Here is a 57,671-nt window from a genome sequence, read left to right on the forward strand (position 1 = left end):
GAGGCAACCATTCTGAGAGCCACACCAGCCCGGTGGGCAGCAAGAGGTGGGGCCTTCCCGACGACGTCGCGGGCCCGCACAGATACGTACGGACGAAACGACCCTCCCAGAAATGCAAGAGGTGTGTCGGCGTGCGACTTCGTCGCTGCGTTGGGGGATGAGAATCGGGGTGGGTCGCTCGGCGACGTCGGCACACATTGGTGCGGGTGAGCCCGTTCAGGTGTATGACGCGGGGTCTTCGGGTGCCTTTGGATTGTTGCTTCGAGCACGTGGGTCTGTATCCCGGCAGAAGACTCTCCGAGCGGCTCCGGTCCGCCCGGCTGGGTGGGCCGCGGGTCGAGTGAGGGAGCTGATGGTGATGGAAGTGCTCTATGACCGGGTCGCTGGTCTGGACGTGGGGAAGGCGTCGGTGACGGTGTGTGTGCGGACCCCGGGCGCGAGACGTGGCCGGCGCACGGAGACGCGGACGTTCAAGACGACGTCGGGGTCGCTGAGGGTGATGCGGGACTGGCTGGTCGAGGCCGGTGTGTCGATCGCGGCGATCGAGTCGACGTCGACGTATTGGAAGCCGCCGTTCTACTGCCTGGAGGAGGTGATGGAGATCTGGTTGCTGAACGCGGCTCACATGAAGGCGGTGCCGGGTCGCAAGACCGACGTCCGTGACGCGGAGTGGATCGCGCAGCTGCTCGAGCATGGGTTGCTGACACCGTCGTTCGTGCCACCACCACCGGTGCGCAGGTTGCGGATGCTGACCCGGTATCGGGTCCAACTGCATGGCGACCGAACCAGGGAGACGGTCCGGTTGGAGCTGATGCTCGAGGACGCGTCGATCAAGCTCTCGACCGTGGCGTCGTCGCTGAACACGGTGTCGGCCAGAGCGATGCTGGCCGCGATGATCGACGGTGAGACCGATGCCCGGGTGCTGGCCGAGATGGCCAAGGGCAAGATGCGCTCGAAGATCCCGGACCTGGCCCAGGCGTTGGAGGGCAATTTCGACATCCATCATGCGCAGCTGGCCCGGTCGATCCTCGGCCGGTTGGACCGGGTCGAGGAATCGATGCGCCAGCTCGACCAAGTCATCGAGTCGGCGTGTGAGCCGTGGGCCCATCAGATCGAGCTGCTGCAGACCATTCCCGGTGTCGGTCCACGGGTTGCGCAGGTCATCATCGCCGAGACCGGTGGCGACATGTCGAAGTTCCCGACTGCTGCGCATCTGGCGTCGTGGGCTGGTTTGGCGCCGGCGATGTATGAGTCGGCCGGCAGACGATCCCCGGCCGGACGTCGTCGGGGGAACAAGTGGTTGACCGGGATGCTGGTCGAGGCCGCCGGGTCCGTGGGGCGGATGCATGGCAAGAACTATCTGGCTGTGCAGCACTCGAGGATCACCCAGAGGCGCGGGATGCGTCGAGCTCAGGTCGCGGTTGCTCACTCGATCCTGGTGATGGCTTACTACATGCTCGAACGCGATCAGCCCTACCAAGACCTCGGCCCGCAATGGTTGGTCAAACGCAACGAGGAAGCCCGCACCCACCGGCTGGTCAAGCAGCTGGAGAAGCTCGGACACACCGTGACCATCGACCCCGCAGCCTGACGGTCACGGGCAGCTGCCCCGTCGGGCCCCGTCCGACGGCACTACCGCGCGCCCCGAGTCAGGCTATTCACGGGTCTGTGTGGATGTTGGGCGTGCGTTTCGCCGAGTGCCAGTATGGCCTTTACATGTCGGCGCCAACGCGCGATGAAGTGCTCTTGGAGACAGGACTGCTGGCGTTGATGTGCCGCAGTTTTCACTCGTGAAACGGCATGGAGAGTGAGATGCTGGATCGGCCGCACGCCGCGTCAAGAAGGGAACGCTTCGATCAGTCGGATCCGACGGCGATGCTGTCCGAAGGCCCCTCGGCCCGCGCAGGTTTCGGCCCCATTTGCAGTCGGCTGAATAGCGTCGCCATGATGTGGCTGCGGTCACATGGACGGTGCTAACGGAGCTGCGCTCCGCGCGATCATTCTGGAGGAACGGCGCATGGCAACACTCAAGGGACGACGGATCGCCATCATCGGGGCAGGTCCGGGCGGACTGACGACGGCGTTGGGTCTCCACCAAGCAGGATTCGACGTCACAGTGTTTGAGCGCTGGCCCGAGGTCAAGTCGTTGGGTGGAGGCATCGCGTTGTGGCCGCCCCCGCTGAAGGCGCTCGAAATCCTGGGGATCGACATCGGCGCTCTCGGTGCCGATGCGGTACCCGTATTCACACGGCCGACCGGGAAGGTTATCGGCGCCTATCCGACGAAGGTCGACGACACGATCGACACGCCGCTGTGGCTGGGTGCGATGAGGACGGGCTTGTACGAGGCGCTGCAGGACGCGCTCCCGGCAGGGATCCTTCAGCCGAACAAGCCGTGCGTACGAGTTTCCCAGACCGACGCCAGTGCTAAGGCTCATTTCGCGGATGGAACGAGCTTCGAGGCCGATCTGATCATCGGCGCCGACGGCCTGAACTCGGTCGTCCGTCAGTATCTCGAGGGGGTCAAACCGGTCCGCGACAACCATTTGACTCTGTGGTTGGGGCACACGTTCGAAGAATTTCCTGACAGGTCCACCGCCAGGATGGCTCTCGACCCCCGCGGGTTCCAATGCAGCTACACCCCGATGGCGTACAACGGCCGGCCAGGGTGGCACTGGTGGGTCATGGAGCGACGTGACTCGTCGATCCCGACCGGGACACCCGAGGAGATGAAGGCCCGCGCGTTGGAGATCGCAACTGGGACTGCAGCGCCGTTGCCGGACATGATCCGCAGCACACCTGCAGACAATGTGATCAGTTGGGTCATCCGAGATCGGGAAGCCTTGCCGACGTGGTCGAAGGGCCGCATTGCGGTCATGGGAGACGCGGCACACGCGACGAACCCTTACGCCGGTTACGGCGCAGGGATGGCGGTCGTGGACGGGCTCTACCTCGCCGGATCGCTCGTAGGCCACGACCTGTCAGATCTTGAGGGATTGACCAGCGTGCTGGAGAAATACCAAAGTGACAGGAAGCCCGAGACCGATGAAGTCGTCGCCTTCGCCTACATGATGGGCCAGTTGATGCACACCGCCAATCCCTTCAAGAAGTTCGTGAGGGACTTGCTGTTGGATCGAACTCCCTTCCTGCACAAACAGCTGAAGAAGCAGTATGGCCAAGCCTTGACCGATGCCTACCAGATGGTGGTGGAGCTCGGCGAGCGATTGGTCCGAGAGCGTCCCGCCGAGACTCGCTGAGTTCTGGTGCTGGCTTCCCGAACCAACAGAGTCCCTGAACGAAAGAACGAGCGATCTGGCCGCATGGCCGTGAAGGAGTAAAGCGCACATGTCTATCCCGACTGTTGAAGACCCCCAGGAGGTGGGTCTCGACCCCGCAGCGCTGCAGCGCCTGACCGCGAGCGTTCGTGCGGATATCGATTCGGGGCTCCATCACGGCGCAGTCATGTTGGTGGCGCGAGCCGGACGGATCGGCTATCTGCAGACGCTGGGGCACACAGATCTCGATCTCGGACGCGACGCATCGGCAGATGACCTGTTCATGCTGATGTCGACGGCGAAGTCGTACACGGCGGTCCTGGTCCTCCAAGCAGTCGACCGAGGTGCGCTGACGTTCGATACCAAGGTCGCGGAGATCATCCCCGAATTCGGCATCCGCGGAAAGCAGAACGTCACGGTGGCTCACCTGTTGACTCACACGGGTGGCACGTGGGCCGGCTTCGTCCCGCCTCCGCCGCACCCTTGGGGACCCGTGTGGGGCGATCTGGAGACGATGACCGCGGCTATCTGCGCGCAGCAGCTTGCAAACCGCCCGGGCGAACGCGTGGTGTACAACCCGTTCGCTAGCTTTGGGATCTTGGGGGAGATCGTCCGACGCCTAGACCCGAAGGGTCGCCGGTTCCTCGACATCGCACGAGAAGAGCTCTTTGAGCCGCTCGGGATGCTGGAGAGCTCATTCGGCCTGGCGCTGGATCACCCTCGCCGCGTTCCGTTGCGGATGGCGGAGACCACGCCGGGAGCCGCTGCGGTCTCGGTGATGGAGTCCCTCAACGACATTGTTGACGAGAATTTCGAGTTGCCGGCGGGGATGGCTTTTTCCTCGATCGGGGACGTCTTTACATTCGCCGAGATGCTACGCAACCGGGGTAGTGGCCATGGCGTCCGGCTGCTCTCGCCGGCGATCGTCGATTACGCGTTCAAGAATCACACGGGCGACAAGCCGAACGACTTCTGGGACTTCAACAAGGAAGCCCGCGGCCTGGCTGATTTCCCGGCCAACTTCACCTATGGCGGAGGCTACGCCCGCGGGTCTGGGGACTACATGTCGCCCTTCGGCCTGACGGCATCTCCGCGAACGTTTGGTTCCGTCGGGTCCGGGTCGACGATGTGGATGGTTGATCCCGAGCGTGACGTGACTTTCATCTTCCTGTCCTCTGGTCTCCTCGAGGGCCTCCATCACTTCACCCGTTTGCAGCGGCTGGCGGACCTTGCCCTGGCTGCCGTGAACGATTGAACACTGGAACTCTGGGAGGTACAAGATGACGCTGAGCAATGAGGACAAGATTTCGCTGCTGTTTGATCGCGCGATGATCTCTGATGCGATTCACCGCTTCTTCATGGCCCTCGACACCAAGGATTGGGAGGCTGTCCGGGGCGTCGTCGACGACCACTTCCTGATCGCTGCGCCCACGGTGATGGACGGCTCGCCTGAACCCGAACCGGTCGACGTGTTTCTTGAGGGTCTGATCGCTCGCAATGGTGGCTTCGCCGGCACGACCCACCTGAACCCAGGGCACATCGTTGAGATCGCCGGCAACGAGGCTCACGTCAAGGCGCACATGTACTGCCCGCACTGGGCCGACGACACCGATGAAGGGATGTACCTCGCCTACGGGCGGTACGACATCGATCTGGTGCGTCGAGGCGACGATTGGCGTATGACGCGTCTGCTCATCCACATCGACGGGGACCGCGGCAACGCTCAGCAGGTCTACGCTGCGGCCGCTGCCAACCTGACTAATCCGTAACCGCTGGCTGCGTCAGTTGGTCCGGCTCAGGCGGATGAGCGAGCCACGAGCGCAGTGCGGGAGCTTCCTCGACCGCGAGCTTTGCCTTCATCGCTGCGCAAGATCCGCCAGCCGATCCTGCTTCCACGTTGGCCTCGAGTGAGGTCGTCCTCCTCATGCCCGTCGATCTCGGTAGCCGCTGAGCCGTTGGCTCTCAATGTGCCGATCACGCAATCGCAAGTTGTCGGGAACCGGCTGTCGACCGACACGTCTGGCTAGTCGCCGCTTCGGCGAACATTCGCTTATGCCCGCTCATTTCCGCCGCATTTCGCGCGCCGCACCTACGGTCCCGATGTGTTCCAGGTCACCACGATCGAACAGATCCAAGGAGTTCAACATGGCAAGCGCAACAAATCTAAGGAAGTCCGCGAAGCGACGAGCGAGCACGGCAATTTCGCTCGCGCTCGCCGCTTCGATGGGACTCGCGGCGTGCGGTTCGTCCGATGAGGGCAAGTCTGATGCAACCGGTCTCACCGGCACGTGCGGCACTGTTCCGAGCAAGGGATTGAAGGACACCAGCGGGGTGATCAAGAAGCTTGGCAGCGAGTACGTGAGTGCCTACGACGGGTATCCGAAGACGGTGGAGGCCAGCCCTTGGGCTGACTGGAAGCCTTCAGGACCCGGACCGTACACGGTCGGCTTGTCGATCCAAGAGCCGAACAATCCGTACCTTCAGACACTCACGACGGCGCTCAAAGAGGCCCTCGCCAACGCGGAGAACGTCGGAGAGGTCAAGACCGTGCAGGCGCCGCTCGGCTCCACAGCGGCCCAATTGCAGCAGATCAACCAGCTGGTGCAGGAAAAGGTCGACTTGCTTGTCGTGGTGCCGAACTCGCCCGACGCGCTGGCGGCCGCTGCCGACAAGGCGGCCAAGCAGAACATCCCTACGATTGCGTTTGTTAACGTAACGCCGTCCAGGAACGTCATCAACATCGCAGAAAATACATACAAGAACGCAGCGAATGCCGCTGCGCAGATGGCGAAGAATATTGGCGGTAAGGGGAAGATCCTGGCGGTTCACGCCCTTCCGTCGGTGTCGCTCGACAAGGAGACGTTCGCCGGATGGAGGGCGGCGTGGGACCAGTGCCCAGGCATCACGGTTGATGACTCGCCGATCGGTGAGTTCAACCCCCCGGTCGCCAAGACCCAAGTGTCGACCTACTTGGGCTCGCACCCCCAGAAGGTAGCGGCATCTGCTCAAGTTGCCACCATGGGTGCGGCCGTCATCAGTGCTTTCGAGCAGTCGGGACGCCCTGTTCCGCCGATGGTGGACATGTCCGCCTCGGTCGGGTCGCTCGCTTACTGGAAGGCGCACAAGGCTGAGTTGAAGTCGGTTGCGATTGTCGACGGCCCGAAGGCGTCGTCGGAAGCTACCGGCCGCGTCGTTGCTCTGATGCTGGCAGGTCACGGGCCGAAGGTGACAGATCTCGTGTCATCGCTCCCTGTGGTGACAGGCCAGAATCTGGATGACTACGTCCCGGCAGGGGCGAAGGAGGACGACCTCGCACCGGCGGAACTCCCCTCGGGATCGTTCCTGCCGGACAGCTACCTCAGGAAGTTGTTCAACTAACAGATCAATCAATGCCCGGTTCGGCTGCGGGGGAGTTTGTGTCCCTGCAACCGAACCGGGCTTGCTGCTCTACGGCTGGCGTGTGTGGATGGCGCCAGCGGATTGAGGCCCGCACACGCCTAGATTTCGCTCGGCTTTGCTATGGCGTTCGTACGCTCCACTGCGTGACCACGGTCACAGCAATCGATGAATTCTAGGAGTGAGATTGTGTCCCGAGACGCGGGCAGGAGCATCGCGATGATCGCCATGCTGTGTGACCTTCCATGCTGTGGCCGCGGTGCTGCGGATAGAGCCTTGCGATGACCCCGCCTGCGCACGCTGTGCGTCTGAAAGCCCGGTCCCTCCGTAAGTCATTCGGCGCCAGCAAGGCTCTCCAAGGCTGCTCGCTCGACGTCCGTGCCGGCGAGATCCATGCCGTGTGTGGCGAAAACGGGTCCGGCAAGAGCACCTTGGTGAAGATCCTGTCAGGGGTTCAACGCCCCGATGTCGGCGAATACGTGATCGGCGATCACCCGGATGGAACCATCGAGCGTCCTAGGGACGCTTTGCGCGCTGGAGTCGCGACGGTGTTCCAGGAGCTCCTGATGGTCGACACGGTTTCGGTGCTCGACAATCTCCAGCTCGGGATCCAGCCAGTTGCCTTGGGAGATTCGTCGCCCGCAGAGTTCCGGCGTCGTGCGCAATCTGTCTTGGAGGAATTGTTGGGCTATTGCCCGGATCTGGACGGAGCCGCCGAGGGTCTGTCCCTGAGCGAGAAGCAAACGTGCAGCATCGCCCGCTCGTTGCTGAGGCAGCCGGATGTTCTCATCCTCGACGAGGCAACGTCGGCGCTGGACGCCGAAAGTCGGGATCGCTTGTTCGTGGTGCTGAATCGACTGCGTAGCAGGGGGGTCGGCATCGTGTTCATCTCCCACCGCATGGACGAGGTAGACGAGCTTGCAGATCGCATCACCGTCCTCCGGTCCGGCGCAAGCGTCGCGACCTTGGAGCGCGGCAAGTTCACCCGCGAAGACCTGATTCATCACATGACTGGGGCCGACCAATTGACTGCGGGGACCTCCGAGCGACAGAACCAACTCGATCCGGTCAGCACACATGCCGTCATGCGGATGCGCGGCGTGCGGATAAGGGAAAACTCGTACCCCGTCGACTTCACGCTTCGCCAGGGAGAGATTGTCGGCGTCGGCGGGCTGGATGGGCACGGCCAAGATGAGTTCCTGCTCGCCTTGTGGGGGCACCAATTCGGCTCGGCCGGCGGAGTCGTCGTGTTGGAGGACGAGCTCGAACGTCCCATAACAAGTGCGTCTGCTGCCGTCGCCAGTGGGATTGGTTACGTGCCCCGTGAGCGTAGAAGTCAAGCCCTTTTTCCAGCTCTCACCATTCGTGAGAACTTCGGAGTCCGGACACTCGAACGCGACACAGTCGGCCCGTTCCTGATGTGGTCGCGTACGCATTTGCGCTTCGAGCACAACGCGAAAAAGTTGAACATCAAATTCGGGCAAGACACCGATCTGATCACCACCCTGAGCGGAGGCAACCAGCAGAAGGTGATCCTCGCGCGCTGGCTGGCGTCACATCCGCGTGTCCTCATTCTGAATGACCCGACTAGAGGCATCGACATCAATGCGAAACGGGATCTCTATGCACTGCTGGTGGAACTGGCAGATAGCGGGGTTGCGATTGTCATGAATTCAACCGAAATCGATGAACTGGTCGAGTTGGCCGATCGAGTTCTCGTATTTCGCGAGGGCGCGGTCGCACGGGAACTTCAACGAGAGGAGCTCTCGCGGACCACTCTGGTCGAGAGCTTCTTCGGGATGGGGCGGTCACGATGAAGGGCTCGTTGCAGACGTGGCGTAGCCGTCCAGAAGCGCTCGCTCTGCTTCTCGCTCTCGGCCTCCTGGCGCTCAACGTGGTCGTCCGGCCCAGCTTTGGTTCAGCAGGTTCGATACCTGCGAGCCTTGCTGCCTTCGCTCCCTTTGCGATCGCTGCGATGGCAAGCGCGCCGTCAGTCATCAGCGGGGGCGGCGGCATCGACATCTCAATCGGACCGCTTGTGAATTTGGTGACGATCGTCGTCGTTGTGACGTTGTTTGGACACGGCGTGACCCATCCCCTCGCCGTGATCCCGATTGCTTTGGCGCTCGGATTGCTAGTGGGAGTCGTCAACGGATTGCTAGTCTCGGTCGTCCGCTACCAACCGGTCATCGCAACCTTGTGCGGCTACTTCATCCTCACAGGTGTCGGGCTGCAGATAGCCCCCAGCCCATCCTCAGCCACAACCTCATGGATGAACCATCTGGCCGACACCTTCGGCCCGGTCCCCGGTGCAGTCTTCCTGATCGGCCCACCGCTCGTTCTGTGGTGGCTCCTTGGCCGGGCCGGCTACGTCAAGCGACTTCGGGCCGTGGGTGGCGACGATGCGACAGCCTACGCGAACGGCGTGGGCGTCACTGCAGTCAGAGTGACGGCGTACGCCCTTGGTGGACTGGTGGCGGGTTTCGGCGGTATCGCGTCAGCTGCTCTGCTGCAGTCGGGGGATGCCGGGCTGGCCGGCCAGTACACACTTCCAGCCATCGCGGCAGTCGTCATCGGCGGAACCTCGCTGCTGGGAGGGCGAGGGGGGCTCGCCGGTCCGCTGGCGGGCGCGGCTTGCATCTTCCTGGTGCAGACGCTCCTGAGTTCCCTCTACGTCAGTGATTCATGGCTTCAGGTCGCGTATGGATCGATGCTGATCGGCGCGGTGATTTTCAGTGGACGAGTACCTCAGTTGAGAAGGTCAAACGCATGAACATTGCTGACACAGATCCGGACCGTCAGTCGCTCGAGATGCAGGGCTCGGATCGATGGGGTCTGATCGCCGGCAAGGTGAGGAGCACGCAGTCCCGGCTGCCCCTTCTCCAAATGGTGACGACCCTCCTCCTCATCACCTACGGTGTCGTGGCCATCCCGGACTTCGCCTCCAAACCGAGCATTATCTCGATGCTGGTCACGGCCTCATTTGTCGGGATCGCCTCGGCCGGTCAGACTTTGGTCGTTCTCATTGGAGGACTGGATCTGTCGGTTCCGGCCTTCATCGCCGTCGGATCGATCCTCACGGCGGACCTCATCGGAGGGAGAGGCTGGCCGGTCCTCTACGCGTTCGCGGTCATTTTGTTGATCTCTGCAGTGCTCGGTGGCACCAGCGGATTCATCTCTCATCGTTTCGGGGTTCAACCTCTTGTCGTCACACTGGGCACGTCCGCCATCGTGACGGGGTGCCTCACGGTTTGGACCAGGCACGGCGTCAACGGCAGCGCGCCGCCATGGTTGGTCAACTTCAGCTCGGCGATCGGTCACACGTTCGGCTTCGCGGTGCCCCCGGTGATCGTTTTTTGGGGCGCAGCGGCAATCGTGTTGACGGTCGTGCTTCACAGGACGAGGACGGGAAGACATCTGTACCAGACGGGTGCCAACCCCATAGCTGCGAGATTGGCGCTGGTGCCCGCGCGACGTGTTTGGGTCGGAGTGTTTGCGTTCAGTGCCGTGTCGGGAGCGCTTCTCGGCATCATCCTTGCGGGGTTCAGCGGTTCTGGATCGATCACGTCGGGCAATACGTACCTCTTCCAGAGCCTCGCAGCCGTCATCGTGGGAGGAACAGGGTTCGGCGCACGCGGAGACTACGCGCGGACTGTCGTTGGAACGGTCTTGTTGACGGTCCTGACCACGATTCTCATCACCGAGGGCCTCGCCTTCTCCATCCAGCAGATCATCTACGGCGTCATCATTTTGGTAGTCGTGGCCGGATATGGACGTGACATGAAGGTGGGGGATCGACTGTGAACCGCGCGCTGGCTGAACGCCAAACCTCTATCGGTGGAGGGTCGCGAACAACTTGCGAGTCGCTTCTGAGGGGGAGGTCGACAGCTCTTTGAGCGCGAGCTCGCACGATCGGTACGAGCCGATGACTCGGTCCGTGTCGCCGACTGCATCGGCGACCTTCATAGCCAGCCGCCAGGCACGCTCTCGGTATGGATCCGCGGCGAGGACCTGACGGACGAAGCGGTGTGCGACTCCATAATCAGCAGTGTCGAACGCTGCCTCGGCAGCGGCGTGCCGGATGTCAAGGACCAGCGCGGCCCAACGTTCTCGATGGTCAGTGACCCAGGGGGAACGGGTTCCCGGCAGGACTTCCTTGCCGTCGACGTCCTGCAGGACCTTCATGGCTAGCTCGAGTCGCTGTTGTCCCGTCACAGTGCGCAACCGTTTGTAGCTGGTCGTCGCTTCGACATAGGTACTACTCAGGGAGCCGCGATTCCACACCACACGAGCTGGCTCCAGAGTTATGCACTCGGGGTCCTTCATGAGGTCGCGCACCCCGTTGGCTGCCATGCGAAGGTAGGAACTGGCCGACTTGTCGTTCTTGCTGGGGAACAGGGCCGCTGTGAGGTCGGAGCGATGCGCGGATCCGCCGGCGGCTGCGAGGTAGGCCATCAACTCAACACTTTTCAAGAGGCGCGGCTCGTGCCTCCGGCCCGAGATGACGAGGGCACAGCGGGACAGTTCTTCAACAAACACCTCGCCCACCGGCTGAAATGTCGTCAGCGAGTCTGAGTTGACGATCATCGACCGTCCGATGTCGTGCCACGGACCGTCGGGGTCGTCCTCGAGATCCAGCCGACGAGACAACACAGCCGGAAACTCCGCGAGTGCACGTCCGAGCACGAACATCGAGCCGGTGTTGACGGCGGTTTCCAGGGCGAGGTCGGTGGCAGCGTCGGACCGCGACTCCTCGCCGATCCTCCACTCGGCCTCGGCCAGGTAGACCGCCGCGGTCGGCAAGAGGAGGCGCCTGTCCCACTCCGTCATGATCGCTACGGCGTCGCGCAGATGTTGAGTCGCCTTGATGTCGTCGTTCTCGTACAGCCCGATCAGGCCGCTCCACAGCGCCAGCTGTTCCAGAACCCGCACCCGCTGCTGTGCAGTGGGCTCCTTGGCGGCCGTGCGCAACGCGGCTTGAGCCTGCGGAACGTCCCGATGGAATCGAAGTGCCAACATGGCCTCGGTGAGCAACGAGAAGATGCGGTACAGCGGCGACTCCGAGCGGACCAGTCGTTCTCGGCCGGAGATCAGCTCGGACCAGGCCTCTTGCGGAAGGCCGCAATCTGCCAAGAGTTCCGCGCGGATCCGGACCCCGGTCCATCCGGCGTACGGGGCTGCGGCGCCCGCTTGCGCCTCCTCGAGTCGTCCAAGATTGCTCAGAGCACCGACCCGCGACAGACGGATCGCGCCATGAGACACGTCCTCGCGCTCGGCGAGCTCGCTGAATCGCCCATGAGCAAGGTCTACACGTGCGAGGAGACCGTCGATTTCCGTGTCGGTATCTCGAGGGCGGTCCCGATAATGCGTTGAGTCGTTCGAAAGCTCGACTCCGATGCAGAATCGCATGGCTTCGATCCGCTGGTCCGACTCGATCAGGTCGAGGACTTGAAATGCATCTTCAATGCGGCAGACGATGAAGTAGCACCACGCCATAGCTGCGATCAAGCGGGAATCGAGGGCGATCGTGTCGGCCTGCTGCGTCAGATCAATGAGCCGGTCGGCCGCGGCTGCGCCACGACCGAACTCCTCGCGATCGATAGCGGCCAGCATCTCGGCGGCGGTCAAGGCCACGGAATTCTCAATTCGGGATCGTGAGAACGATGACAGCCATCGATCCACGACCTCGATGTCGAGGCGTGCGGCTACATCGAGAATTACCTCTGTCGCAACATCCTCGGCGGCCTCATGGCGGCCCGCGAGGATGTACTCGTCGACCGCGTCCTCGAGACGGTCCTCGGCAACTAACAGTTCGCCGTGTTGGACTCGGAGGCGCTTTTGCTCGATTGAGTCCAGTTCACGCCAGCGCTCGTTCAGGAATTCACGAAACCGAGCGTGGCATCGCATGTTGTATGGGCCGTCGAACTCGACCGGCAGATGTGCCTGTTCGAGGCGGCCGAGGAGCTCGCCCGCTCTGATGAAACCGAGGCGGCTAGCGCGCTCGGGCGTCACCAAGTCGAGGATCGACGTCTTGACCAGGAACGTCTGGAGCTCCGGATCGAGCGTGCCCATGATCTCGCTGGACAGATAGCTGCGCAGGGGATCGGCCTCGCCGCCCGATCCGTGGACGTGCGCTGCGGAGCGCCATGAATCGAACAAAACTCCAGTGACCCACCCGCCGGTGGCCTGGACTGCCTGCGCGGCGTCCGCGTTCGGACGTGCCAGGTCTTCGAGGGCTTTCTGAGCCTCGGCGACCGTGAACGCCAGGTCGCTCTCCTCGATGAAGCCCAAGGTTTCGTCGACCTCAGCTCGTGCAAGATCGAGGCGGACCGGGCGGCGCGACACCAAGATCACCCGGGCATGAGCGGGGACGTGCGTGAGAAATGCGCTCAACGTGGCCAACGCGCTGGGCGAGGACTCGAGTCGCTCCACCTCGTCGATCACAACGGTGAGTGGTGAACCATCGAGCGACTCGGCCAAAAGGGAGGCGACCTCAGGGTGCGCGACGTCGCGCGCGAGTACCTGCGATACGAGAGGCGACTTTTCGGGCAGGGCCTGACCAATGGCGTGTTCCAGGTACACCAAGAATCTGCCAGGGGCGACGTCACCGTCGTCCGCGCGCAACCACGCTGTGGGGATTGGGGAGTTCGCCAACGCATGGACCACGGCCGTCGTCTTTCCCGCACCTGCGGTGGCAACGATCCACAGGATTCCGTACTGCTCAAGTCGCGCCACGATCAACGCGTTGAGCCGGTGGCGCGACCTCGAGGATCCGCGCGCCTTGGGCACGCGGATCTTCGACTGGATCACTCGCCGCTGATCGCTCATCGATTCATCCGCCAGATCATGAGGACAGCCACTCATCGTGAGTGCAAATAAACCCGAAATCGGGATGTTCAGCAAGCCGTGTTCGAGGAATTCGATTTCGACTCGTTTTGCGGGCGAGTCCGCATGCTCGGGGTTGCCAATAGCCAAACCGACATCGAGGGTGCCGCGATCGGCGCCCGATAACGGAGGAAACATGCCTGAAGCCTGGTCGCGTACCAAGATGTATCGGACCTACCTCGACGAGTACTCCGCAAAGTGGGCAGAGTACTTCAGCTTCAAGCGCGAGGACGGAATCCTCGAGATGCGCATGCACACGCTGAACGGGCCCGCGAAATGGAGTCTGGAGCTGCACCGTGCCTTCATTCCGGCCCTGGCCGACGTGCACCACGACCCTGAGAACGAGATCCTGATCTTCTCGGGCACCGGCGACAAGTTCCTCGACACGATGGACCCCGAGGGGTGGGAACGCTACGACTTCAAGCAGGACATGACCTTCGATCGCGGCTACGACTTCTGGTACAAGGACCAGGTCCATGAGCCGTTCAGCTTCCTCAACCTGGAGATCCCGGTCATCGCGGCCATCAACGGCCCATGCTTTATCCATCAGGAACTGGCACTGCTCAACGACATCGTGATCGCATCAGAGAGCACGACAATGGCCGACGGCCACTACACCGGCATGGGCATCGTCCCGGGCGATGGAGTTCAGACGATCTTCCGCGAGCTGATGGGCGTCAATCGTGCGAAGTACTTCCTGCTGACCGGCCAGGTGCTGTCTGCCCAAGAGCTTCTTGACCTGGGGCTGGTCGGCGAGGTTGTCCCCGACGACCAAGTCATCGACCGCGCTTGGGAGATTGCGCGCACGGTCTTCAAGCCGCGAGCGCGCTCGACCAGGGTCATGACACGTGCGCTCCTGGTACAGCCGTGGCGCGAGATCCTAGTTCGCGAGCTCCCCGCCGGCATGGCGAACGAGAGCTGGGCCGTACATGGGTACTGGGGCATGGCTCAAGACGGCTTCGACATCGAGACACTGACGTCCTCGGAGGACGAAGAATGACGAGCCGACTGCACCACGTCAACATCAGGATCACCGATTTGGACCGCTCACTGGCGTTCTACGCCGCCCTGGGTCTGACGCACGAGGGCACCTTGGTTCTGGGGCCGGGGTACACCTTGGTGTACGTCGGTGACGCCCGTGGCGGAGTCCTCGAATTGGTGCTGAACGAAACCGATGATCCGGACTACGACAGGTACCCGGGCGCAGGGCATCTCGGTTTCGAGGTCGACGACATCCACGCGTCGTTGACTGCCCTTGCCCGTCTGGGGGTGACACCGGAGGCGGCTCCCACGCATCCCGGTGGCCGTACGGATCTCAACGAAATCGTCTTCGTGCGTGACCCGGACGGAGTCCGGGTCGAGTTACTTCAGGCGGACTGGCCGCTGCCGCAGGATCCGTCACCGGCCGGTCTCGGCCTCGACGCCTGAGCGGGGAACGATGAAACTCGCGCGACAGGTCGTCGAAGACGTCGACGGCAAGAGCTCTCGCATCCTTGTTATGGGTGAGCATGCGTGGATCGACGTGAGATCGGCTGTGCGACACGAAGCGGAAAGCCGAGGCGCAACGCCCGGCGGAGCGCGCCGTCTAGCTGAGGCGCTGGTGCCGTCAAGCATGTCGGCGGCCCTCGCCGGGGGTGCTGCGTTTCTCGACGCGGCACGCGCGGCCGCAGAGGATGAGCCCGAGATGGCGAGAGTAGTCCACCCGAACCTGACCAATGCGCTGGACCCGGCCACGTACCGGGACTTCATGGTTTTCGAGGAACACTTCTCTTTCGGTTATCGCTGGCAGGACAAGCCAGTCCCAGATGTGCTCTATCAAATGCCGATCAGCTACGCGGGTGATCCGCGGTCCTTCATCGGTCCAGGTGAGGAGATCCCGTGGCCTGGCTACACCGAGCGACTGGACTACGAGCTCGAGCTGGGAATTGTGATCGGTGCGCCGGGCACGGACCTGACACCCGATGAAGCGCTCGATCATGTCCTGGGACTCACGATCCTGAACGACGTGAGCGCCCGCGACATCCAGGCCCGTGAAATGACCGGGGCGCTGGGACCGTCGAAGGGAAAACACTTCGCGTGCGTGACGGGTCCGCTCATCGTGACCCTGGACGAGCTCTCACGAGATGGTCTGCGAATGACCGCGCGCGTCAACGGTGAGACCACATGCGAGACATCCAGCGCTGAGATGGTGTGGTCGGTGGCCGAGATCGTGGCCTGGGCGTCGCAGGGCGAGCAGCTGCTGCCCGGAACGTTGCTCGGCAGCGGCACGTGCAACGGCGGATCGACGATCGAGACGGGGCGCGTCTTGGCGCCCGGGGACGTGATCGAGCTGGAAATCGAGGGGCTCGGGGTGTTGTCCAACGTGCTGGGGACTCCAGCTTCCGCTGGCTGGGCGCCCACGGAGCGTGAGCGCACACCGGACGGGAAGGCCGCGAGGCACAGGTTCCTGCGTTAACGCGACACTTGACGCGCCAGGGGCGTTGCTCAGCGTGTGAGCCGTTCCAAGACCACCAGCACGTGCTCGAACGCCTGGCCGGTCGCGCGAGACATGCCCATCTCGCACGTCAGGTTCGACGACACGTAGGCGTCGAAGTGGGTTGCGCTGATCTCGTCCGACTCGGCCTTGGTGGCGGACTGGGTGAGTTCTGGTTGCAAAAGGCCGCGATCGCCTGCGAAACCGCAGCATCCCCAGGCGTCCGGCACCGTCACGGAGTCGCTCAGATAATGAGCGATCGCGGTGAGGTCCTCAGTGTTGCCCAGGTGGACGCTCGAGCAGGTTGGATGGACGACGACGGTCGACAGGCGCTGCTTCACCTGCAGAGCGGGCAAGAGCTCGGCGCGTGCGAACGTGACGGCATCAACCAGGCGAAGTGACTCGAATCGAGCGCGTTCCTCGGCATCGAGCACCTCACGGGACGCATGCAGACCCTGAGTGCAGCTGGTGGCGTCGCACACGATAGGGAGCCGTCCGGCATCGGACGCTTCCCACAATGCGCCAAGTGTCCGAGCGGCCATGATCGGATGTCCATCAACAAAGCCTTTGGACTGCCATGGTGTTCCGCAGCACAAACCCGCGATCGCGTCCGGGACTACGAACGAGCGGCCCACCCGGGCGGCCAGTGTTGTTAGTGCCCCGGTGACCCCGTCCGCCGGAGCGGCGAAGATCGATCCCACGCAGGCTGGGAACAGCACGAACGATGCGCCGGGATCCGATCGTGCCTGGCGCCGCGGTCCTGGCCCGGGCAGGTTCGCGCCGGCAGCAGGTATCCAGTCGTCGGATCCCCAGCGGCGGGCGGTGGCGGTGAGAGGATCCAAGACGTCCTCGGGCAGCTTCGAGGCGATTGTGAGCGCACCACGCGCGCCCGCGACGACGCTGCCGAAATGGCGCGCCGCGAACACCCCACCCCGCTGGGCGATCGTCCCCAGGCGGTCACGCCGCAGTTCCTTCATAGCGGCTCCGGTGTCGATGCCTACGGGGCACGCGGTCACGCACAAGGAATCTGCCGCGCATGTGGCGACTGCGTCATGCTGAAAAGCTGATTCGAGCTCGGCCCGGTCGGCGGGTGAGGCCAGCGAGATGTCCCGGAGCAAGGCGATGCGCTGGCGCGGCGTTGTCGTGAGGTCGGCTGAAGGACAAACGGGCTCGCAGTAGCCGCACTCCACGCACGAGTCGACCAGAGGATTGACCATCGGAACCGGCTTGATGTCGGTGACGTGGATTCTCTCGTCGTCGGTCAGGACGACGCCGGGGCTCAGCAGTAAATCTGGATCGAACAAGCGCTTGACCTGGCGCATGACAGAGTACAGTTCAGAACCGAACTGACGCTCGACGAACGGCGCCATCATGCGTCCAGTCCCGTGCTCTGCCTTCAATGACCCCCGATGTCCCAAAATCATGTCGACGAGGTCCTCGGTGAAAGCCTCGTACGTGCGCAGCTCCGCAGGGTCGTCGAGGCGCGGGTTGATCATGAAATGAAGGTTCCCGTCCTTGGCATGGCCGAAGATCACAGCGCCGTTGTAGCCGTGGACATCGAATAGATTTGTGAGGTCTGCCGTCGCGTCCGACAGTGCGGCAACCGGCACCACAACATCCTCAAGCAGCGCGGTCGAGCCAGGAGGACGCGCCGCAGCGACCGCGGTGTACAAGCCCTTCCGGAGCTTCCACAGTGCTGCGCGAGACTTCGGGTCACGAGTAAAACGCGTCGGTCGGACGAGTTCGAGTTCGGGCAGAAGCGAGGTCATCACGTTTAGCCGGGCGGACAGCGCCTCGTGGGTGGCGCCTTGAATCTCCACCAGCAGACCAGTGTGCTGATCCACGGCGATGTCGGCGAGCTCGGGGAGGGCGGCAGTGCCGGTCTGGGAAACCCGAAGCGAGGTGGCGTCGAGGAGCTCAATGGCCGCCGCGCCGTGCTCAACAAGCGCGGGCAACGCCCGCGTTGCGGCGATCACGTCGGGGAAGATCAACAGCGCGGTGGCCGCACTCGGGCGGAGCGCAACAGTGCGGAACGTGGCCTCGGCGATCCACGCGAGCGTCCCCTCCGATCCGACCATCAGATGGGTCAAGATGTCCGAAGGTTCCGAGAATTCCGTGAAGGCGTTCAGCGAGTAGCCCATGGTGTTCTTCATCGAGTACTGCTGGGCGATCCGATCGCGGGAAGCCGAATTCGCGACGATTCGTCCACGCAGATCGAGAAGACCGCGGTACAGATCGGGTTCTGTTAGGCGCAGACGATCGTCGGCGTCACGCGCGCCGGTGTCGAGCTGGATTCCACTGGGGAGGATCACTCGCATCGACTCGATTGTCTGGAAGGCGTTGGTGTCGATGCCGCACTCCATGCCCGACGAGTTGTTGGCCAGGATTCCTCCCACCGTGCACGCTACTTCGCTTGCCGGATCTGGTCCTAGCTTGTGCCCCGTGCGCGACAGGCGCAGATTCACAGCGCGGACGGTCGCGCCGGGCTCGACCGTGACACGTCCCCCGTCGGCCGACGGGTCGATCGCCCGGAAGTGACGTCGCGTGTCCAGCAGGACCCCGGAAGTTCCCGCCTGTCCCGACAGGCTCGTCCCGCCTGACCTGAACGTGACGCTGGTCTTGAGTTCCTTAGCCCGCCGAAACGCGGTGGCGACGTCGTCGCTGGTGCGCGGTCGGACGACGGCAGTGGGCGTCATCAGGAAGTGCGAGGCGTCATGCGCCATAGCCCTGCGGTCCACGAGTGACACTGAGACGTCAGCGTCCCCCCACCCGTGAGCAAGCGCGGCAGTTTTGTCCGTCGAGAGGTCAGGCATTGCGCAACTGTCGCGCGTCGCGCGAAAAGCAGGCGAAAGGCGTAGAGCAATTTGTCGTGTGTTTACGGGTGTCCTCGTAGCATCCGAAATGCGCGGCACCGACGAGCGGTGTCGGCTGGAGCGCAGTCAGGGGAATCATGGTGAACCGTCAGCGAACCCTGCTCGTCGGAGGTCTGGTCGTTGCCGTCGACCCAGGGCAGCCCGAGTCGGCGGTGCTGGATGTCCTGGTCGAGGACGGCGTCATCGTGCAGATGGCTCCAAGCATCACGGTCGACCAAGGTGCCTGCGAGGTGCTGGACATGCGTGGCCGGATCCTGATACCGGGGCTGGTCGACACTCATCGACACCTTTGGCAGTCGCTGTTCCGGTATGCCGGGGCAGACTGGACCATCGAGAACTACGTACAAGCGATGTGGGGCAAACTCGGGCCGGCCTACACCCCCGAGGACGTGTACATCGCGCTGCGCATCGGGCTGGCCGAGGCACTGGACGCCGGTTGCACGCAGATCTTCGACTGGAACCACAATCACCTCACTCCCGAGCACAGTGACGCCGCGGTCGCAGCACACATGGAGTCTGGCGCGCGGTCGATCCTGGGTTACGGCCAGTCGATGACGACCCTCGGTGAGTTCCTGCGCACGGGTCCCGGCAACGGCTCGATTCCTCCGTCGGAGGACATACGTCGGCTGCGGGAGACCTATTACTCGTCCGACGACCAGTTGAATCGCCTTGCGATGGCTGCAAGAGGCGGGGAGGTAGCCACGACCGAGGTGATCGCGACGGAAGCCCGTCAGGCGCGTGAGCTCGGTCTCCGTAGCAGCATTCATGCGGGCAACGCCAATTGGGCCAAGCTGCGTCCTGTTGAGAAGCAGCAGGCGGCCGCCGGTCTCACGGATGACACGACGTGGGTGCACTGCAATGCGTTGAGCGACGATGAGTTGCGCCTCATCGCCGATAGCGGTGGAACGGTCTCGGTGTCGCCAGAACTTGAACTGCACATGGCCATCGGACCCGTGGCTATTCGACGGCTGCTCGCACTGGGGATCCGTCCTAGCATCTCGGTGGACACCTGCTTGAACGTGAGCGGAGAACTGTTCAGCGTTATGCGAGCAGCCCTGTCGAGCGTTCGCGGCGACGCCAATGCCGAAGTCATCGCCAGCGGCATCAATCCGCTCGAACTTCCGCTCAGCACGCGTGACGTTCTTCAGTTCGCGACCTGGGAGGGCGCGCGAGCAAACGGGCTCTTGGAGCGAACGGGCTCTCTCACGGTGGGCAAGGAGGCCGACATCGTCGCGATCAACACGCACCGCGCCAATCTCATGCCAGTGTCGTACCCGACGGGCGCAGTTGTCGTGGGAGCCAATCCAGCAAACGTCGAGCTCGTCATGGTGCGAGGGAGGGTCGTCAAGCGAGACTTCGCCCTGGTCGACGTGAATCTCGCGGCGCTGTTGGATCGTGCTCAGGTTCAGAACGAAGCGTTGTTGCGACGCATCGGTTCTCGCTTTGAGACCGGCCTGCTTGTGGATAGTTGAAGCATCATGTCGAAAGGAAGACGCGTGGCACGAAAGAATCGTGGACGGCTTGGACCCGGTCGAGTCGGTCTGGAACCTTCGCGGCCGTCCGTTTCAGTGTCTGACCTCAATGCTTGGGCTATCGCTTGGGGAGTGCCCGAACGAGCCGTGACCCATCGACATCATGAGACAGACTCGGTGCGCGAGACCAATCTGTGAGCTGCCGCTCGCCCGGGTGTCCCGCAGTCGACCGAGTCTGATCTATTTCACGCGACGAGATCCGTGATCGTTGGAATGCGCTGGAAAGCGCGGACTGTCCAGCGTCACCGTCATAGCCCTGCTTGCACGTCGAAGTCGGCGTCAGTAGATGCGCGAACGTGTTCGACATCGACGTCGGCTGCGTGGTCGATCAACAGAAGACCGTCAGTAGTCACGTCGAAGACCGCCCAGTCGGTGATGATTCGATCAACGACTCCGTGGCCGGTCAAGGGAAATGTGCACTGGCGGACGATCTTGGGGGTGCCGTCCTTCGCGAGGTGGTCGGTGATGACAACGATCCGCTTAGTGCCGGCGACGAGGTCCATCGCTCCGCCCATGCCTTTGACGAGCGAACCAGGAATGGCCCAGTTGGCGAGGTCTCCGTTAGCGGCGACTTGGATGGCCCCGAGGATGGCAACATCGATCTTGCCACCGCGGATCATCGCGAATGATTCGGAGGAGTCAAAGAACGAGGCGCCGGCCGTGACGGTGACGGTCTGCTTGCCGGCGTTGATGAGGTCGGCGTCCTCCTCGCCCTCGTAGGGGAAAGGGCCCATGCCGAGGATCCCATTCTCGGACTGCAGCGTGACGGAGATACCCGGTGGAATGTGGTTGGCCACCATCGTGGGGATGCCGATGCCGAGATTGACGTAGTCGCCGTCGGCCAGCTCGAGTGCGGCGATGGCCGCCATCTCGTCACGTGTCCAGGTCATGCCAGAGCTCCTTCGGCACGTGCGGGTCGGGAACGGACGGTTCTCTGCTCTATCGGCTTCGCTCGCGCCCTAGCCCGCACGGTGTGAGTGATGTAGACGCCCGGGGTCTGAACCAGCTCGGGATCGATCTCGTCGACCAGGTGCTCGACCTCGGCGACAGTTACGCGGCCGCTGGCAGCGACAGCAGGGTTGAAGTTGCGGGCCGCCAGGCGGTATCTCAGATTGCCGGACCGGTCCCCAGTGTGGGCGTGGACGAGGGACAGGTCGGCCACGATACTGCGCTCCTGGACGTACTCAGTGCCGTCGAACACGGCGGTGGGCTTGCCCTCGGCAACGGCGGTGCCGACCCCGGTACGGGTATAGAACGCGGGGATGCCCGCGCCGCCGGCCCGCAATCGTTCGGCCAGTGTGCCTTGCGGGTTGAACTCGACCTCGAGTTCGCCGGCGAGGTACTGCGCCGCGAACAGTTTGTTTTCGCCGACGTAAGACGCGACGACCTTGGAGACTTGATTGTTCTCCAGCAAGAGCCCCAGGCCTACGCCGTCCACTCCCATGTTGTTGGACACGATCGTCAAGTCCTTGACTCCGGATTCGCGGACGGCCTCGATCAGGTCGTGCGGAGTGCCGCACAGCCCGAAACCCCCGACGGCGATGGTCATGCCATCGTGCAACTGCGGGATCAAGGGTCTGTCATCTACGCGTTCGGTCGCCAACATCTTTTCCTTTGCTCACTCAGCGAACTTGCTTGTGCAATGCCCGGAGTTAACGCGATGCCTGCAATCACCGTCAACAGTTGAAGCCAGCCTCATGAGCAACTGGTCCGTCATTGATCGCCGGAGCCGCAGTACGCTCACTGAGTGGACGCTCGAGTATTGTGACGCTGTGACCCGTGAACCTGGAATGGTCGAAAAAGTCGCGACAGTGCTAAGAGTGCTTGCCAGCTCATCTCAGAGCGCCGACCTGAAGACGGCCGAGATTGCGAGACGATGCGGTATCCCGCGTGCTACCACACACCGCCTTCTGACCTCGTTGGAGCATCAGGGGCTCGCAGAACGAGATAGGCGCTCGGGATGTTGGTATCTCGGTCCCGACGTGTATTTGCTTGGGCGCGCGGCTGCTCCCAGGTACGACATCACGTCGGTCGGTCGAGAGGCAGTCCACCGACTAGCTCTGGAGACTGGGGAGAGTGCGTTCTTGTCCGTCCGCCGCGGGGATGAGACTGTGTGCCTGATACGAGAAGACGGCAGCTTCCCACTGAGGTCGTTCGTTCTCTATGAGGGCGCGCGGTTCCCATTGGGTGTCGTGTCGGCCGGCCTCGTGACGTTGGCAATGATGCCGGATCGGGAGGTCCTCGACTACCTCGATCGTGTCGATCTCGCATCGGACTGGGGTCAGTCGCACAGCCGGCCGGAACTGATGGCCCGCCTGCATGAAACGCGCCGAAAGGGCTACGCGGTCAACCCAGGCCTCGTGGTGGAGGGGAGCTGGGGAATGGCGGCCGCGGTTTTTGATGACAACGGGCAACCGGCGTGGGCCCTAACGCTCACCGGGGTGGCTACGAGGTTTCAACCGGGCCGCCAGAAAGAGCTGGGGAGGTTGTTGCTCGATGCGGCTCACAATCTCACGGTAAGTCTGCAATCGAGCGGAACGACCGTGAAGGGCCCGCACTTGTGACCCTCGAACGGGCGGGAGTGGTGACGAAGGGGGAACGCGGCGGCACATCGCGTCATCCCTGGGCTGGGGAGCATGTTTGGCCGGGATTTCGGGGCGAGTTGTTCTACTGAGCGGGTGATCGCCCCCACTCCCGCGTCGCCGCCGCGCGCCACGCCGACAGGCGGCGCAGACTTTGTCGATGGGTGCGCTAGGAGTCGGGGTCGGCCACTGGATCCAGAGGTCGAGTCAGCGCTGCTGCGCGCCACACGGGAGCTCCTGGTTGAGACAGGCTTTGACCGGCTGACGATCGAAGCTGTCGCGAAGCGGTGTGGTGCAGGAAAAGGCTCGGTCTACCGCCGATGGACAAGCAAGACCGAACTCGTTTGCGCCGCGATGCGTGATGCGTTCCCCGAACGCCGAGTCCCTGAGTCCGGGGATCTGCGGGCTGATCTTCTCCGCGCTGCTCGGATGCCGGGAGAAGGGGCCGGGCAGGGGCAATTGGCGTGGGTGAGGGTGATGGCAGCCGCTCCGCAAGATCCCCGAATTCGGCAATTCGTGGAGGAGTGGCTCAGCCCACGACTGGCGCATCCCTTGGTCGAGGTGCTGAGCCGCGCGGCGCAACGGGAAGAAATAGAGCGATCTATCAACGTCGATCTGATAGCGGACATCTTCGTCAGCTTGACCCTCAACCGGCTAATCACTCGTGGAGCAAACCTTCAGGAGCAGGAGCTTGAGCAGATGATCGACTTGATCGTGCGGCCGACCGGACTCGGATAGGGCACACGAAGAGCCACGTGTCGTCTTGGGCGTGCGTAAACGCTGGAAGCCGGAACGCCGTGTACGCATTCTTTCCGTGTACCCCCGGCGCACCCCCAGGACGAAACCGGCAACTCCGGAGGCGCGAATACAACTGAAATGACGGGCAAAACAAAGCCCCTGAGTCACTAGTCGTGAGGATGTCAGATTCCCATATGGTCCAGCACCCTTGCTTGGGCGCGCGCCCCCGGCGCGCCCCCACGGTGAGAATCCATGCAATCGGAGGCATGTATGGGCCTGCAATTGCAGGGAAAAATGGCCGCAACGACCCCTCGTAATGAAAAGGTCGTCAGTTCGATTCTGACAAGCGGCTCCACGAATCATTGATGTTCCCCCGCGTGCCGTGCGCGCCACGCTGATCAGCCTCTGGGCTCGGCTCGGCAGTCAGTCGGGGACGATGAACGGGATGTCACCAAGCACGAGCATCTGTGCCGCGGTGCCCGCGGACTCCGTGGGTGCGATCTTCACCGTGACGACGCTGCCTGCGGTGGAGACGTCCTCGACGTCCAGAATCTCGGCGAACCACGCGTTCGAGCGGATCGCGAAGTCGTCCTCCCAGACGGCTCTGATTCTGCTCTCGGCACCGGCGATGTCCTTCACGCGGTACGCGATGTATTCGACCGCCTTGCCGTCCTCAACGGCTTGGGCGACGCCGACCGCGTCGAATGCGGGCATCGTCGCGGGCATGTGCTCGGCCAGCTGCCCGCCGAAAGCTGCATCGGCGGGGCGGTCGCTGAGCACCACGTCGTAGACGCGGTGGGTGCCGAGCGCCTTGGCGACGTCGAGCAAGGGCTCGTGGTCGGCCAGCGACCTCTGGCCGCGGGCCCTCCAGGCAGCCAAGGCCTTCTGCGTCTTGGCGAGGGCGATCTGCTGGTCTCTCCGCGCCACCCCGAAGACCTGAGGGAAGGGCGCGTCACTCGCGCCGGCCGGGTCGAGGTCGCCGATCTTTCCGGCGCCGGTCGTGGACACGTCTTTCGAGCTCACCCCGTCCGCAAGGTGAACCACGGTGACCGCATCGGGGAGTGACTCGACGGATGAGGTCGTGGTGATGTCGCGGGCGTCGAAGCCCAACGCTTTCCGCATCGCACCCGTCTGCAGGCGCGGTAGTCCGAGCCCCTCGCCGCCCGCGATGTAGACCTCGGGGCCGTTCAGGCGTTGGATCCATGTCGCCGTGGACTGCGGGTCGCGCGGCTTCGGCAGCTTGCCGAGCTCAGAGGCCTGCGCGAGGTCGCTGGCGAAGACCTGGAGCGGCCGGTCGGGCGAAGGCTCGATGGGTGGGAGCTCGCGCAGTGCCGACTCGACGGTGAAGCTGCTGGCGCTCGGCTTTGGCTTCGCTGCGGAGTCGTCGCTGCCGCCACCGCTGCAGCCGGCGAGGGCACACGCGCCGATCATTGCCGTGACCAGAGCAGCACCGAGTCGTCGCATCAGTCGTCCCCCCAGACATGCTCCGGCAGGTTCCGGAGTCATCGGACGAGGCTAGGGCATACGTCGATACTGCTCGGCAGATTGTGGACAGGACGTGGAAGCAACCCCGCCTGCTGGTGTGAGCAAACTCCCAAGCGGTTGCATTCGCATGGCGGCGTTGCTTAGGTAAGGCTGTCCTAAGCAACACATCTTCGGGGAAGGAGTGGTGGTGCGCCACCACCTGTTCAACACACGCAATCTCGACCGCTATCGCGAAGACATGGGACGGGGGCTCGACGCCCTCATCTCGCACGTCGCCAGCGTCAGCCAGCCGTTCTCCGGCGCTGGAGTGCACGGGGTGTCGGAGCGGGTGGCCGGGGTCGACCTCGACCGTCCCTTGGAGGACCTCGACGCGGTGCTCGACGAGCTGCGAGACGTGTACCTCGACGACGCGGTCTGGTTCCATGAGCCGCGATATCTGGCGCACCTCAACTGCCCCGTCGTGATCCCGGCACTGGTCGCCGAGCTCTTCGTCTCGGCGGTCAACTCGTCGCTGGACACCTGGGACCAGAGCGCAGGCGGCACCTTCGTGGAGCGTCGGTTGGTCGACTGGGCCGCGGGCCGCATCGGATTCGACGGCAACGCGGACGGGGTGTTCACCAGCGGCGGTACGCAGTCCAACCTGCAGGCCCTGCTGATCGCCCGCGGGCAGGCGTACCTCTCCGGAGATGCCGACCCGGCCGAGCCGCTGGGGCAGACCCTCGGTCGGTTCAGGATCTTCGCGTCGTGCGACAGCCACTTCAGCGTGCAGAAGTCCGCGAACGTCCTGGGCCTCGGCCTCGACGCCGTGGTGACGATTCCGACCGATGAGCGACGCCGGATGGATCCGTGGCTGCTCGACCAGGAGATCGCCCGGGTGCGGGCAGCCGGACTGATCCCGATGGCGGTCGTGGCGACCGCCGGCACCACGGACTTCGGGAGCATCGATCCGCTGAACCGGGTCGCCGACGTCTGCGCGGAGCACGGGGTGTGGCTGCACGTCGATGCGGCATACGGCGGAGGTCTGCTGGTCTCGACCCGGCGCCGGCACCTCATCGACGGCATCGAGCGCGCGGACTCGGTGACGATCGACTTCCACAAGACGTTCTTCCAGCCGGTCAGCTCGAGCGCCGTGATCGTCCGCCGCGGCGACGACCTGAGGCACGTGACCTATCACGCCGACTACCTCAACCCGCGGTCCGCGGCGTTGCCGAACCAGGTCGACAAGAGTCTGCAGACCACGCGCCGCTTCGACGCGCTCAAGCTGTGGCTCACGCTGCGCACGATGGGCGCCGACGCGATCGGTGACTACTTCGACGCCGTCATCGACCTGGCTGCCGTCGGTCATGGACTGCTGCGCGACGACCCTGACTTCGAGGTCGTGGTGGCACCAGCGCTGAGCACGCTGGTGTTCCGCTTCCGCCCCGAGGAGGTGCCCGAGGGGGTCGCCGACGAGGTCAACCCGCGGATCCGCCGTACGATCGCCGGCCGTGGCGACGCGGTCATGGCGGGCACCGTGGTGGGTGGGCGGGCGTGGCTCAAGTTCACCCTGCTCAACCCCGAGACGACGGTCGGCGACGTACGCTCCGTGCTCGACCTGATCCGCGAGATCGGCCGTGAGCTGCTCGACGAGCTGCGTACGGAGGTCCGCTGATGAGGACGTACGACTTTGCTGCCGTCGGGCTCGGTCCGTTCAACCTCGGACTGGCCTGCCTCGCCGAGCCGGTCGACGGTCTCGACGGGATCTTCCTCGAGGCGCGCGACGACTTCAGCTGGCATCCCGGCATGCTGCTCGCCGACGCAACGTTGCAGGTCCCGTTCATGGCGGATCTGGTCACGATGGCGGATCCGACGTCGCGGTTCTCGTTCCTCGAGTTCCTCAAGAGCACCGGCCGGCTCTACGCGTTCTACATCCGCGAGTCCTTCTATCCGCTGCGCGCCGAGTACGACCAGTACTGCCGCTGGGCTGCTGCGCAGATCGCGGGCATCCGTTTCGGGCGGCACGTGGACCGCGTGCAGCACGACGGCGAGGCGTACGTGCTGACCGCCAGGCTCCGGGGCGGCGGCACCGAGACGTACCGCGCGCATCGCCTGGTGCTCGGGACCGGGACGCAACCCCACGTCCCGGCGGCTGTGCAGGGGCTCGAGGGACCGATGATCCACACCGCCGACTACCTCACGCACAAGGCGGCGCTGCAGGCGACGAGGTCCATCACGATCGTCGGCAGCGGCCAGAGCGCCGCCGAGGCCTACCTCGACCTGCTCGACGACATCGACTCGTTCGACTACGAGCTCACCTGGGCCACGCGATCGCCGCGGTTCTTCCCGATGGAGTACACCAAGCTGACGCTCGAGATGACCTCGCCGGAGTACACGGCGTACTTCCACAGGCTGCCGATGGAGACGCGCGACGCTCTCCTGCGGGAGCAGCGGCAGCTCTACAAGGGCATCAGCGCCGACCTGATCGACACGATCTACGACACCCTCTACCGCCAGCAGGTCCAGGGCGAGGTGCCCACACGGCTGCTGACCAACGCCGAGCTGTCCGGTGCGGCGTGGGACGAGGCCAGAGGTGCGTACGACCTCGCGTTCCGGCACGTCGAGCTCGACGCGCCCTTCGCCCTGGAGACCGAGGCGTTGGTCCTCGCGACGGGATACCGGCCGCAGGTGCCGGGGTTCGTCGCTTCGATCGCCGACCGCATCCGGTGGGACGCGAAGCGTCGATACGCCGTGGCGGCCGGCTACACGATCGACGACGACGCGCAGATCTTCGTGCAGAACGCCGAGGAGCACACGCACGGTCTCGTGGCGCCCGACCTCGGGATGGGCGCGTTCCGCAACTCCGTCATCCTCAACGCGATGTGCGGGCGCGAGGTCTATCCGGTCGAGGAGCGGATCGCGTTCCAGGAGTTCGGGGTCGCCCGGACAGAGGTGCCGGTATGACGACGTCGACCCTGTTCGCTCGCGTCACCCACCTCGGCCGGGTGACGCTGGAACCGCTCGAGGTGGACCGCGATGCCGAGACGCTGCACACGTGGGTGACGCATCCGCGAGCCGTCTACTGGGGCATGCAGGCCGCGAGCCTTGAGGAGGTCCGTGAGGCGTACGCCGACATCGTCGCCGACCCGCACCACGACGCCTGGCTCGGCCGGGTCGACGGCGAGCCCGCGTTCCTCGCCGAGACGTACGATCCGGCGCACGGTGAGCTCGCCGACGCCTACGACGTGCTCGACGGCGACATCGGCATGCACGTGCTGGTCGCACCGACCGACCAGCCGCGGTCCGGGTTCACGTCCGCCGTGTTCCGCACCGTGATGGAGCTCTGTTTCGACGATCCGCGCCACCGTCGGGTCGTCGTCGAGCCAGACGTCCGCAACGACCGCATCGCGGTGCTCAACGCAGCGGCGGGCTTTCGCGTCGAGCGTGAGGTCCGGCTCGCCGGCAAGACGGCGGCGCTCAGCACGTGCACCCGCGATCAGTTCGCGCGCAGCGAGATGGTGCGGGGACGTGCGACAGACGGTGACGACCCACGTGTCGCGAGCGAGCACCTGACCCCGGAGGCCATGCAGGTCGCCCATCGGTTCCTCGTCGCCAAGGCCCTCGCCGAGTTCTCGCACGAGCGGCTGCTCGTGCCCGAGCCCGTCGGTCACGACCATCAGGTGACGATCGGCGATGCCCGATACCGATTTCACGCCCGCCGCTACGAGCTCGAGCACTGGGTTGTCGAGCCGTGGTCCGTGACGCGCGACGTCGGTGGCGAACCGGCCGAGCTGGACGCCCTGGCCTTCATCGCCGAGCACGCCGAGGTCCTCGGCATACCCGACGCGCTGTTGCCCACGTACCTCGAGGAGATCAGCAGCACGCTCGCCAGCGCGGCCTGGAAGTACGTGCACGCCACGCTGTCCTCGGCCGACCTGGTGGATGCGGACTTCCAGGCGATCGAGGCGGCGATGACCGAGGGACACCCCGCGTTCGTCGCCAACAACGGCCGCATCGGCTTCTCGGCCTCGGAGTACGCGTCGTACGCGCCCGAGGCCGGCCGGCCCTTCGCGGTGGTGTGGCTCGCGGTGCGCCGCACCAAGGCGCATCTCTCGCTGGGCGAGGGGATCGATGAGGAAGCCCTGTACGCCGGTGAGCTCGACGCTGCGACCCGCGCGCGGTTCGACGCCGAGCTGCGCGGGCTCGACCTCGACCCGGACGACTACCTGCTGATGCCGGCGCATCCGTGGCAGTGGCAGCACAAGCTGGCGATCACGTTCGCTCCGGACATCGCCCGGCGGGACATCGTGTGCCTCGGCCACAGCGCCGACCGCTATCGGGCACAACAGTCGATCCGTACGTTCTTCAACGCCGACCGGCCGGAGCGGCACTACGTCAAGACCGCTCTCTCGATCCAGAACATGGGGTTCATGCGTGGCCTGTCGCCGCGCTACATGCGGGCGACGCCGGCGATCAACGACTGGGTCGCCGGGCTCTTGGAGGAGGATGACGAGCTGCGCAACTGCGGATTCGGTGTGCTGCGCGAGCGGGCGGCGATCGGCTACACCGGGGACGCCTATCACCGGCTCGGCGCGCCGTCGGCGTACACCAAGATGTTGGCCGCGCTGTGGCGTGAGAGTCCCGTCCCGCAGGTCGCAGCCGGCGAACGACTCGCCACGATGGCCTCGCTCCTGCACCGGGACCGCGACGGACGGCACCTGGTCTCCGAGCTCATCGCCGCGTCAGCCGTGTCGCCGCGCGACTGGGTCGCGAGCTATCTGCGGGCGTACGTGCGACCCGTCGTGCACTGCCTGCACCGCTACGAGCTGGCGTTCATGCCGCACGGTGAGAATCTGATCCTGGTGCTGCAGGACCACGTGCCGACGCGGGTGCTCATGAAGGACATCGGTGAGGAGATCGCCGTGATGGGTGACCTACTGCTGCCGGCCGAGGTCGAGCGCGTACGTGCGGCGGTGCCCGACCGGGTCAAGCCCCTGGCGGTGCTGACGGATGTCTTCGACGGGTTCCTGCGCTTCCTCGCCGGCATCCTCGCTGAGGACCGGTTGCTCGGCGAGGACGAGTTCTGGTCACTGGTCGCCGGCACGATCGTCGAGCATCAGGCCGCCCACCCGGAGCTGGCCGACGCGTTCGCCCGGATCGACCTGTTCGCGGCCGAGTTCGACCACTCCTGCCTCAACCGGCTCCAGCTGCGGGACACGCGGCAGATGGTCGACCTGTCGGACCAGGCCGAGTCGCTGATCTTCGCTGGCACCCTGGTCAACCCGATCGCCCGGTTCGCCCCGTGACGGCCTACGGGATCAGCAGGACCTTGCCGGTGGCGCGGCGCTCGTCGAGGGTCAGGAGTGCCTGCGCGGCCTCGGCGAGGGGGAACGTCGGGCCGACGACGGGGCGCAGCGCGCCGCTCTCGAGATGTGGCGCGAGTGCAGCCCACTCCGTCGCGATGTGACCCGGGCGCGAGAGGGCGTAAGCACCCCAACCGACGCCGACGACCGAGACGTTGTTGAGCAGCAGGCGGTTGACCTTGACGGTCGGGATCTCGCCGGCCGTGAACCCGATCACCAGCAGCCGGCCGTTCTCGTTGAGGCAGCGCAGCGAGTCGGTGAACCGGTCGCCGCCCACGGGATCGACCACGATGTCGACGCCGCCCTGCTCCTTGACGGCGTCCTTGAAGCCGTCCGGCAGCACGAACGCGTCGGCGCCGGCGGCCAGCGCGATCGCACCCTTCTCGGGTGTCGACGTGACGGCGATGACCCGCCCCGCGCCGAAGGCCTTGGCCACTTGAATGGCGGCCGTGCCCACGCCACCGGCGGCGCCGTGCACCAGCACCGACTCGCCGGCCTGGAGGTGGCCACGCTCGACGAGGGCGAAGTAGGCCGTGCCGTAGTTGAAGACGATCGCGGCACCCTGCTCGTACGAGATGCCGTCCGGGATCGGGAACGTCAGGTCGAGCGAGGCCAAGGCCTCCTCGGCGAATCCGCCCAGTAGGCAGAGTGCCGCGACCCGGTCGCCGGGGGAGAAGCCGGAGCCGTCGGGAGCGCTGATGACCTCGCCGGCGATCTCGGCGCCCGGCGTGAACGGCAGCTCGGGCTTGAGCTGGTAGAGCCCGCGGCTCTGCAGCACCTCGGGGAACGCGACGCCGGCCGCGCGCACCCGGATCAGGACCTGGTCGTCACCGGGTTCGGGGCTGGGCAGCTCGACCAGCTCGATCGCTTCAGGGCCGTCGAGGGTCGTGATCTGTACGGCTTTCATGCCGCGACCTTAGCGCACTGACTAAGCGAGCGCTTAGTGCTCGTACGCTTGACCCATGCATCGGTCGGTCGACATCGAGGTCGCGCGCTGGTGCGCAGACCATCGCAACGGAACCGTGACCGATGTCTTCCGATTCCTCGAGGACGTCGGCGAGTCCACGGCGTTCTTCGTCGTCGCCGGGATCGTCGCGGTGATCCTGATCCTTCTGCTCCGGCTGCGCACCGGGCTGGCTCGCATCCTGATCTCGATGGCCGTGACCTCCACGGCGACCGGTTGGCTCAAGGAGTGGATCGACCGGCCGCGGCCGCCGTACGACCTCGCGATCACGCACCTCTCGGGTCCGGCGATGCCGTCGTCCCACGCGATCCTGACCTCGACCATCGTGACCGCGCTGGTGCTGGCGCCGTGGTGGACCTCGCAGCGGCTGCGGGTCGCTGTCGGCGTGCTCGGTGCCGCCGGCTGCCTGCTCTCCGGCGTGGCCATGATCTACCTCGGTGGCCACTGGTTGACCGACGTGCTGGTCGGCTGGGCCCTGGGCACGGGCATCACCGGAGGCATGATGCTGCTGCTCAAGCGCACGCGCCTGACCTGACCTCGCCAGTGCCGCCCGCCTCGCTCGGGCTTACGCGGGAGACAATGCACGGGTGAGACTCATCGACCTGCTGCCCAAGGGCGTGACGGACGATGAGGACGTCGTCTACGACGCGATCACGCAATGGGTCGAGCACCGCGGGCTGACGCTTTACCCGGCACAGGACGAGGCGATTCTCGAGTGCGTCGCCGGGTCCAACGTGATCCTCGCGACGCCGACCGGCTCCGGCAAGAGCCTCGTGGCGACCGGTGCCATGGCGGCGGCGTTGGCGCGCGGCGAGTGCAGCGTCTACACCGCGCCGATCAAGGCCCTCGTCAGCGAGAAGTTCTTCGACCTCTGCGAGATCTTCGGCGCCGACAACGTCGGGATGGTGACCGGCGACGCCGCGGTCAACGCCGATGCCCCGATCATCGCCGCGACCGCAGAGATTCTCGCCAACATGGCGCTCCGCGAGGGTGCCGGCGCCGACATCGGCCTGGTCGTGATGGACGAGTTCCACTTCTACGCCGACCCCGACCGCGGCTGGGCGTGGCAGGTGCCGCTGATCGAGCTGCCCAAGGCGCAGTTCCTGCTGATGTCGGCGACGCTGGGCGACACGACCCGGTTCGAGGCGGATCTCTCCAGGCGTACGGGCCGGGAGACCGCGCTCGTCACGACGTCGGAGCGACCCGTCCCCTTGATCTCCGAGTACGTCTCGACGCCGATCCAGGAGACGCTCGAGCAGCTGATCGAGACGCACCAGACGCCGGTCTACGTCGTGCACTTCACGCAGGTCTCGGCGCTCGAGCGGGCTCAGGCGCTGACCAGCATCAAGGTCGCCACGCGCGAGGAGCGCGACGTCATCGCCGAGCACCTCGGTGACTTCCGGTTCTCCTCGGCGTTCGGCAAGACGCTGTCGCGGCTCATCCGCATGGGTGTCGGCGTGCACCACGCGGGCATGCTGCCGCGCTACCGCCGGCTCGTCGAGACGTTGACCCAGGCCGGGCTGCTCAAGGTCGTCTGCGGCACCGACACCCTCGGCGTCGGCATCAACGTGCCGATCCGCACCGTGCTGTTCAGCGGGTTGTCGAAGTACGACGGGGTCCGCCAGCGGCAGCTCCAGGTGCGCGAGTTCCAGCAGATCGCCGGGCGCGCGGGGCGGGCCGGCTTCGACACCGTCGGGCACGTCATCGTCGAGGCGCCCGAGCACGACATCGAGAATGCCCGCCTCGTCCGCAAGGCCGGCGACGACGTCAAGAAGCAGCGCAAGATCCAGCGCAAGAAGGCGCCCGAGGGCTTCGTGTCGTGGGGCGAGGGCACGTTCACCAAGCTCTCGACCGGCACGCCCGAAGCGCTCGTCTCCCGTATGCGCGTCAGCCACGCCATGGTGCTCGACGTCGTCTCGCGGCCCGGCGACGCACGTGCCTCGCTCGAACGGCTGCTGCGCGAGAGCGACGAGACCGAGGAGTCGCAGGACCGTCTGCTCGCCGAGGTCGACGAGATCATCGACGCCCTGCTCGCGGGCGGCGTCGTCGAGCCCGTCGACCCGCCGGACGCCGACGGTCGTACGCTCCGGCTGACGGTCGACCTGCAGGCCAACTTTGCCCTCAACCAGCCGCTGTCGCCGTTCGCCGTCGCAGCGTTCGACCTGCTCGACCGCGACGATCCGGCGTACGCGCTCGACATGGTCTCGGTCGTCGAGTCCACGCTCGACGACCCGCGGCCCATCATCAACGCGCAACGTCATCGGGCCCGGGGCGAGGCCATCAACGAGATGAAGATGGACGGCATCGAGTACGACGAGCGGATGGAGCTGCTCGAGGAGATCACCCACCCCAAGCCGCTCGAGGAGCTGCTCACCGCGGCGTACGAGTCCTATCGCAAGGGTCACCCGTGGGTCGCCGACCACGAGCTGCGGCCCAAGTCGGTCGTCCGTGAGATGTGGGAGCGGGCGATGACGTTCTCGGAGCTGATCGGCGACTACCAGCTCGCGCGGTCCGAAGGCCTCGTCCTGCGCTATCTCTCCGACGTCTACAAGACGCTGCTGCGCACGGTGCCCGAGCAGCTGCGCAACGAGGAGCTCATCGACCTCACGGAGTGGCTCGGCGAGCTCGTGCGCCAGACCGACTCGAGCCTGCTCGACGAGTGGGAGCAGCTCATCAACCCCGACACCGACCCCGTCGAGGTGCGCGCCAAGGCCGAGGGCAGCGCGCCGCCGCGGCCGGTCACCGGCAACGCGCGGGCGTTCCGGGTGCTCGTGCGCAATGCGCTGTTCCGCCGGGTCGAGCTCGCGGCGCTCGGGCGCTGGAGCGCTTTGGGTGACCTTGACGGCGAGGACGGCTGGGACGCCGCGGCGTGGATGGAGGCGATGGCGGCCTATCGCGAGGAGTACGAGTCGCTCGGCACCGGTCCGGCCGCGCGTGGCCCCGACCTGTTCATGGTCGAGGAGGGTTCGACGACGTGGAACGTACGCCAGACGTTCGACGACCCCGAGGGCGATCGCGACTGGGGCATCACGGCCCAGGTCGACCTCGCCGAGAGCGACGAGATCGGCGAAGCCGCCGTGACCATCCTGGAGGTCGGGCCTCGCTGAGGAGCCTCAGCGCATCGTCAGCCTCAGGGGGGCCTTGTCGCCCGGGACGTTCGTGATGTTGCGCAGCTTGTTGGGCGACGGCGCCTCGGCCGTGACCGCATAGCGCTGCAGCACCTCGCGCAGCACGACGGTGCCCTCCATCAGCGAGAACGCGGCGCCGATGCAGCGGCGTACGCCACCGCCGAACGGGATCCACGTGTTCGGCGCGACCTTGTCGACCGTGAACCGCTCGGGCTTGAACAGGTGCGAGTCGGCGAAGCTCGCCTCGCGGCTGTGCGACAGCATGATCGACGGTGTGACGGTCGTGCCGCGCGGCAGGTGACGACCGGCGACGACCTGGTCGCTCTGCAACGTACGGGCGACGAAGTCGATGATCGGATGCAGCCGCATCGACTCCTTGAGGCAGGCCTCGAGGTAGGCGTCATCGCCCGTGTCGGCGGCGTCGAGGGCGCGCGCGTGGATCTCGGGATTGCGGCCCAGCTCGTGCAGCGTCCACGACAGCGCCGAGGCCGTCGTCTCGTGCCCGGCGAGCAGCAGCGTGACGAGCTGGTCGCGCATCTCGGCATCGGTCAACGGGGTTTCGACGGGCTCAACCGACGAGGAGCTCGTGGCACCGACCCGCAGCAGCCGCGAGAGAACGTCGTCGCGTCCGTCGAGGTCGTGCGCCTCGCGCCGCTCGGCGATCTCGGCATAGAGGAGCTTGTCGACCTCCTGCTGGTTCTTGAAGTAGCCGCGCCACGGCGGCAGGGCGAACAGTCGCGGGTAGGACCAGGCGAGCAGCATCTTGGCGTCGATGTTGACCATGCGGTTGACCTTGGGCCGCAGCACCGCGAGGCGTGACTCGTCGGTCACGCCGAAGACGACCTGCAGGATCACGTCGAGGGTGATTGCGTTCATCCGGTCGAGGGCGATCACGGTGTCGCCGTCGTGCCACGAGTCGACCTCGACCTTGGCGATGGCCTCGACGAGCGGCTGGTAGGCCCGCATCGACGGACCCGTGAACGCCGGCATCAGCAGCTTGCGGGCTCGCTGGTGCTCCGCATCGTCGGTCAACAGCACCGAGTGCTCGCCCATCACGGGCTTGAGGATCTCGTTGCCCTTGCCGGCGTGGAACTGCGACGGGTCGGCGGCGAAGATCTCCTTGATGTCGGCCGGATCGCTGAACACGACGAGCGTACGAGGGCCGGGCAGGATCTTCAGGGAGAACGTGTCGCCGAACTCCTCGTGATAGGCCGGGATCGTCCCGGCGCGGTCGCGCAGGAACTTCCACGTCATCCTGGCGGGCGAGAGCGAGGGCCCGGCCGGGATGTCGTACGTCGTCATGCCGTCTTCTCCCAGACGAAGTCGGGCGCGTTGACCTTCCGCGTCTCCCACCAGTACTGGAACGTGAACTTGGGCCAGATCGTCCGGTTCTTGCCCTGGCTGTCGAGGTACCACGACGTGCAGCCGCCCTGCGTCCAGATGCCCTTCTCCACGAGCCGCTGGATCTCCTCGTTGAAGTCGTCCTGCGCAGCCTGCGTCGGCTCGGCCGAGACCGCGCCGCGGCGATCCATCTCGTCGAGCATGCGGACGATGAACTTGGTCTGCTGCTCGATCATGAACACCACCGAGTTGTGGCCGAGAGCGGTGTTGGGGCCGAGCATGAAGTAGAGGTTGGGGAACCCGTGGATCGTCATCCCCATGTAGGTCTCGACGCCCTGCTCGCGGAACTGGGTCGCGAGGTCAACGCCGTTCTTGCCCTTGACGTCGAGGTAGTCGAACGCGTCGATGACGTGGAACCCGGTGCCGTAGATGATGATGTCGGCCTCGTGCTTGACCCCGTTGCCGTCGATCACGCCGTCGGCGACGATCTCCTGGACGCCGTCCGTGCTGAGCTCGACGTCGTCGCGCAAGTACGTCTTGTAGTACGTGTTGGACTGCAGCACGCGCTTGCAGCCGAGCCGGTAGTCCGGCGTCAGCTTGGCCCGCAGCTCGGGGTCCGGGATCGTCTTGTCGATGTAGCGCGTGACGATCTTCTCGGCGAACGGCAACACGTTGAGGTGGCCGTTGAACGCGATCGCCCGCGCCTCGAGCGACCAGTAGAGCGCATTGCGGTATGCCCGGGTGGCGCCGGGGACGGTTGCGAACAGCTTCTTGCGCCACTCCGGCGTCGGCCGGTCCTTCTTGGGCAGGACCCAGGCCGGCGTGCGCTGGAACACCGTGAGGTGCTCGGTCTCCTGCGCGATGATCGGGATGAACTGGATCGCGCTGGCGCCGGTGCCGATGACGACGACCTTCTTGCCCTTGAGGTCGACCGTGTGGTCCCACTGGGCGGAGTGGAAGCGCGGCCCCTCGAACGTGTCCGCGCCGGCGATCTCGGGGACGTTGGGGATGTGCAGGCCGCCGACGCCGGCGACCACGACGCGCGCCTCGTAGTCGTCGCCGGAGCGCGTACGGACGGTCCAGACGCTGCGGTCCTCGTCCCACTCGGCTCCGGTGACCTCGACGCCGAAGTCGATGTAGGGGCGGATGCCCTGCTCGTCGGCGACCTTGCGCATGTAGGCCCAGATCTCCTCCTGGCCCGAGAAGCTCTTGCTCCACTCGGGGTTGAGCTCGTAGGAGAACGAGTACATGTGGCTCGGGATGTCGCACTCGCAGCCGGGGTAGGTGTTGTCTCGCCACGTCCCGCCGACGTCATGCGCCTTCTCGAGGATCACGAAGTCCTCGCGGCCGGACTCGCGCAGCTTCATCGCGGCGCCCATGCCGGAGAAGCCGGTTCCGATGATGACGACATCCTTTTTGATCATTTTTCAGATACTATCGGTATCTGAGTACGATGCAAAGGGATGAAGGAGAGCTTTGTGGCAGTCACCAGCACGCGGGTCACGAGGGCCGAGCGGCAGGCGCAGACCCGTGAGCGGCTGATCGAGGTCGCCCGTGAGATGTTCCTCTCCGACGGCTACGCCGCCACGTCGCTCGACAAGGTCGCTGTGCGCGCGGGCTTCTCCAAGGGCGCCGTCTACTCCAACTTCGCCGGCAAGGAACAGCTCTGCATGGCGGTGCTCGACAGCATTCACGAGGAGCAGATCGAGGGCGTCGTCGCCGCGTTCTCGCAGGACACCGACCTCGACGGCCGCATCGAGGCGTTCGCCGCCTGGGCCCGCGAGGGTCTCGGCCAGCCGCGCTGGACCGCCCTCGAGGTCGAGTTCGGCGCCATCGCACGGCAGAGTCCCTACGTCGCGACCGAGCTGGTCAAGCGGCACCGCGAGATCCGCGCCGCGATCGCCGAGCTGGTCCGCCAGGTGACGGCCGAGGCGGGCCTCGGTGACACCGTCGATGCCGACCAGGCTGCGACGACGCTCCTGAGTCTCGGGATCGGCCTCGGCACGCTGCGATCGCTCGACAACACGATCGACGTCGGGGTGTTCGCCGACACGATGCGGGCCTTGCTCAAGAGCTCGAAGCTCTAACCCTCCCCGAGCCGCGCCAGCAGCAGGGCCTCCGCGAGGCAGGCCCGCTCCCACTCGGCGAGGTGCAGGCCTTCGTTGGTGCCGTGTGCCCGGGTGTCGGGGTCCTCGATGCCGGTGACCAGGACCGCCGCCTGCGGGAACGCGTCGGCGAACGTCGCGATGAACGGGATCGACCCGCCCACGCCCATGTCGATCGGCGCGACCCCGTCCCAGGCCTCCCGCATCGCCTCGCGTGCCGCGTCGTACGCCGGACCGGTCGCGTCGAGGGCGGTCGGCTCGCCACCGTCGGCGTACGTCAGGGTGGCCTGCGCGCCCCACGGCACGTGCGCCAGCACGTGCTCCTCGAGCCGTTCGTACGCCGCCTCGCAGCTGTCGCCGGGGGCGATGCGCATCGAGATCATCGCCCGGGCGGCCGGCACGAGGGTGTTGCTCGCCGCCTCGACGGCCGGTGCGTCGATGCCGGTCACCGTCAGCGCCGGCTTGGTCCACATGCGCTCGACGGACGAGCCCGTGCCGATCAGCTCCACGCCGTCGGCCAGGCCGGACTCGGCGACCAGGCGGTCGTGCGGGTAGTCGACGTCGGCCGCTTCGGTCGTCACGAGTCCCGGCACCGCGACTGTTCCGTCATCGTCATGCAGCGACGCGAGGATCCGGGTCAGCGCCATGAGGGCGTCGGGTACGACGCCGCCGAACATCCCGGAGTGGACGCCGTGGCGCAGCGTGCGGACCTCGAGCGTCGCGCGCACCAGGCCACGCAGGCTCGTGGTCAGCGCCGGCTCGCCGATGTCCCAGTTGCCCGAGTCGGCGATCACGATGACGTCGGCCTCGAGCAGCGCACCGTGCTCGGCGATGAACGCCTCGAGCGTCGGTGAGCCGATCTCCTCCTCGCCCTCGACGAAGACCTTGACGCCGACCGGCAACGGGTCACCGAGGGCGCGGACGGCGGCGAGGTGCACGGCGATGCCGGCCTTGTCGTCGGCCGCACCTCGGCCGTACAGGCGCCCGTCGCGCTCGGTGGGCTCGAACGGCGGCGAGTCCCACGCCGCGTGATCGCCCTCGGGCTGTACGTCGTGGTGCGCGTACAGCAGGACCGTGGGGCTGCCCGGCGGGCCGGGCTTCGTGGCGAGCAGCGCCGGCGCACCGCCGCCGCGCAGGATCTGGGTGTCGAATCCCTCGGCGGCGAACAGGTCGCGGGTCGCCTCGGCGGACCGCTCGACGTCGTCGGCGTGCTCGGGGGCGGCGCTGACCGAGGGGATCAGGACGAGGCGTTCGAGGTCGGCGCGGACGGACGGGAGGACGGCGGCGAGCGCGGTGCGCAGGGCATCAGGGGTGCGTGGACTCACGCGTCCCAACGTAGCCCGGACCCGTACGGCCTGGACCTGCGGTCAGCGGCTGTCGGGGTCGTACGGCTGACCCGTCGGAGCCGGCGGCGACGCCACGTCACCGCGAGAGTAGTCCGTGACGCCCGCCCCCCATCGCGCCATCACGCCGTACACGTACAGGTCGTGGAAGAGCCTGAGGTTCCCGGCGTAGTTGGGGTGCACGCCGTCGTCGGTGCGGTCGCCGTCGAGCGTGCCGCGCGACGTGTCGACGTAGCGAAAGCCGGCGGCCAGGGCCTCGGCCTTGATCAGCGGGACGATCCAGGTCTTGGCCGCCGCGCCGGCGGCGTAGGGCCCGTAGGGAGCGGTGATGTAGACCGACGAACGGCGGGTGGGCCGCAGCTCGGCGAGGCGGAGCATCGTGCGGTGGACGTCGCGCTTGAGTTGCCCTTCGGTGGTCGGCACCTGCGACCAGGCGCCGTTGCGATAGACGCAGCGATACATGTCGTTGACCCCGCCGGCGACGATCACCAGGCGCGCGGTCTTGACGTCGGCGGCGACCTCCGGCCTGGCGAGGCGGCCGTAGAACGTGGACCCGCCGCAGACCGACGTGCCGTCAGCGGCTTTGCCCCGCTTGCCGAAACCCGATCCTCGCTCGGCGTGCCGAATGATGCGGAGCTCCAGCTCCCGGCCGAGGTAGGACCACCAGCCACGGTTGGTGCTGCCGGGGATGTTGTCGCCGCGCCACGTGATCGAGTCGCCGATCACGACCATCGTCGGGGTCGTCGTGGCCTGGCTCGGAGGAGCCAGCAGAGCGCTGCCCAGCGCGACCGCGGTTGCGGTCACGACGGCAAGAGTGGTCCTGAGGATGTGGCGTGGGAGTGTGATGGTTCGGCGTCCTTGCAGGGTGATGCGTCTGTCGCACCCCATGCAACCTGATGCGCGACGGGAAATCCGGGAAATCCGGCGATCCGTCGTGTGGTCATCAGGTCGACGGCGTGATCTTCAGGATCTTGTCGTTGCTGCCGTTGGACGTCGTCACGTAGAGCGCGCCATCGGGTCCCTGCACGGCACCGCGCAGTCGCCCGTACGTGTGGTTGAGCTCGGCAGGCTTCCACGTCTCGAGCAGCGTGCCGGTCGAGCTGAACCGCAGCATCCGCAGCGAGGTGTCCTTGAGCGCGGTGACCGCCAGTGCCCCGCGCCAGCCGCCCCACCCGGAGCTGCTGACGAACGTCGCCCCGCTGATCGCCTTGGTCGGGTCGCCCGAACGCCAGCGCGCATCGACCTGGGTCCCGGGCAGGCTGTGGTCGGTCATCGGGGAATCGGCGCCCTCGTTGTACGACGCGTCGCCGGGCTCGCGCGGCACCGGGTTCCAGCCGTAGTTGCCGCCGTTGCGCAGCAGGTTGATCTCGTCGTCGCGATAGCTGCCGTGCTCGACCGACCAGATCGGGCCGTCGGCACGCCGGGCGAGGCCCTGCACGTTGCGGTGCCCGTAGGTGTAGATCTTGCGCTTCATGAGGTTGGCGCTGGAGTGGAACGGGTTGCCCGGCACCGTGCCGCCGGTCGTGGCGTCGACCCGCAGCACCTTGCCGCCACCGGAGAACAGGCTCTGCGGGTTGCGCCCCGTTGCGGCGTCGCCGGTGCCGATGAAGAGCATGTTGCCCGAGCCCCGGAGCAGCGCGCAGCCACCGTGCCGGCCGCTCGTCGAAGGCAGCCCGCTGACGAGCGTACGTTTGAGAGTCGCGTGCGAGAGGGTGTCGTCGAGGTGCCAGCGCACGACGCGTACGTCCTGGGTCGTGCCGGACTGATAGCCGTGGCACGTGATGATGTCGTGCGTCGTGGCGAAGTCGGCCGGCACCTCGACCGACATCAGCCCGGTCTCGCCCGACGCCCACATCCCCGCCGGCGAGTCGAGCAGGACCCGCTCGGTCCCGCCGGGCGTGCGGAGGGTCAGCCGCTTGAGGGAGCGTTCGGTGTAGAGCATCGACCCGTCAGGCAGGAAGGCGAGGTCCCAGGGGATCGCGAGGCCCGACCTGACGACCGTGACGTCGATCGTGGGGCGGGTCGTCGCCGCTGAGGCGGGCGAGACGACGGTGGACAGCAGGACGACCGCCATGGCCGCGAGACACCAGCGCTTCATCGCACCAGTGTGCGCCGGGGGTGGACCAGGCGCGACCGCTCAGTAGCCGCCGTTGGCCTTGAAGCGGTCGTAGCTGGCCTGGATCTCGGCCTCGGCCTCGACCCGGCCGGTCCACGTGGAGCCCTCGACGGACTTGCCGGGCTCGAGGTCCTTGTAGACCGTGAAGAAGTGCTCGATCTCGAGACGGTCGAACTCGGGCACGTGATGGATGTCGCGCAGGTGCTCCTGGCGCGGGTCCTTGGCCGGCACGCAGAGGACCTTGTCGTCGCCGCCGGCCTCGTCGGTCATGCGGAACATGCCGATCGTGCGGCACGAGATCACGCAGCCGGGGAACGTCGGCTCCGACAGCAGCACGAGAGCGTCGAGCGGATCGCTGTCGAGGCCGAGCGTGTCGTCGATGAAGCCGTAGTCAGCCGGGTACTGCGTCGCGGTGAACAGCGTGCGGTCGAGGCGGATGCGATGCGTCGCGTGGTCGACCTCGTACTTGTTGCGGCTGCCCTTGGGGATCTCCACGGTGACGTCGAAAATCACTGGTGCCTCCGGCTGTTGAATGTGGGGGGCGCGGGCCATGAAGGCCGCGCAACGGGTTTCTATAGTCTGGCGCATGTGCCGTCTCACGGGGAAACCAGGGTCTCGAAGCCTCGCGGCGCGATCGCGATCCCGACGCTGGTCCTCGCGCTCGTCGTAGCGCTCGGCATCGTCCTGTGGTCCCGCGGCGACCTCAACAGCCTGATCTGCGACGGCGACTGCGGGCCGGCCAACGTCATCCCGCCACGCTCGCTGACGTCCGACACGCAGCCTGCCGAGCCGGGGCCGCGACTGCCGAAGCCCGGTGACGTCGATCCGGCCAAGCTCAAGGCCGCCGTCACGCCGATGCTGGACGCCGGCGTGCTCGGCCCGCACGTCGGCTTCTCCGCCGTCACACCCTCGAACGGCACCGAGCTCGCGTCGTCGGGCTCCGGGGCGTATGTCCCGGCGTCGACGACCAAGGTGCTGACGAGCTTCGCGGCGCTGTCGCTGATCGACTCGCAGCGCCGCTTCACGACTCGCGTCGTCGGGTCGGGCGACCGCATCGTGCTGGTCGGCGGCGGCGACCCCTACCTCGCGGTCAAGCGTACGAAGACCAGCGATCCGGTCATCCGCGCCGACCTGACGACGCTGGCCAAGCGCACCGCTGCAGCCCTCGACAGGACCGGGACGACGAGCGTCCGCGTCGGCTTCGACGCGTCGTTGTTCAGCGGCCCCGATGCCAGCCCCGCATGGGAGTCCTCGTACGTCAGCCAGAACATCGTCACGCCGGTCAGCGCTTTGTGGGCCGACCAAGGGGAGGCGAACGGCATACGTGCGAAGGATCCAGCCGCCAGTGCCGCGCGTACGTTCGCGGGTCTCCTGGAGGATCGCGGCATCACGGTCACCGGCGAGCCGTCAGCGACCACCGCGGCGGACGACGCCACGACGCTGGCTGCCGTGCGCAGTGCGACGGTCGCCCGCATCGTCGCGACGCTGATCCGGGTGAGTGACAACCAGGCGGCCGAGGTCATGCTGCGGCAGCTGGCGATCGCGGCCGGCAAGCCGGCGACGTTCGACGGCGGCACCGAGGCCGTGACCGACGTCCTCGAGCAGGCCGACATCGACACGCAAGGACTCGTGCTGCACGACGGCAGCGGGCTCTCGCGCCGCAACCGGATCGCGCCGCTGACCCTGGCGCAGACCGTCAACGTCGCGGCGTCGACACCGCGCACGGCACAGCTGGTCGCGGACCTGCCGGTGAGCGGGTTCACCGGCACCCTGGTCGACCGGTTCGCCAAGCTCAAGACTTCGCTCGGGACAGTCCGCGCCAAGACCGGCACGCTGACGGGGGTCCACTCGCTCGCGGGCTACGCGCTCGACGCCGAGGGTCGCCCGGTCGTGTTCGCCGTGATGGCGGACCGCACGAGCAAGGTCGCGCCGCTCGAGGCGCAGGCCGCCCTCGACAAGGTCGCCGCTGCGATAGCCGCCTGCCGGTGCGGTCAGTAACCCGAGCCCTTTCGACAGGCTCAAGGGGCAATGACCCGGATTTCGAGAGGACGCTCGACCCTGGGTCCTTGAGCTTGTCGCCTGGGTCCTTGAGCTTGTCGAAGGGACATCTCCCACGCCACGCGTACCGTAGGCCCATGATCGATTGGAAGCTCGCGCTCTCGACGGCGACGAAGCTGTCGAAGCCCGGCCCTGACCTCTCGGCGGCCGAGGTCGCCGAAGCCGTGGCCGAGCTCCGCGAGGGTGCCGCCAGGTCGGAGGGGCCGGTCCGCGAGTTCAGCGACCTGCACGCGACCTCGGCCACCGCGCCGGTCCTGGTCGTCGACCGCCCGCGCTGGGTCGAGGCCAACCTCGACACGTTCAAGATCATGATGGACCCGGTCATGGCCAAGCTTGCGGCCGCCAACAAGATGCCGTCGGGCGTCGGCCGGGTCGTCGGCGAGAAGATCAGCGGCGCCGAGCTGGGTGCGCTGATGTCGTTCATGTCGACCAAGGTGCTGGGCCAGTTCGACCCGTTCTGGGACGGCCCCGACGGCGAGGGCGGCCGTCTCCTGCTGGTCGCGCCCAACATCGTGCAGGCCGAGCGGCAGCTCGACGTCGATCCCCACGACTTCCGCCTCTGGGTGTGCCTGCACGAGGAGACCCACCGGGTGCAGTTCACCGCGGTCGACTGGATGCGCGACCACATGCGCTCCCTGCTCGACGAGTTCGTCGAGGCGACCGATCTCGACGCCTCTGCGCTCTCCTCGCTCGTCACGGACGGGCTCGGCGAGGCGATCCGGATCGCCCGCGGCGACTCCGAGGCGTCGCTGGCCGATCTGTTCCAGAACGAGCGTCAGCGCGAGATCGTCGACCGGTTGACGGGCATCATGTCGCTGCTCGAGGGCCACGCCGACGTGGTGATGGACGGCGTGGGCCCCGAGGTCATCCCGACCGTCGCCGAGATCCGGCGCAAGTTCACGCAGCGCCGCAAGGGCGCCGGCACGTTCGACCGCCTGTTGCGACGCCTGCTCGGCCTCGACGCCAAGATGCGCCAGTACCGCGACGGCGCCGAGTTCGTCCGCGAGGTCAACGACAAGGTCGGCCTCTCGGGCTTCAACGCCGTGTGGGCCGAACCGGCCAACCTGCCCACCAAGTCCGAGATCCTCGACCCGTCCTCGTGGGTCGCCCGCGTGCACGGCTGAGCGCAGCACCATGGGCGGCGCACTCGACCCTGCGGTCGCGACGGGACGCAACCTCGCACGTGCTGCGCTGGCCGACCTCGGGCCCGGCAGCCGGATCGTCGTCGCGGTCTCCGGCGGCGCCGACTCGCTGGCGCTCGCGGCGGTGACCGCATTCGTGGCCGAGCGCGAGGCGTACGAGCTGTCGGGCATGGTCGTCGACCACCAGCTGCAGGACGGCTCCGCGGCCGTCGCGGCCCGGGCCGCCGAGCAGCTCGCCGGCCTGGGGATCCCCTCCGAGGTCGTCGCCGTCGACGTCGGCACCGCGGGCGGGCCGGAGGCCTCCGCGCGCCGGGCGCGCTACGCAGCCCTCGAACGTACGGCTGCCGAAGCGATCCTGCTGGCGCACACGCTCGACGACCAGGCAGAGACGGTCCTGCTGGGACTCGGCCGCGGCTCCGGTCCGCGCTCGATCGCCGGCATGTCTCCGGTCGACGGCGTGCTCCGGCGGCCGTTCCTGACGCTCCGGCGGGTCGACACCGAGCGCATCTGCCAGGCGTACGGGCTGCAGTGGTGGACCGACCCGCACAACAGCGACCCGGGTTACCGACGGTCACGGCTCCGCGCCGAACTGATGCCGCTGCTGGAGGACGTCCTCGGTGGGGGCGTCGCCGAGGCGCTCGCGCGCACGGCCGACCAGGTGCGGAGCGACTCCCTGTACCTCGACGATGCTGCGGCGGCCGTCGAGCTGCCCCTGGATGTCCCGACCCTGACGGATCTGCACCCGGCCCTGCGCTCGCGGGTGCTCCGCCGCGGTGCCCTCGAGGCCGGCGCCGACGGGTCCGCGCTGACCGCCGCGCACCTCGCCGCGCTCGACCGGCTGGTCACCGACTGGCACGGCCAGGTGCGGATCGAGCTGCCCGGAGGAATCGCCTGCGTACGGGAGGGGGATTCCCTGTCGTACGTCAGGACCCCTGTGGGAGGCTGATCCCGTGGACCTGACGCATGTCGAAGACGACCTCGAGCTCGATCAGACGCTGTTCACCGAAGAACAGATCGTGAGCCGGCTCAAGGAGATGGCCGCGGACATCGAGCGCGACTACGAGGGCAAGGACATCCTCCTCGTGGGCGTGCTCAAGGGGGCGGTGATGGTCATGGCCGACCTCGCCCGCAGCCTCGACCGCCACGTCGAGATGGACTGGATGGCGGTGTCGTCCTACGGCTCGGGCACCAAGTCGTCCGGCGTGGTCCGGATCCTCAAGGACCTCGACACCGACCTGCAGGGCCGGCACGTGCTGATCGTCGAGGACATCATCGACACCGGCCTGACCCTGTCGTGGCTCATCACCAACCTCCGCTCGCGCGGCCCGGCGTCGGTCGAGATCGCGACGCTCCTGCGCAAGCCCGAGGCGCAGCAGATGGAGGTCGAGGTCAAGTACGTCGGCTTCGACATCCCCAATGCCTTCGTGGTCGGCTACGGCCTCGACTACAACGAGCAGTACCGCAACCTGCGGTGCATCGGCACGCTCTCCCCGCACGTCTATTCCTAGCAATACGAGGGATGGTTCGCTGCGGGCGAACGCATACGGGGAACGTTGAACGGCTGGATACTCGTTCAACTGGGAGACGGCGCTGCGTGTACCGTCTCATTACCGACCAGCACACCAGGAGGAGTGGACCCGCTCCACGCCGTACATGAACTTCAAACGCCTCTTCAAGGGCCCGTGGCTCTGGATCATCCTGATCACGTTGGCTGTCATCGCGATCATCAGCCTGTCCTCCAACGCCGACGGCTACAAGTCGGTCACGACCGGCACGATGGTGAGCTACCTCGACGACAACAAGGTCAAGGACGTCACGTTCGTCGACGGTGACCAGCAGATCCAGGCGACGCTCGATGACGGCAAGAAGGTCAAGAGCAAGTACCTCGGCGACCAGGGCGCACGCCTCGTCGAGCAGGCCGAGAAGGCCAAGGCGGGCAAGCAGCTCAAGTCGTTCGACGTCAAGGTGCCCAAGTCCAACCCCGTGCTGTCGGTGCTGTTCAGCCTCCTGCCGATCATCCTGATCTTCCTGCTGATCATCTACATGATGAACAACGCCGCGGGCGGTGGCGGCCGCGTCATGCAGTTCGCCAAGTCCAAAGCCAAGCTCATGACCAAGGACACCCCCAAGACGACGTTCGCCGACGTCGCGGGTGTCAACGAGGCGATCGAGGAGCTCGGCGAGATCAAGGAGTTCCTCCAGGAGCCGGCCAAGTTCCAGGCCGTCGGCGCCAAGATCCCCAAGGGCGTCCTGCTCTACGGCCCTCCCGGCACTGGCAAGACGCTGCTCGCCCGTGCGGTCGCGGGTGAGGCGGGCGTCCCGTTCTACTCGATCTCCGGCTCCGACTTCGTCGAGATGTTCGTGGGTGTCGGCGCGAGCCGCGTCCGCGACCTGTTCGAGCAGGCCAAGGAGAACGCCCCGGCGATCGTCTTCATCGACGAGATCGACGCCGTCGGACGCCACCGCGGCACCGGCATGGGCGGCGGCCACGACGAGCGCGAACAGACGCTCAACCAGCTGCTCGTCGAGATGGACGGGTTCGACGTACGCGGCGGGGTCATCCTGATCGCGGCGACCAACCGTCCCGACGTGCTCGACCCGGCGCTGCTGCGCCCGGGCCGCTTCGACCGGCAGATCGGCGTCGAGGCGCCCGACCTCGCCGGACGTACGCAGATCCTCAAGGTGCACTCGCGCGGCAAGCCGATCGCACCCGGCGTCGACCTCGAGGCCATCGGCCGCCGTACCCCCGGGTTCAGCGGTGCCGACCTGGCCAACGTGCTCAACGAGGCAGCGCTGCTGACCGCTCGCAACAACGAGAAGACGATCACCAACACGTCGCTCGACGAGGCGATCGACCGCGTCATCTCCGGCCCGCAGAAGCGCAGCCGTCTGATGAACGAGGACGAGCGGCGGATCACGGCCTATCACGAGGGTGGCCACGCGCTCGTCGCCGCGGCACTGCCGCAGAGCGATCCCGTCCACAAGATCACGATCCTGCCGCGCGGCCGGGCGCTGGGCTACACGATGGTGCTGCCCGACGAGGACAAGTACTCCCAGACGCGGGCCGAGCTGCTCGACAAGCTCGCCTACATGATGGGCGGCCGGGCGGCCGAGGAGCTCGTGTTCCACGACCCGACCACCGGCGCCGGCAACGACATCGAGAAGGCCACCGGCCTGGCTCGCGCCATGGTGACGCAGTACGGCATGACCGAGCGCCTCGGTGCCGTACGCCTTGGCGAGAACGAGTCGCAGCCGTTCCTGGGCCGCGACATCGGCCACGCGCGCAACTACTCCGAAGCCGTCGCCGCCGTCGTGGACGAGGAGATCAACAAGCTGATCTCCTACGCCCACCAAGAGGCGTTCGACATCCTCAACGAGAACCGCGACGTGCTCGACGCCCTGGTGACCGAGCTGCTCGAGAAGGAGACGCTCGACAAGTCGCAGGTCGCCGAGATCTTCAAGCCGCTCCGCCGGCGCGAGGTGCGTCCGGCCTGGACCGGCTCGGAGACCCGCGTGCCGTCGACGCGTCCGCCGGTCGCCACGATTCCGGGCAAGTCCTACAGCGGCACCAACGGCACCAACGGGACGCCGGTCGTGATCGGGCCCGACAGTGGATCTGACGCCCCGACACCCGCCGCCGGCGACGTGCACGGCGACCCCGAGCTGCCATGACGGTGGACCGGCCGCGGGCCGAGGCGGCCATTCGCGAGCTGTTGCTCGCGGTCGGTGAGGACCCGGACCGTGAGGGTCTGCGGGACACGCCTGCGCGGGTCGCCAAGTCGTACGAGGAGCTGCTGGCGGGGCTCGACCAGGACCCCGAAGAGGTCCTGACCGCGGTCTTCGACGTCGGCCACGACGAGCTGGTCCTGGTCAAGGACATCGAGATGTGGTCGATGTGCGAGCACCACCTGGTGCCGTTCTTCGGCGTGGCTCACGTCGGCTACATCCCGACTGACGGCGGCCGCGTCACCGGGCTGTCCAAGCTCGCGCGGGTCGTCGACGTCTTCGCGCGCCGTCCGCAGGTGCAGGAACGCCTGACGACGCAGATCGCCGACGCCCTGATCACGCACCTCAACCCGCGCGGCGTCATCGTCGTGATCGAGGCCGAGCACCTCTGCATGACGATGCGCGGCGTACGCAAGGGTGGCGCCAAGACGATCACCAGCGCTGTCCGCGGCCAGCTGCGCGATCCGGCGACCAGGGCCGAGGCCATGGGCCTCATCACGGCGCGCTAGGGGCGTCGTGCTGCCCGGACTCCCCGAGGACCGCTGCCTCGTGATGGGCGTCGTCAACGTCACGCCCGACTCGTTCTCCGACGGCGGCAAGTGGCTCGATGCGCCGACGGCGATCCAGCACGGCATCGACCTCGTACGCGACGGCGCCGACCTGGTCGACGTCGGCGGCGAGTCGACCCGGCCCGGCGCGAGCCGCATCGACGGCGACGAGGAGCTCCGCCGGGTCATCCCGGTGATCGAGGGCCTGGTGGCCGAGGGCATCACCGTCTCGGTCGACACGATGCGGGCCTCGACAGCGCAGCGGGCGCTCGACGCCGGTGCCGTGCTCGTCAACGACGTGTCGGGTGGCCGCGCCGATCCCGAGATGGTGCGCCTCGCCGCGCGGGCGCACGCGCCGATCGTCCTGATGCACTGGCGGGCGCACTCGGCCCTGATGCAGCACCACACGCACTACGACGACCTCGTCGACGACATCGTCCGTGAGCTGATGGTGCAGCTCAACGCCGCGGTGCACGCGGGGGTCGACCCCGAGCGGATCGTGCTCGACCCGGGCCTGGGCTTCTCCAAGACCGGCGAGCAGAACTGGACCGTCCTGGCGCACCTCGACGCGTTCGTGGAGCTGCGCCACCCCGTGCTGGTCGCCGCCTCGCGCAAGCGGTTCCTCGGCGAGCTGCTGGCCGACGGCGACGAGCTGCGCCCCACGGACGGCCGTGACGACGCGACGGCCGCGATCACCACGATCGCCGCCCAGGCCGGCGCGTGGTGCGTCCGTGTGCACGAGCCCGCGGCCTCCGCCGATGCCGTACGCGTGGTGGCCCGGCTCGCCCAGGAGGCGGAGTGAGCGACTACCTCACGTCGCACCGGCTGTTCTACGACGCCGTCGAGACCGGCGACGTCGACCTCATGGCGTCGTTGTGGGTCGACGATGCGGACACCTCGTGCATCCATCCCGGCGCCCTGCCCTTGCGCGGCACGGCCCAGGTGCTGCGGTCGTGGACCGTGTTGATGGCCAACGTCGGCTACATCCAGTTCTTCCTCACCGATGTCGAGGTCACGACGTTCCCGCGCGGCGACGCCGAGCCGACCACGGCCGTCATCACCTGCACCGAGAACATCCTGTCGGGTGAGGGACTGTCGTCCGCCGAGGCCTTCGCGGGGGGCAAGGCGGTGTGCACCAGTATCTTGGTCAAGGAACACGGGGGCTGGAAGTTCTGGTCGCGCCACGCCTCCCCGATCGCCGAGCTGCACATCGATGACGAGGACTCTGCATGATCCCGAACGGCCTGGACCGCATCGACCTGCGCGGCATTGCGGCGACGGGTTTCCATGGCGTGTTTCCCGAAGAGCGCCAGAACGGGCAGACCTTCATCGCCGACGTCAGCCTCGGCCTCGACCTCGGCCCGGCGGCTCGCGAGGGCGACCTGACCAAGACGGTCCACTACGGCGTCCTCGCCCAGCAGATACACGATGCCATCGTGGGGGAGCCGGTCGACCTGATTGAGTCGCTCGCGCTCCGTATGGTGGACTTGTGCCTGGCCGAAGAGTCGGTCCAATGGGTTAGCGTGACGGTGCACAAACCGGAAGCGCCCATCGAGGTGACGTTCGAAGATGTCGCCGTCACGATAGAGCGGAGCAAACTGTGACCGAAGCGCCCACCCCGTACGTCCTGGACGCCGACACGATGACCGGCGGGATGCGTCCCATCCGCCAGGCCGTCCTGTCCCTCGGCTCCAACCTGGGCGATCGGCATGGCAAGCTTCAGGGCGCGGTCTCGGCCCTCGAGGACACCCCTGAGGTCACGGTCGTCGCGATCTCCTCGGTCTACGAGACGGACCCGGTCGACACACCTGCCGACTCCGGCAAGTTCCTCAACGCCGTGGTGCTGATCGACACGACGCTGACGGTCCACACGCTGCTCGACCGGGCGCTGGCGATCGAGGACGCGTTCGGCCGCGAGCGCTCCGAGCCCGGCGCCCCGCGCACGCTCGACGTCGACCTGATCGTCGTCGGCCCGCGCGTCGCCGACGACGAGTCCCTCAAGCTCCCGCACCCCCGCGCTCACGAGCGTGGCTTCGTCCTCGTGCCGTGGCTCGAGATCGACCCCGAGGGCGAGATCCCCGGCCGCGGGTTCGTCGCCGACCTGCTTGGAGGCGTCGACACCAAGGGCGTACACAAGCGCGAGGACCTCGAGATCATCCTGTGATCTCGTCTCGCGCATGAACCGGGTCCGGCCCACCTCGACGCTCCTGGTCGTGGCGTTGGTCGGCTCGGGGTTGGTGATCGGCCGGCTGATCCCGCCGCTGATCATCCGGCTCGACGGCAATGTGCCGCGGCTCGGCTGGGCCGCGCCGCTCACGCTGCTGCTTGCGGCGATCCTGGTCGGCACGTTCGCCTGGAACACGTGGCAGACGCTGCACAAGAAGCACGAACGCATGACCGCCGACCACGGCATCAGGATGCTCTCGATCGCCAAGTCCTGCATCACCGTCGGGGCGCTCGTCGCCGGCCTCTACGGTGGTTTCGCGCTGGCCTACCTCGATGCGATGGACTCGCCGTTGGGCAAGGAAAGGGTCGTCCGCGGTGGAGCGGCAGCGATCGCCAGCCTGTTGCTGATGACCGCGGCGCTGCTGCTGGAGCGGGCCTGCCGCCTGCCGGGCGACGACGACGAGGGCGAGAGCGGCAAGGCCAAGAACGGCCGCCCCAACCCCACCCCCGCCTGACCCCGTCAGCGGAGGTCAGCTCAGGAGCGTGTCACGGAGGGTGCCGAGGCCGACGCTGCCGACGGCGAGCGCCTGGCGGTGGAACTCCTTGAGGTCGGTGCCGTTGGTGGCGACCCATTCGTCGCGGAGCCGCTCCCACATGCGCTGGCCGACCTTGTAGGACGGCGCCTGTCCGGGCCAGCCGAGGTAGCGGTTGGACTCGAAGCGGATGAACGGCTCGTTCATGTTGACGTGCTGTGACAGGAACGGGAACGCGTCGTCGCCGCTCCACGTGCCGGTGCCGTCGGGCTTGGGCTTGCCGAGGTGGACGCCCAGGTCGATCACGACCCGAGCGGCCCGCATGCGCTGCCCGTCGAGCATCCCGAGCCGGTTGGCGGGGTCGTCGAGATAGCCGAGGTCGGACATGAGCCGCTCGGCGTAGAGCGCCCAGCCCTCACCGTGGCCGGAGTTCCAGTTGACGCGGCGCCAGCCGTTGAGCTCGGCGCTGTTGTGGACCGCGAGGCCGCACTGGAGGTGATGGCCGGGCACGCCCTCGTGGTAGACCGTCGTCAGCTCGCGCCACGTGTCGAACTCGGTGATGCCCTCGGGCACGCTCCACCACATGCGTCCTGCGCGCTCGAAGTCCTCGCTCGGCGGCGTGTAGTAGATGCCGCCCTCCTGCGTCGGGGCGATCCTGCACTCGAGGCGGCGCATCGGCTCGGGGATGTCGAAGTGCGTACGCCCCAGGTCGGCGACGGCACGATCGCTCGTCTCCTGCATCCACGCCTGCAGCGCGTCGGTGCCGTGCAGCTTGCGCGCCGGATCGGCGTCGAGGTGCTGGATCGCCTCGGCGACCGTGGCGCCCGGCAGGATCTGGTCGGCGATCCGCTCCTGCTCGGCGACCATGCGGGCGAGCTCGTCGATGCCCCACTCGTAGGTCTCGTCGAGGTCGATCTCCACTCCGACGAAGTAGCGCGAGGCGATGGCGTAGTGCTCGCGCCCGACGCCGTCCGCCTCGGGCGCGTGCGGCGCGAGCTCCTGGTCGAGGAACTCCGCCATGCCCGCGTACGCCGCGGTGGCTGCACGGGCTCCCGCCTCCAGCTCGCCCTTGAGTGAATCGGGCACGTCGGCGCCGGCCGCCATGGCCAGGAAGAAGCTGTCGGCACCGGCCTGCTTGCGGGCCTGGTCGGCGACCTCGCGCACCTGACGGACTGCCGGGACGTTGCCGGCCGCGATGCCGGCGCGCAGCGACTCGAGGTAGCCGGCCATCGCCCCGGGGATGTTGTGCATCCGGCGGGCGACGTGTGCCCAGTCGTCGTCGGTGTCGGTGCTCATGAGGTCGAAGATGTCGCGGAGGTCCTGGCCCGGCGAGGCGATGACGTTGAGGTCACGCTGCCAGAAGCCGGCATCATGCTTCTCGACGTCGAGGCTCAGTATGCGGATGAGCTCGGCCTGCGTGACGCGATCGACCTGGTCGACCGGGACGGCGGAGCGTACGCGCGCCAGCATCGCCTTGGCCGCATCGGCGGCCGCGGCGGCGCCGTCGGGGGAGCGGTCGGCGTAGTCGGCCTCGCGGCCGGGACGACCGAGATGGATGTGCAGCTCGGGCTCGAGCTCGAGCATGGTGTCGAGCCATGCTTCGGCGAGCGTGTCGATCGGGGTCGGGATGCGGGGCGTGGAGTCGGCCATGATCCGACCTTACGATGACCCCATGTCACTAACGCTGTGTGTACAGCTCTGGGCGGTGCCGGGCAACGAGGGACTCCTCGCGACGTACGAGGACGAGGTCCTGAGCCTGCTGGGCGATCACGGCGCCCGGCTGCTCCAGCGCGTACGCACGGTCGAGCGAAGCGACGGTCCCTACGAGGTGCAGATCATCGAGCTGCCCGACGACGCCGCTCTCGAGGCGTACATGGCCGATCCCCGTCGCCTGGCCGCCGCACCGCTCCGCGACCGCTCCGTGGCCCGCACCGAGATCACCAGAGTCACCGAGGTCGCGACATCAGGTCAGTGAGGTGGCGAGCTCGGCCGTTCCCGCAAAGAGCCCAGCGAGAGTCTCTGGGTTGGCGGACGTCACCGATCGAGGCAAGAAGCGACCTCAACGCGATGCGATCGCTATTTGTCCACGTCGCCGACGACGAAGAACGTCGAGCCGAGGATCGCAACGAGGTCGGCCACCACTGCGCCGCCGACGATCTCGGGCAGCACCGCGACGTTGTTGAACGACGCGGTGCGCAGCTTGAGCCGCCACGGCGTCTTCTCGCCCCGCGACACGAGGTAGTAGCCGTTGAGCCCCAGCGGGTTCTCGGTCCACACGTACGTCGAGCCCTCGGGCGCCTTGAGGATCTTGGGCAGCCGCACGTTGACTGGCCCCGGCGCGATGTTCGCGAGCCGCGCGAGGCACGCGTCGGCGAGGTCGAGCGACACCTTGGTCTGCTCCAGCAGGATCGCGAACCGGGCGTGGCAGTCGCCGTCGGTCAGCACGGGCACGCGCAGCACGTCCTGCAGCTCGCCGTACGCGAGATAGGGCTCGTCGCGCCGCAGGTCCATGTCGAGGCCCGATGCGCGCGCGATCGGCCCGGACACGCCGTACGCCTCGACCAGCTCCTTCGACAGCACACCGACGTCACAGGTGCGGGCCCGGAAGATCTCGTTGCCGAAGATCAGGTCCTCGAGCTCCTGCAGACGCGTCCGTACGGTCGAGATGGCCGCCGACGCCCGCCCGGTCCAGCCCGCCGGGATGTCCTCCTTGAGCCCGCCGACGCGGTTGAACATGTAGTGCATCCGCCCGCCGGAGACCTCCTCCATGACCTCCTGGATCGTCTCGCGCTCACGGAACGCGTAGAAGATCGGCGTGATGGCACCGAGCTCGAGCGGGTAGGAGCCGAGGAACATCAGGTGGTTGAGCACCCGGTTGAGCTCGGCGAGGAGCGTACGGATCCAGGTCGCGCGCTCCGGTACCTCCATGCCGAGCATGTCCTCGACCGCGAGCACGACGCCCAGCTCGTTGGAGAACGCGCTGAGCCAGTCGTGCCGGTTGGCCAGCATGATGATCTGGCGGTAGTCGCGGACCTCGAACAGCTTCTCCGCACCGCGGTGCATGTAGCCGATGATCGGCTCGCACGCCACGACCCGCTCGCCGTCGAGGGTCAGCCGCAGGCGCAGGACACCGTGCGTCGCCGGGTGCTGCGGACCGATGTTGAGCACCATGTCGGTCGTGGCGAAGCCGGTGCCGACGCTGGCGGTGACCTCGGTCATCGGCGCCGCCTGACCAGCTGCTGCACGTATCGGATCAGCCGCTTGGTGAGGCCACGCGGTGAGTTGCGCTCAACCCGTTCGAGTCGGGCATAGAGCTCGTCGATCTGCCGCTTCTGCGTCGCGAGCTTCTCAGCCGTCGTCGTCTGGATGCGGGCGTGCCGGCTGCCGGCGCCGCTCCACGGCGGGTGCGGGAAGGGGTGCTCGTACGCCTGGGGGTGGCGCGTGATGTCGAGGACCATGCCGTCGCGCAGCCACTTGAGCCGGGACGCGACCTCGTGACCGTCCGAGGCGATCAGGGGATGAACGGGTCGCGGAAACGTCGCTGCGGCGAGGCGTTCGTCGAAGTCGCCGGTGCCGTTGCCCTCGGTCCAGATGTGCTCGAGGCCGTTGCGCTCGAGGAACGCGGTGTAGCGGTCGAACCCCTCGGGCAGTGCGGCGTTGAACTCGGCCATGTCGGTCGACTCGTAGAGGTCCTCGGCCTTGAGCTCGGAGGTGAACTCCGGCATCAGGGTGTAGGGCATCCGGTGGTACTCGGCGAGCTCGAGCGTCCGCGAGTCGTGGGCCAGCAGCAGCGCCGGCGTACGTCCGAGGAGCGCTGCGACGTTGCCGTGGAACCGGGTGCCGTAGGCGAAGTCCTGCGTGGCCAGGAAGTCGTACCAGGTCCAGGTGTCGAGGAAGAGCCTGATGCGGTCCGACTGGTAGAGCGGGTGGTCGAGGTGCACCGGCACGAGGGGGTCGTGCACGTGCGGGAACGGGGTGCCCCACAGCAGCATGCGCAGGTCATGGGCGTCCTGGCCGATGTAGGTGAGGTTGGGGTGCCGGGCCGCCTGTGCCGTCGCGAACGCCCCGATGCCGGCCACCTCGGGTGTCAGGTTGAGCGCCAGCGGGCTGTCGATCGAGATCGAGTCGACCAGCTTGTCGACCCGGAAGTCGCGGCCGTGCAGGAACAGCGACGGGCAGCCGATGACCTCGACGGACGACTCGGGGAAGCCGAGGCCGAGCAGGTAGGACCGGGTGAACTCCCCGCGTACGCCGATGGAGGCCGACCGGTCGAGCACGAGTCCCACGAACTTCTTGACCGTGTCGGCAATCGGCTCGAGCGACTCGACGCCCTGGCCGTGCGCGGCCTGCGCGCCGATGCCGACGACCGTGACGGGGATCGTCAGGTCCTCGAGCAGCTCGCTGAGCCGGTCAAGACGGGGCGCGAACTCCGGCCGGAACGCGTTGGCCATCGGGATGACGAAGTGGTCGAACTCGTCGTTGATGCGGCGCGCGTCGCGGGGCTCAGGGGGCACGCGCTCCGAGAGGGTGCCGTTGGAGACGAGCTCCGCGCTGTCGGTCGAGAGCGCCTTCCAGACCGAGTGCTGGAACAGGTAGTTGCCGCTGTTGCTGTTGAACACGTCCTGCGTCAACGTCGACTCGGCGACCACGGGGGTGAACGGGTCCTTGCCGGAACGGACCAACAGCCGTGTCATGGGGTCAGTCTTCCATGGTCGAGGGTGCCCGTGACGAGCCACCAGAAGTCGCCGAGCCCGCCACTTGCCATGAGCTCGCCTGCTTCGCCCGCGGCCGACAGCGCGCGGACGTAGGCACCGGGATCCGAGTGTGCGAGCTCGAGCGCCGGGCGCGCGCCGTCGAGTCCGAGCCGGGCCAACGCGTCGGCCTGCCGGATCAACGTCGCTCCAGTCGTCGCGGCGACCGAGTCGACGGCGACGTGGGCCGTGACGTCGCGGCTGCCGTCGGGCACGACATCGACCTCGCGGCCGTCGGCGTACGACCGCAGGCTGCCGAACGGTGGCCGGTCGTCGCGGGTGTGGCCGTAGTCGATCGCGATGGCCGTCCCTGTCACCCGTGACACGGCGTCGGCCCACGCGGCGTCGCGGGTCTCGCCGACCTCGGCTCGGTCGCCGGGCTCGACCAGCGGCCACCACTCGCGCAGCCACGCGGAGTCGTACGCGTTGCCGTGGGTCTCCTCGCCGGTCACCGGGTCGACGAGCACCTCGCGTACGACGCCCTCGTCGTCGAGCTCGACGACGTCGCACGGAATGTTGTCGAGCCACTCGTTGGCGATCAGCAGTCCGTCGACGTGGTCGGGTAGGGCGGGCTGCCAGGCGATCGACTCGGGCAGGTCAGCGGGCCTGGCGGCCAGCTCGACACCGACCAGCTCGACATCGATGAGCGGCTGCAACGCGGTCAACAGCTCACCACCACCGGCTGCGAGGTCCACGACCTGACGTGCGCCTGTGCGTCGTACAACCTCGGCGATCGCGCCCGCGAACGCTGGGATGTGGACGCTGGTGCGGAAGTGCTCGGCGGGCCTCGAGGTCCGGAAGAAGCCACCCTCGGCGTACAGCGCCCGCTCCCACGCCTCACGCCACGGGAGCGGCCTTCTCGTCATGCGATCACGGTACGCACTCGTCGCTATGCTCGGCGCGTGGCTCGACTTCGGAGGCGTCTGCGGCGGGCTGTGACGATGCCGCTGGACCGGTGGCGCCAGCGCTCGCGGCCGTTGCTGACGATCGTCGTGCCGGTCTACAACGGCGAGGCCTACCTCGACGAGTGCCTGATCTCGGCGCGCAAGCAGGACTATCGCCGGGTCGAGATCGTCGTGATCGATGACGGCTCGACCGACGGCAGCCTCGCCGTCGCCCACCGGCACGCCAAGGCCGACGCGCGGGTGACCGTGCTGAGCCAGGCCAATGCCG

General features: G+C 66.7%; 49 protein-coding genes (1 of these 49 running past the window's edge). 33 read left to right on the forward strand and 16 right to left on the reverse strand.

The genetic code is table 11. The annotated features are described in order from the left end of the window. Positions 1–169 precede the first annotated feature (169 nt). The 8 genes from ESP70_RS06780 to ESP70_RS06815 all read left to right on the forward strand — a co-directional run bounded on the left by ESP70_RS06780 (position 170) and on the right by ESP70_RS06815 (position 10,474). Positions 170–1,591, forward strand: coding sequence for an IS110 family RNA-guided transposase (locus ESP70_RS06780; RefSeq protein WP_223148653.1), 1,422 nt, complete (start codon positions 170–172; stop codon positions 1,589–1,591). A 426-nt stretch (positions 1,592–2,017) separates the two neighbouring features. Further along, positions 2,018–3,256 carry an FAD-dependent oxidoreductase gene (locus ESP70_RS06785; RefSeq protein ID WP_188110536.1) on the forward strand — a complete coding sequence of 413 codons (1,239 nt, stop codon included), beginning with the start codon at positions 2,018–2,020 and terminating at the stop codon, positions 3,254–3,256. 88 nt (positions 3,257–3,344) lie between these two features. Further along, positions 3,345–4,529 carry a serine hydrolase domain-containing protein gene (locus tag ESP70_RS06790; RefSeq protein WP_149688602.1) on the forward strand — a complete coding sequence of 395 codons (1,185 nt, stop codon included), beginning with the start codon at positions 3,345–3,347 and terminating at the stop codon, positions 4,527–4,529. 25 nt (positions 4,530–4,554) lie between these two features. Then, a complete protein-coding gene (locus ESP70_RS06795) occupies positions 4,555–5,043 on the forward strand; it encodes a nuclear transport factor 2 family protein (RefSeq protein ID WP_149688603.1) in 489 nt (162 codons plus the stop codon). Positions 5,044–5,419: 376 nt separating this feature from the next. Continuing rightward, positions 5,420–6,652 (forward strand): substrate-binding domain-containing protein, encoded by a 1,233-nt coding sequence (locus tag ESP70_RS06800; RefSeq protein ID WP_188110537.1) that lies wholly within the window; start codon positions 5,420–5,422, stop codon positions 6,650–6,652. Positions 6,653–6,951: 299 nt separating this feature from the next. Continuing rightward, positions 6,952–8,487, forward strand: a complete 1,536-nt coding sequence (locus tag ESP70_RS06805) for a sugar ABC transporter ATP-binding protein (protein WP_149688605.1) — start codon at positions 6,952–6,954, stop codon at positions 8,485–8,487. After that, positions 8,484–9,443: an ABC transporter permease gene (locus tag ESP70_RS06810; protein WP_149688606.1), complete on the forward strand. Its 960-nt coding sequence runs from the start codon at positions 8,484–8,486 to the stop codon at positions 9,441–9,443. Before ESP70_RS06805 ends, ESP70_RS06810 begins: the two co-directional genes overlap by 4 nt. Further along, positions 9,440–10,474: an ABC transporter permease gene (locus ESP70_RS06815; protein ID WP_188110538.1), complete on the forward strand. Its 1,035-nt coding sequence runs from the start codon at positions 9,440–9,442 to the stop codon at positions 10,472–10,474. Before ESP70_RS06810 ends, ESP70_RS06815 begins: the two co-directional genes overlap by 4 nt. 27 nt (positions 10,475–10,501) lie before the next feature. Here ESP70_RS06815 and ESP70_RS06820 read toward each other — a convergent pair whose 3' ends face one another. Continuing rightward, positions 10,502–13,693 (reverse strand): AfsR/SARP family transcriptional regulator, encoded by a 3,192-nt coding sequence (locus ESP70_RS06820; RefSeq protein ID WP_149688608.1) that lies wholly within the window; start codon positions 13,691–13,693, stop codon positions 10,502–10,504. On the opposite strand from ESP70_RS06820, the gene ESP70_RS06825 reads away from it, so the two are divergent. Genes ESP70_RS06825 through ESP70_RS06835 form a run of 3 tightly spaced genes read left to right on the forward strand, consistent with a single transcriptional unit; the run spans position 13,692 to position 16,010 of the window. Continuing rightward, positions 13,692–14,555, forward strand: coding sequence for an enoyl-CoA hydratase/isomerase family protein (locus ESP70_RS06825; RefSeq protein WP_188110539.1), 864 nt, complete (start codon positions 13,692–13,694; stop codon positions 14,553–14,555). The genes ESP70_RS06820 and ESP70_RS06825 overlap by 2 nt on opposite strands. Then, complete coding sequence (locus ESP70_RS06830; protein WP_149688610.1) at positions 14,552–14,983, forward strand: VOC family protein; 432 nt, start codon at positions 14,552–14,554, stop codon at positions 14,981–14,983. The genes ESP70_RS06825 and ESP70_RS06830 overlap by 4 nt, the downstream gene beginning before the upstream one ends. 10 nt (positions 14,984–14,993) lie before the next feature. Beyond that, on the forward strand, positions 14,994–16,010 hold the full coding sequence (locus tag ESP70_RS06835) for a fumarylacetoacetate hydrolase family protein (RefSeq protein ID WP_149688611.1): 1,017 nt from the start codon (positions 14,994–14,996) through the stop codon (positions 16,008–16,010). A gap of 29 nt (positions 16,011–16,039) precedes the next feature. Here ESP70_RS06835 and ESP70_RS06840 read toward each other — a convergent pair whose 3' ends face one another. Then, entirely contained in the window at positions 16,040–18,751 is a 2,712-nt protein-coding gene (locus ESP70_RS06840) for an FAD-binding and (Fe-S)-binding domain-containing protein (protein WP_246161943.1), read from the reverse strand. 227 nt (positions 18,752–18,978) lie between these two features. On the opposite strand from ESP70_RS06840, the gene ESP70_RS06845 reads away from it, so the two are divergent. Continuing rightward, positions 18,979–20,373 (forward strand): amidohydrolase family protein, encoded by a 1,395-nt coding sequence (locus ESP70_RS06845; RefSeq protein ID WP_149688613.1) that lies wholly within the window; start codon positions 18,979–18,981, stop codon positions 20,371–20,373. A gap of 308 nt (positions 20,374–20,681) precedes the next feature. Here ESP70_RS06845 and ESP70_RS06850 read toward each other — a convergent pair whose 3' ends face one another. Continuing rightward, positions 20,682–21,323 (reverse strand): CoA transferase subunit B, encoded by a 642-nt coding sequence (locus tag ESP70_RS06850; RefSeq protein ID WP_149688614.1) that lies wholly within the window; start codon positions 21,321–21,323, stop codon positions 20,682–20,684. Next, positions 21,320–22,039, reverse strand: a complete 720-nt coding sequence (locus ESP70_RS06855) for a CoA transferase subunit A (RefSeq protein ID WP_149688615.1) — start codon at positions 22,037–22,039, stop codon at positions 21,320–21,322. Before ESP70_RS06855 ends, ESP70_RS06850 begins: the two co-directional genes overlap by 4 nt. A 166-nt stretch (positions 22,040–22,205) precedes the next feature. On the opposite strand from ESP70_RS06855, the gene ESP70_RS06860 reads away from it, so the two are divergent. Both ESP70_RS06860 and ESP70_RS20670 read left to right on the forward strand, forming a co-directional pair. Beyond that, positions 22,206–22,997, forward strand: a complete 792-nt coding sequence (locus ESP70_RS06860) for an IclR family transcriptional regulator (RefSeq protein ID WP_246161946.1) — start codon at positions 22,206–22,208, stop codon at positions 22,995–22,997. Between the two features lie 72 nt (positions 22,998–23,069). Beyond that, entirely contained in the window at positions 23,070–23,753 is a 684-nt protein-coding gene (locus ESP70_RS20670) for a TetR/AcrR family transcriptional regulator (protein ID WP_149688616.1), read from the forward strand. Between the two features lie 423 nt (positions 23,754–24,176). On the opposite strand, the gene ESP70_RS06870 is transcribed toward ESP70_RS20670, so the two are convergent. Beyond that, positions 24,177–25,259: a hypothetical protein gene (locus ESP70_RS06870; RefSeq protein ID WP_149688617.1), complete on the reverse strand. Its 1,083-nt coding sequence runs from the start codon at positions 25,257–25,259 to the stop codon at positions 24,177–24,179. Between the two features lie 166 nt (positions 25,260–25,425). Between ESP70_RS06870 and ESP70_RS06875 the strand changes: the two genes are divergently transcribed. The 3 genes from ESP70_RS06875 to ESP70_RS06885 are packed head-to-tail and all read left to right on the forward strand — an operon-like array spanning position 25,426 to position 30,520. After that, complete coding sequence (locus tag ESP70_RS06875; protein WP_281287305.1) at positions 25,426–26,889, forward strand: pyridoxal phosphate-dependent decarboxylase family protein; 1,464 nt, start codon at positions 25,426–25,428, stop codon at positions 26,887–26,889. After that, the gene (locus ESP70_RS06880; protein ID WP_149688618.1) at positions 26,889–28,178 is read left to right on the forward strand and encodes a lysine N(6)-hydroxylase/L-ornithine N(5)-oxygenase family protein; all 1,290 of its coding nucleotides are present in this window, start codon (positions 26,889–26,891) and stop codon (positions 28,176–28,178) included. The genes ESP70_RS06875 and ESP70_RS06880 overlap by 1 nt, the downstream gene beginning before the upstream one ends. Continuing rightward, a complete protein-coding gene (locus tag ESP70_RS06885; RefSeq protein ID WP_149688619.1) occupies positions 28,175–30,520 on the forward strand; it encodes a GNAT family N-acetyltransferase in 2,346 nt (781 codons plus the stop codon). Before ESP70_RS06880 ends, ESP70_RS06885 begins: the two co-directional genes overlap by 4 nt. Before the next feature lie 4 nt (positions 30,521–30,524). Here the strand turns inward: ESP70_RS06885 and ESP70_RS06890 are convergent, their stop codons facing one another. Further along, positions 30,525–31,484, reverse strand: coding sequence for an NADPH:quinone oxidoreductase family protein (locus tag ESP70_RS06890; RefSeq protein WP_149688620.1), 960 nt, complete (start codon positions 31,482–31,484; stop codon positions 30,525–30,527). 55 nt (positions 31,485–31,539) lie between these two features. Between ESP70_RS06890 and ESP70_RS06895 the strand changes: the two genes are divergently transcribed. Both ESP70_RS06895 and ESP70_RS06900 read left to right on the forward strand, forming a co-directional pair. After that, positions 31,540–32,076, forward strand: a complete 537-nt coding sequence (locus tag ESP70_RS06895; protein WP_149688621.1) for a phosphatase PAP2 family protein — start codon at positions 31,540–31,542, stop codon at positions 32,074–32,076. A gap of 52 nt (positions 32,077–32,128) precedes the next feature. Continuing rightward, the gene (locus ESP70_RS06900) at positions 32,129–34,648 is read left to right on the forward strand and encodes a DEAD/DEAH box helicase (RefSeq protein WP_149688622.1); all 2,520 of its coding nucleotides are present in this window, start codon (positions 32,129–32,131) and stop codon (positions 34,646–34,648) included. A gap of 6 nt (positions 34,649–34,654) precedes the next feature. Here the strand turns inward: ESP70_RS06900 and ESP70_RS06905 are convergent, their stop codons facing one another. Next, positions 34,655–35,971 (reverse strand): cytochrome P450, encoded by a 1,317-nt coding sequence (locus ESP70_RS06905; RefSeq protein ID WP_149688623.1) that lies wholly within the window; start codon positions 35,969–35,971, stop codon positions 34,655–34,657. Beyond that, a complete protein-coding gene (locus tag ESP70_RS06910) occupies positions 35,968–37,434 on the reverse strand; it encodes a flavin-containing monooxygenase (protein ID WP_149688624.1) in 1,467 nt (488 codons plus the stop codon). The genes ESP70_RS06905 and ESP70_RS06910 overlap by 4 nt, the downstream gene beginning before the upstream one ends. Positions 37,435–37,488: 54 nt before the next feature. Here ESP70_RS06910 and ESP70_RS06915 point away from each other — a divergent pair, with 54 nt between their 5' ends. Then, on the forward strand, positions 37,489–38,097 hold the full coding sequence (locus ESP70_RS06915; protein ID WP_246161948.1) for a TetR/AcrR family transcriptional regulator: 609 nt from the start codon (positions 37,489–37,491) through the stop codon (positions 38,095–38,097). Here ESP70_RS06915 and ESP70_RS06920 read toward each other — a convergent pair. From ESP70_RS06920 to ESP70_RS06935, 4 genes are all read right to left on the reverse strand, one after another. Next, positions 38,094–39,440, reverse strand: a complete 1,347-nt coding sequence (locus ESP70_RS06920; protein WP_149688626.1) for a dipeptidase — start codon at positions 39,438–39,440, stop codon at positions 38,094–38,096. The two genes, ESP70_RS06915 and ESP70_RS06920, sit on opposite strands and share 4 nt — an antisense overlap. A 42-nt stretch (positions 39,441–39,482) precedes the next feature. Then, positions 39,483–40,262 (reverse strand): SGNH/GDSL hydrolase family protein, encoded by a 780-nt coding sequence (locus ESP70_RS06925; protein WP_188110541.1) that lies wholly within the window; start codon positions 40,260–40,262, stop codon positions 39,483–39,485. Between the two features lie 139 nt (positions 40,263–40,401). Continuing rightward, positions 40,402–41,556 (reverse strand): PQQ-dependent sugar dehydrogenase, encoded by a 1,155-nt coding sequence (locus ESP70_RS06930; RefSeq protein ID WP_149688628.1) that lies wholly within the window; start codon positions 41,554–41,556, stop codon positions 40,402–40,404. Between the two features lie 39 nt (positions 41,557–41,595). Beyond that, entirely contained in the window at positions 41,596–42,126 is a 531-nt protein-coding gene (locus ESP70_RS06935) for an inorganic diphosphatase (protein ID WP_425458387.1), read from the reverse strand. Positions 42,127–42,162: 36 nt separating this feature from the next. Here ESP70_RS06935 and dacB point away from each other — a divergent pair, with 36 nt between their 5' ends. From dacB to ESP70_RS06990, 11 genes are all read left to right on the forward strand, one after another. Beyond that, positions 42,163–43,572 carry a D-alanyl-D-alanine carboxypeptidase/D-alanyl-D-alanine endopeptidase gene (gene dacB / locus ESP70_RS06940; RefSeq protein WP_188110542.1) on the forward strand — a complete coding sequence of 470 codons (1,410 nt, stop codon included), beginning with the start codon at positions 42,163–42,165 and terminating at the stop codon, positions 43,570–43,572. Between the two features lie 137 nt (positions 43,573–43,709). Beyond that, positions 43,710–44,756: a zinc-dependent metalloprotease gene (locus tag ESP70_RS06945; protein ID WP_149688630.1), complete on the forward strand. Its 1,047-nt coding sequence runs from the start codon at positions 43,710–43,712 to the stop codon at positions 44,754–44,756. 10 nt (positions 44,757–44,766) lie between these two features. Next, complete coding sequence (tilS, locus tag ESP70_RS06950; RefSeq protein WP_149688631.1) at positions 44,767–45,720, forward strand: tRNA lysidine(34) synthetase TilS; 954 nt, start codon at positions 44,767–44,769, stop codon at positions 45,718–45,720. 4 nt (positions 45,721–45,724) lie between these two features. Beyond that, on the forward strand, positions 45,725–46,282 hold the full coding sequence (gene hpt, locus ESP70_RS06955; protein WP_149688632.1) for a hypoxanthine phosphoribosyltransferase: 558 nt from the start codon (positions 45,725–45,727) through the stop codon (positions 46,280–46,282). A 145-nt stretch (positions 46,283–46,427) separates the two neighbouring features. Further along, positions 46,428–48,446, forward strand: coding sequence for an ATP-dependent zinc metalloprotease FtsH (gene ftsH, locus ESP70_RS06960; RefSeq protein WP_149688633.1), 2,019 nt, complete (start codon positions 46,428–46,430; stop codon positions 48,444–48,446). Then, positions 48,443–49,009, forward strand: coding sequence for a GTP cyclohydrolase I FolE (gene folE, locus ESP70_RS06965; protein ID WP_149688634.1), 567 nt, complete (start codon positions 48,443–48,445; stop codon positions 49,007–49,009). Before ftsH ends, folE begins: the two co-directional genes overlap by 4 nt. A 43-nt stretch (positions 49,010–49,052) precedes the next feature. Beyond that, positions 49,053–49,850: a dihydropteroate synthase gene (gene folP / locus ESP70_RS06970; RefSeq protein WP_149689689.1), complete on the forward strand. Its 798-nt coding sequence runs from the start codon at positions 49,053–49,055 to the stop codon at positions 49,848–49,850. Continuing rightward, positions 49,847–50,281 (forward strand): nuclear transport factor 2 family protein, encoded by a 435-nt coding sequence (locus tag ESP70_RS06975; protein ID WP_223148654.1) that lies wholly within the window; start codon positions 49,847–49,849, stop codon positions 50,279–50,281. The genes folP and ESP70_RS06975 overlap by 4 nt, the downstream gene beginning before the upstream one ends. Then, complete coding sequence (gene folB / locus ESP70_RS06980) at positions 50,278–50,652, forward strand: dihydroneopterin aldolase (protein WP_223148655.1); 375 nt, start codon at positions 50,278–50,280, stop codon at positions 50,650–50,652. Before ESP70_RS06975 ends, folB begins: the two co-directional genes overlap by 4 nt. Continuing rightward, entirely contained in the window at positions 50,649–51,212 is a 564-nt protein-coding gene (gene folK / locus ESP70_RS06985; RefSeq protein WP_149688635.1) for a 2-amino-4-hydroxy-6-hydroxymethyldihydropteridine diphosphokinase, read from the forward strand. The genes folB and folK overlap by 4 nt, the downstream gene beginning before the upstream one ends. Positions 51,213–51,225: 13 nt before the next feature. Beyond that, complete coding sequence (locus ESP70_RS06990) at positions 51,226–51,729, forward strand: DUF3180 domain-containing protein (protein WP_149688636.1); 504 nt, start codon at positions 51,226–51,228, stop codon at positions 51,727–51,729. Positions 51,730–51,744: 15 nt separating this feature from the next. Here the strand turns inward: ESP70_RS06990 and ESP70_RS06995 are convergent, their stop codons facing one another. Then, positions 51,745–53,397, reverse strand: coding sequence for a DUF885 domain-containing protein (locus ESP70_RS06995; protein WP_149688637.1), 1,653 nt, complete (start codon positions 53,395–53,397; stop codon positions 51,745–51,747). Between the two features lie 22 nt (positions 53,398–53,419). On the opposite strand from ESP70_RS06995, the gene ESP70_RS07000 reads away from it, so the two are divergent. Continuing rightward, positions 53,420–53,722 carry a DUF1330 domain-containing protein gene (locus ESP70_RS07000; RefSeq protein WP_149688638.1) on the forward strand — a complete coding sequence of 101 codons (303 nt, stop codon included), beginning with the start codon at positions 53,420–53,422 and terminating at the stop codon, positions 53,720–53,722. A 101-nt stretch (positions 53,723–53,823) separates the two neighbouring features. On the opposite strand, the gene ESP70_RS07005 is transcribed toward ESP70_RS07000, so the two are convergent. Genes ESP70_RS07005 through ESP70_RS07015 form a run of 3 tightly spaced genes read right to left on the reverse strand, consistent with a single transcriptional unit; the run spans position 53,824 to position 57,364 of the window. After that, complete coding sequence (locus ESP70_RS07005; RefSeq protein ID WP_149688639.1) at positions 53,824–54,966, reverse strand: NADH-quinone oxidoreductase subunit D; 1,143 nt, start codon at positions 54,964–54,966, stop codon at positions 53,824–53,826. Beyond that, on the reverse strand, positions 54,963–56,441 hold the full coding sequence (locus ESP70_RS07010) for a polysaccharide pyruvyl transferase family protein (RefSeq protein WP_149688640.1): 1,479 nt from the start codon (positions 56,439–56,441) through the stop codon (positions 54,963–54,965). Before ESP70_RS07010 ends, ESP70_RS07005 begins: the two co-directional genes overlap by 4 nt. Beyond that, entirely contained in the window at positions 56,438–57,364 is a 927-nt protein-coding gene (locus ESP70_RS07015) for an SAM-dependent methyltransferase (RefSeq protein WP_149688641.1), read from the reverse strand. Before ESP70_RS07015 ends, ESP70_RS07010 begins: the two co-directional genes overlap by 4 nt. Positions 57,365–57,400: 36 nt before the next feature. Here ESP70_RS07015 and ESP70_RS07020 point away from each other — a divergent pair, with 36 nt between their 5' ends. Further along, positions 57,401–57,671: the beginning of a glycosyltransferase family 2 protein gene (locus ESP70_RS07020; protein ID WP_149688642.1), read on the forward strand. 1,193 nt of this gene lie beyond the right edge of the window; only the first 271 of its 1,464 coding nucleotides appear in the window; its start codon is at positions 57,401–57,403; the stop codon falls past the right edge of the window.

Origin of the sequence: Aeromicrobium ginsengisoli, assembly GCF_004134905.2 — a bacterium.
GTDB classification, from domain to species: Bacteria; Actinomycetota; Actinomycetes; order Propionibacteriales; family Nocardioidaceae; genus Aeromicrobium; species Aeromicrobium ginsengisoli.

Excerpts from the sequence above, each read along its gene's own strand:
- ESP70_RS06945 (WP_149688630.1), top strand. The coding sequence starts at position 43,710 with ATGATCGATTGGAAGCTCGCGCTCTCGACGGCGACGAAGCTGTCGAAG.
- ESP70_RS06880 (WP_149688618.1), top strand. The coding sequence starts at position 26,889 with ATGAGGACGTACGACTTTGCTGCCGTCGGGCTCGGTCCGTTCAACCTC.
- ESP70_RS06845 (WP_149688613.1), top strand. The coding sequence starts at position 18,979 with ATGGTGAACCGTCAGCGAACCCTGCTCGTCGGAGGTCTGGTCGTTGCC.
- ESP70_RS06885 (WP_149688619.1), top strand. The coding sequence starts at position 28,175 with ATGACGACGTCGACCCTGTTCGCTCGCGTCACCCACCTCGGCCGGGTG.
- ESP70_RS06905 (WP_149688623.1), bottom strand. The coding sequence starts at position 35,971 with ATGACGACGTACGACATCCCGGCCGGGCCCTCGCTCTCGCCCGCCAGG.
- ESP70_RS06825 (WP_188110539.1), top strand. The coding sequence starts at position 13,692 with ATGCCTGAAGCCTGGTCGCGTACCAAGATGTATCGGACCTACCTCGAC.
- folB (WP_223148655.1), top strand. The coding sequence starts at position 50,278 with ATGATCCCGAACGGCCTGGACCGCATCGACCTGCGCGGCATTGCGGCG.
- ESP70_RS06850 (WP_149688614.1), bottom strand. The coding sequence starts at position 21,323 with ATGACCTGGACACGTGACGAGATGGCGGCCATCGCCGCACTCGAGCTG.
- ESP70_RS06815 (WP_188110538.1), top strand. The coding sequence starts at position 9,440 with ATGAACATTGCTGACACAGATCCGGACCGTCAGTCGCTCGAGATGCAG.
- ESP70_RS07000 (WP_149688638.1), top strand. The coding sequence starts at position 53,420 with ATGTCACTAACGCTGTGTGTACAGCTCTGGGCGGTGCCGGGCAACGAG.
- ESP70_RS20670 (WP_149688616.1), top strand. The coding sequence starts at position 23,070 with ATGTTTGGCCGGGATTTCGGGGCGAGTTGTTCTACTGAGCGGGTGATC.
- ESP70_RS07010 (WP_149688640.1), bottom strand. The coding sequence starts at position 56,441 with ATGACACGGCTGTTGGTCCGTTCCGGCAAGGACCCGTTCACCCCCGTG.
- ESP70_RS06785 (WP_188110536.1), top strand. The coding sequence starts at position 2,018 with ATGGCAACACTCAAGGGACGACGGATCGCCATCATCGGGGCAGGTCCG.
- ESP70_RS06810 (WP_149688606.1), top strand. The coding sequence starts at position 8,484 with ATGAAGGGCTCGTTGCAGACGTGGCGTAGCCGTCCAGAAGCGCTCGCT.
- ESP70_RS06830 (WP_149688610.1), top strand. The coding sequence starts at position 14,552 with ATGACGAGCCGACTGCACCACGTCAACATCAGGATCACCGATTTGGAC.
- ESP70_RS06995 (WP_149688637.1), bottom strand. The coding sequence starts at position 53,397 with ATGGCCGACTCCACGCCCCGCATCCCGACCCCGATCGACACGCTCGCC.
- ESP70_RS07005 (WP_149688639.1), bottom strand. The coding sequence starts at position 54,966 with ATGACCGAGGTCACCGCCAGCGTCGGCACCGGCTTCGCCACGACCGAC.
- ESP70_RS06935 (WP_425458387.1), bottom strand. The coding sequence starts at position 42,126 with ATGGCCCGCGCCCCCCACATTCAACAGCCGGAGGCACCAGTGATTTTC.
- ESP70_RS06990 (WP_149688636.1), top strand. The coding sequence starts at position 51,226 with ATGAACCGGGTCCGGCCCACCTCGACGCTCCTGGTCGTGGCGTTGGTC.
- ESP70_RS06835 (WP_149688611.1), top strand. The coding sequence starts at position 14,994 with ATGAAACTCGCGCGACAGGTCGTCGAAGACGTCGACGGCAAGAGCTCT.
- ESP70_RS06795 (WP_149688603.1), top strand. The coding sequence starts at position 4,555 with ATGACGCTGAGCAATGAGGACAAGATTTCGCTGCTGTTTGATCGCGCG.
- folP (WP_149689689.1), top strand. The coding sequence starts at position 49,053 with ATGGGCGTCGTCAACGTCACGCCCGACTCGTTCTCCGACGGCGGCAAG.
- ESP70_RS06805 (WP_149688605.1), top strand. The coding sequence starts at position 6,952 with ATGACCCCGCCTGCGCACGCTGTGCGTCTGAAAGCCCGGTCCCTCCGT.
- folE (WP_149688634.1), top strand. The coding sequence starts at position 48,443 with ATGACGGTGGACCGGCCGCGGGCCGAGGCGGCCATTCGCGAGCTGTTG.
- ESP70_RS07015 (WP_149688641.1), bottom strand. The coding sequence starts at position 57,364 with ATGACGAGAAGGCCGCTCCCGTGGCGTGAGGCGTGGGAGCGGGCGCTG.
- ESP70_RS06870 (WP_149688617.1), bottom strand. The coding sequence starts at position 25,259 with ATGACTCCGGAACCTGCCGGAGCATGTCTGGGGGGACGACTGATGCGA.
- ESP70_RS06790 (WP_149688602.1), top strand. The coding sequence starts at position 3,345 with ATGTCTATCCCGACTGTTGAAGACCCCCAGGAGGTGGGTCTCGACCCC.
- ESP70_RS06800 (WP_188110537.1), top strand. The coding sequence starts at position 5,420 with ATGGCAAGCGCAACAAATCTAAGGAAGTCCGCGAAGCGACGAGCGAGC.
- ESP70_RS06840 (WP_246161943.1), bottom strand. The coding sequence starts at position 18,751 with ATGGCGCATGACGCCTCGCACTTCCTGATGACGCCCACTGCCGTCGTC.
- ESP70_RS06930 (WP_149688628.1), bottom strand. The coding sequence starts at position 41,556 with ATGAAGCGCTGGTGTCTCGCGGCCATGGCGGTCGTCCTGCTGTCCACC.
- ftsH (WP_149688633.1), top strand. The coding sequence starts at position 46,428 with ATGAACTTCAAACGCCTCTTCAAGGGCCCGTGGCTCTGGATCATCCTG.
- tilS (WP_149688631.1), top strand. The coding sequence starts at position 44,767 with ATGGGCGGCGCACTCGACCCTGCGGTCGCGACGGGACGCAACCTCGCA.
- ESP70_RS06910 (WP_149688624.1), bottom strand. The coding sequence starts at position 37,434 with ATGATCAAAAAGGATGTCGTCATCATCGGAACCGGCTTCTCCGGCATG.
- ESP70_RS06890 (WP_149688620.1), bottom strand. The coding sequence starts at position 31,484 with ATGAAAGCCGTACAGATCACGACCCTCGACGGCCCTGAAGCGATCGAG.
- ESP70_RS06855 (WP_149688615.1), bottom strand. The coding sequence starts at position 22,039 with ATGTTGGCGACCGAACGCGTAGATGACAGACCCTTGATCCCGCAGTTG.
- ESP70_RS06820 (WP_149688608.1), bottom strand. The coding sequence starts at position 13,693 with ATGTTTCCTCCGTTATCGGGCGCCGATCGCGGCACCCTCGATGTCGGT.
- ESP70_RS06895 (WP_149688621.1), top strand. The coding sequence starts at position 31,540 with ATGCATCGGTCGGTCGACATCGAGGTCGCGCGCTGGTGCGCAGACCAT.